Genomic DNA, 57671 nt, shown 5'->3' with positions numbered 1-57671 from the left:
CCGGATGACCTCCTCCTTCTCACCGCGTTCCACATGGTCCACGTGGATGGTGGGCGGGAAGATCCTCGGCCAGTTCTCGACCTCGGCGATGAGCCGGTACACGTCGGCGGCCGGTGCCGCCACGACGATCTCGTGCTCGACCTCGCGAAGTGCGCTGGGGGGCATGTCTGTTCTCCTTTCCGGCGGGGATCCCTAGGAGCCCGAGGGGCGGGTGCCGTACGGTCGGCGGTCAGAAGTTTCCGAGGCCGCCGCAGACGTTGAGGGCCTGCGAGGTGATGGAGGCAGCGGGGTCGGACGCCAGGTAGCCGACGAGACCGGCGACCTCTTCCGGGCTGGAATAGCGGCCGAGCGGGATCTTCGCGGAGAACTTCTCCATGATCGCCTCCTCGGTGGTGTCGTACGCCGCGGCATAGCCCTGCCGGACGCGCTGCGCCATCGGCGTCTCGACATAGCCCGGGCAGACCGCGTTGACGGTGATACCGGTGGGCGCCAGCTCATTGCCCAGGGCCTTGGTGAAACCGACGACACCGTGCTTGGAGGCCGAGTAGGGGGCGCCCAGAACCACGCCCTGCTTACCGGCCGTCGAGGCGATGTTGATGATGCGCCCGCGCTTCTTCTGACGCATGCCACCGGTGTTGAGGACTTCCTTGGTCATCCGGAACACGCTGTGGAGATTGGTGTCGATGACGTCCTGCCACAGCTCCTCGTCGATGTCGGCGGTGACCCCGCCACCGGACCGGCCGGCGTTGTTGACCAGCACGTCGACGGTGCCGAAGCGCTCGACGGCGGCTTCGACGAACTGTCGCACCGCGTCCGTCGAACGGACGTCGAGGACGGCGCCGTCCACGTCGAGGCCTTCCTCACGCAGTTCCTTGACGGTGGCGGCGACGTTCTCGGCGTTCCGGGCGCCGATGAACACCCGATGGCCGGTCGAGGCCAGCAGTCGGGCGACGGCGAGCCCGATACCGCTCGTGGCACCGGAGACGAGCGCGACCTTCTGCGTCGTTTCGCCGGCGGTGTCCCGCTGTTCGGCGACAGGGGTGACGGTCATGTTCTTCCTCCGTGCTCGGTTCAGGCCGCGGCCGCGAGGTGGCTGTTGACCAGGTCGATGAGTGCGCGCGGTGTCGTGACGTCGGCCATCGCCGACTCGTCCAGCGAGATGTGGTACTCACGCTCGATGCGGCCGCTGGTCTCCAGCAGGGCGAGGGACTCGTAGCCCAAGTCCACGAACTCCATGTCGAGGATCTCGCCGTCGAGGTCGACGCCTTCGTCGGCGCCCGCGCTTTCGAGGAGGATCCGCTTGAGGTCGGTGAGAGTGAACGGGGACATGTTTGTTTCCCTTCCGGTCGTCGGGGTGTGCGATGGGGGAGTGGTGTGTGAGGGGCGCGCCCGGTCAGCGGCACGGGACGTCGGGCGGGTCAGACGGCCCGTACGACGAGCGCGGAGTTGAAACCGCCGTGGCCGCGGGCCAGTACCAGGGCGCTGCGCACGGGAAGACGGCGAGGCTCGCCGATGACCAGGTCGAGGTCATGGTCGGCGGATGGTTCGACGTTGCTGGTCGGCGGTACGACACCGTCCTGGACGGCCAGCAGCGCGGTCGCGACATCGAGGGCGGCGGCACCGGAGTAGAGTCGGCCGGTCATTGTCTTCGGCGCGGTCACGGGTACCCCGCGCGGGCCGAAGACCGCGGTGATCGCCTCCGCCTCGGCGCGGTCCAGTTCCGGGACCGCCGCCGCGTCCGCGAACACCACGTCGATGTCCGACGGCTGTGCCCCGGCGTCCGCCAGAGCCAGCTCGATCGCCTTGCCCAGCCCGGGCTCACATCCGGTTTCCGGCGCGGGGTCGAATGTCGCGGCGTAGCCGGCGATCTCGCCGTACACGCGTGCTCCCCGCCGACGGGCCGCCGCCGCGTCCTCCACGATCAGGATGGCGCCGCCCTCGCCCGGCACATGTCCACGGGCCTGAGCGTCGAACGGCACATAGGCCCGCGCGGGATCGTCGCTGGTGCTCAGCCGGCCGCCGGCGAGCTGGGCCACCCAACCCCAGGTGCAGATCGAGGCGTCGACACCGCCGGAGACGACGAGCGGGGTCCCCTTGCGGATCTGGCGCCTGGCCTGCGCGAGGGCGTCCAGTCCGCCCGCCTGGTCGCTCACGACCACTCCGCTGGGGCCCTTCATCCCGTTGCGGATCGATATCTGGCCGCTGTTGACGGCGTAGAACCAGGCGAACGACTGGTAGGCGCTGACGTACTCGCTGCCCTGGGACCACAGTTTGCGCAGTTCGCCCTGGCCGAACTCGAAACCGCCGGAGGAACTGGCCGTGACCACACCCATGTCGAAGGCGGGCAGTTCACCCGGCTCTACCCGTGCGTCCCGCAGCGCCCAGTCCGTCGCCGCCAGCGCGAGCTGGGTCATCCGGTCGGTCTGCGGGATCAGCCGGCCCGGGATGTGCTCCTGCGCGACGAAGCCGGGAACCTCACCCGCCAGCCGCGCCGGATAGGAACTCGGGTCGAAGCGGGTGATCGGGCCGATCCCGCTCCGGCCGACCAGCGTGGCCTTCCAGTACTCGTCCGTGCCCAGGCCGTTGGGCGCGGCAACGCCGAGGCCGGTCACCACCGCTGACGCGCTCATGCGACCCTCCGGTCGGGCCGGGCCAGCACCATGGCGCTCTGGAAACCGCCGAAACCGCTGCCGACGGTGAGCACGGCGTCCGTGAGCTGGTCACGCGCCTCCAGCGGGACGTAGTCCAGGTCGCACTCGGGGTCGGGGGTGTGCAGGTTGGCGGTGGGCGGCACCGTGCTGTTCTCCATGGCGAGGGCGGACGCGGCGATCTCGATCGCCCCGATCGCGCCGAGCGAGTGGCCGACCATCGACTTGATGGAGCTGACCGGGGTCCGATAGGCGTGCTCGCCCAGGCTCCGCTTGAACGCCGCCGTCTCATGACGGTCGTTCTGCTTGGTGCCCGAGCCATGGGCGTTGATGTAGTCGATCTGGTCACCGGGCATCCGCGCCTCGTCGAGTGCGACCCGGATCGCCTCGGCCATCTCCGCGCCGTCCGGTCGCAGACCGGTCATGTGGTACGCGTTGCTGCGCGTGGCGTACCCCGCGATCTCGGCGTACACATGGGCGCCGCGCGCGGCGGCACTCTCCAGCTCCTCCAGGACGAACACCGCCGCTCCCTCACCCAGCACGAATCCGTTGCGGGTGCCGTCGAAGGGGCGGGAGGCCCGCTCCGGTTCGTCGTGCCGGGGCGTGGTCGCCTTGATGGCGTCGAAGCACGCCATGGTGATCGGGGAGATCGGCGCGTCCGTCGCACCGGCGATCATGACGTCGACGGAACCCTCACGGATCAGCTCGACGGCGTGACCGACCGAGTCCAGGCCCGAGGTGCAGCCCGTGGACACCACCGTGCTGGGACCCCGGGCCCCGACCGTCCGCGCGACCTCGGCGGTGAAGGAACTGGGCACCAGGTACTCGTACAGATGGGGTACGGCGTACTCGTGGTCGACGAGTTCCAACCGACCGCCGTCACTGACGATCCGGTACTCCTGGTCGAGGCCCGTCGTGGCGCCCACGGCGCTGCCGATGGTGACGCCGACGCGGAAGGGATCGTAGGAGTCGAGCTCGATCCCGCTGTCCGCGACCGCACCGCGCGCCGCGACGACCGCGAACTGCGCGGCCCGGTCCATACGCCGCACCTCCTGCGGGCGCAGTCCGTGCATCTCGGGATCGAAGTCGATCTCCGCCGCGACCTGGGAGCGGAACGGCGAAGGATCGAAGAAGGTGATACGCCGGGTCGCGGTCCGTCCCCCGCTCAACAGGTCCCAGAAGTTCTTGACACCGACACCGCCGGGAGCGAGGACCTCCATCCCGGTGATGACGACCCGTCGGCCGTTCACCGTGCCTCCCAGTGGTAGAAGCGGGTGGCCATGGCGTCGGCGGGGGAGCGCCAGGTCGCCGGGTCGTAGGCCTCGATGAAGGGCTTCAGGTCGTCGCTGATGGCGACGAACCGCGGGTCCGTCCTGGCCTCCTGGATGAGCCGGTCGCCGTTGTCCTCGGCGAAGTCCTGGAGGTGGAAGTAGAGGCCCCGGTACGAGAAGAGCTGACGGCGTCGGGTGCCCATGCGGTGGGGCATGTCCGTCGTGTCGAAAGCGCTGAACAGCTGTGCCACGTCAGCGCTGGAGTCCGGCGCCATCCGGGCGACGATCAGGGTACTGTGCATGCTTCTCTCGCTTTCCTCTGTTTTTCCTTCGTTTCCTACGGTTTCCGGTACGGGACAGCGGTTCCGGAGGAAGGCCTAGCCGGCGGGACCGAACCAGCGGTCCAGGGCCATGGGCAGATCGCTGTGGCAGCCGGGCGCTGCCCACGCCACGTAGCCGTCGGGACGGATCAGCACGGCGGTGGTGCCCGCGAGCTCACTGTCCTCGGCGAGGCCCTGCGGCCGCCCGGTCACGATGTCCACGCGGTCCCGCCACCCGGCGGCGCGGCGCCGAAGCTCCGGATTGTCGGCCAGGTCGAGCAGGACGCCGCGCCCCGCGTGCAGCGCCTCGGTGCTGCTGCCGACGCTCCTTCCGGTGCTGTCGGACAGCTTCAGGTGCGGCATACGGCGACCGAGCAGCGGATGCCGTCCCCCGGCGACCGGGTACCGGATCTCCAGACCGCTGACCATCCCGGCGAGGTGCCGGCTCACCGGCAGATAGGTGATCAACTCGGTGAACACATCGCGCAGCGGCTGCACTTCGGGCCCGCTCAGGAAGAGCAGCCCCTGGGCGCGGGTGTTCATCAGCAGCCGCTTGCCGACCGGGTGGCGCTCTTCGTGATAGGTGTCCAGCAGGGACTCGGGTGCCCGGCCTCGAACCACGGCGGCCAGCTTCCAGCCCAGGTTCACGGCGTCCTGGATGCTGGTGTTCATCCCCTGGCCGCCGGCCGGGAGGTGGATGTGCGCCGAGTCGCCGGCCAGGAAGACCCGACCCTGCCGGTACTCGGTGACCTGGCGCGTCGCATCGCCGAACGAACTGACCCAGACCGGCTCACCGTGCGAGATGTCGTCGCCGGTGAGGCGCTTCCAGGCCGCCGCCACCTCGTCGTAGGAGGGCGGCGTCTCCCGCCGCTGCGGGGGCGTGCCCCGTTCGCACACGATCAGCCGGGTGATCCCACCGGGCAGCGGGCCGACCATGACCATGCCGCCCGGCAACGTCTCACCGATCATGCGGGGCTCGAGGTCGAGCCCCTTCACATCGGCGAGGAACATCTCCAGCGTGGCCGGTGTGCCCGGGAAGTCGAAGCCCACGGTCTTGCGCACGACGCTGCGCCCGCCGTCGCAGCCCACCAGGTAGCCGGCGGTCAACTGGTGTACGCCGTCCGGGCCTTGGACCTCGACCTCCACCGCATCACCGGTGTCCTTGAGGGACAGCAGCTCGTGTCGGCGCCGGATGTCCGCGCCCAGCTCCTCGGCCCAGTTCTCCAGAACCGTCTCCGTGTGGGACTGCGGCACGGTCTTGGCGGCCTGGTGGGCGCCGTCGAGCACGGCGAAGTCGACGGGCAGACCACCGAAGTGGCCCTGGTTGCTGATCTCGATGTCACCGAACCGCGAGAGCAGCCCCCGCTGGTCGAAGACCTCCATGGTGCGCGCCGTGAACCCCAGGCCCCTGGACTCACCCGTCCGTGCGGCCAGGCGCTCGATGACGACGACGTCGACACCCGCCAGCCGTAGCTCTCCGGCGAGCATCAACCCGGCCGGCCCCGCTCCGACGACAATTACTTCGGCGTCCATAAGTTCTCCTCGGTCGACCACGGTCACAATTGAGCGCATTTCGGGCGCACGTGTCGGCAAGCAGCCCGGCGGATCAGAACTGTGGCCCGGATGGTTTGCGGCCTGGATGGTTCGTCAGACTTTGATGTCGCAGATGGCCGCGCCCTGGGCCACGGCGGCCCCGACCTCGATTCCGAGGTCCTTGACAGTGCCCGCTTTGTGCGCGTTCAGGGGCTGTTCCATCTTCATGGCTTCGAGGACGACGACCAGGTCGCCTTCCTTGACCTCCTGGCCCTCCTCGACGGCGACCTTGACGATGGTGCCCTGCATGGGGGAGGTGAGGGCGTCGCCGGAGGCGGCGGGGCCGGACTTCCTGGCGGCACGGCGTTTGGGCTTGGCTCCGGCGGCCAGGCCGGTGCGGGCGAGGGTCATGCCGAGGGAGGCGGGGAGGGAGACCTCCAGGCGTTTGCCGCCGACCTCGACTACGACGGTTTCGCGGCCGGCCTCGTCCTCGGCCTCGGGGGTGTCGGCGGGGGCGGTGAAGGGCTCGATGGTGTTGGCGAACTCGGTCTCGATCCAGCGGGTGTGGACGGTGAACGGGTCGGTGGAGCCGGTGAGTTCGGGGGCGAAGGCCGGGTCCTTGACCACCACGCGGTGGAAGGGGATCGCCGTTGCCATGCCCTCGACCTGGAACTCCTCCAGGGCGCGGGCCGCCCGCTGCAGGGCCTGCTCGCGGGTGGCGCCGGTGATGATCAGCTTGGCGAGCAGGGAGTCCCAGGCGGGTCCGATGACGCTGCCGGACTCGACACCCGCGTCCAGACGGACGCCAGGGCCGGACGGGGCCTCGAACTTGGTGACTGTGCCGGGGGCGGGCAGGAAGCCGCGGCCCGGGTCCTCGCCATTGATACGGAACTCGAAGGAGTGACCGCGCAGTTCGGGGTCGTCGTAGCCGAGTTCCTCGCCGTCGGCGATGCGGAACATCTCGCGCACCAGGTCGATGCCGGCGACCTCCTCGGTGACCGGGTGCTCGACCTGCAGGCGGGTGTTGACCTCCAGGAAGGAGATCGTGCCGTCGGCTCCGACGAGGAACTCCACAGTGCCCGCGCCGACGTAGCCGGCCTCCTTCAGGATCGCCTTGGAGGCGCGGTACAACTCGGCGTTCTGTTCGTCGGTCAGGAAGGGGGCGGGGGCTTCTTCGACGAGTTTTTGGTGGCGGCGCTGCAGGGAGCAGTCGCGGGTGGAGACGACGACCACGTTGCCGTGGGAGTCGGCCAGGCACTGGGTCTCGACGTGGCGTGGCTTGTCGAGGTAGCGCTCGACGAAGCACTCGCCGCGGCCGAAGGCGGCGACCGCCTCGCGGACGGCCGAGTCGTACAGTTCGGGGATGTCTTCGAGGGTGCGGGCGACTTTCAGGCCGCGGCCGCCGCCGCCGAAGGCGGCCTTGATGGCGATGGGCAGGCCGTGGTGTTCGGCGAAGGCGACGACCTCCTCGGCGCCGGAGACCGGGTCGGGCGTGCCGACGACGAGGGGTGCGCCCGCGCGTTGGGCGATGTGACGGGCCGCCACTTTGTCGCCGAGGTCGCGGATGGCCTGCGGGGGCGGGCCGATCCAGATCAGGCCCGCGTTCAGGACCGCCTGTGCGAAGTCCGCATTCTCCGAGAGGAAGCCGTAGCCCGGGTGCACGGCGTCCGCCCCACACTCACGGGCCGCACCCAGCACCTTCTCGATGTCGAGGTAGCTCGTGGCCGGAGTGTCGCCGCCGAGGGCGAACGCCTCGTCCGCGGCGCGGACATGCGGCGCGTCCCGGTCCGGGTCGGCATAGACGGCCACGCTTGCGATACCGGCATCCCGGCACGCACGCGCCACACGGACGGCTATTTCGCCACGATTGGAGATCAGGACCTTCTCTGGCATGGAAACACCACCTCAAAGAAGCCACTCTCTTCCGGAGTGTCGAGGAAAGAGAATCGGTGAGTGGTGTAAATCCTCTTCGTTTCCGCACGGGCAGGTCAAGGCGAGAAATAAAGAGGACCGTGATGAATCCTCAGAAGAATGTCAAGGCGTCCGCACGAACGATGGGTAACGTCAAAGGAATCTCAATCGCCGCGCTGAAACCCCGCGGGGTTTCAGCGCATACCGAGGCGATGGGCGCCCGGCCCCTTCTCGCCGAGTACGTCATAGGGGTTGGCCAACTGGCACCGCTCCAGGGTGAGGCAGCCGCAGCCGATGCAGTCGGTCAGGGCGTCCCGGAGGGCGATCAACTGCTCGATGCGCCGGGTCAGATCCTCGTACCAGTGCTCCGAGACGCGGGCCCAGTCCTCCGGAGTCGGAGTACGGCCTTCGGGCAGCAGGTCGAGGACCTCCCGGATCGCCGCGAGCGGTATGCCGAGCCGCTGGGACACCCGGATGAAGGAGACCCGCCGGAGTGTGTCACGCGCATAACGGCGCTGGTTCCCGGAGGTGCGCGCGCTGCGGACCAGTCCCTGCCGCTCGTAGAAGCGCAGCGTGGAGGTGGGCACACCGGCGCGCCGCGCGAACTGACTGATGGTCATCTGCGTCGCGGGCCGGGGACCGCTCATGCGCCGGAGTCCGCGGCGGGGCTGACGGGACCAGGGGCTCCATGGCCCGCCGCCGAGTCAGAGCGGACGGCGTCGTCCCAGGCCCGCTGGAGCAGCGCGGTCATCTCGTCCGGGCTCTGCGGCCCGAAGGCCGCGTAGGTCTCCTGAACGACGTAGCTGGGCACCCCGCGAAGACCGAGCCGCCGAGCCAGCTGCTGGTCCTGGCGGACGGAGTCGGCGTACCGGCCGCTCCTGAGCGCCTCCGCGGCCTCCTCCTGGTCGAGCCCCACTTCGCCCGCGAGGCGGACCAGGGTGTCGCTGTCGGACAGCACGGCCCCCTCGCCGGTATAGGCCGCCATCAGGCGGCCCAGCATGAGGTCGGCGCGACCGTGGCCGGCGGCGAAATGCGTCAGGCGGTGCGCGTCGAAGGAGTTGACCACGCGGATCGTGTCGATCCGGTACTCCAGGTCCAGATCCGCGGCGATCGAGGCGACCTGCCCGAGCACCTCGGCCGCGTGCGCCTTGCTGGTGCCCATGTCGCGGGCCGACCTCTCCAGCATGGGCTGGGCGCTGTCGCGCGGTGTGCTCGGGTCGAGTTCGAAGCTGTGATATCGCACCGTCACCGCGTCCCGATGGTCGAACTGCGCCAGAGCGGTGTCGAACTGGGCTTTGCCGATCGGACACCAGAGGCAGACGATGTCGGACCAGATGTCCACGGTGATCTCTGTCATGACGTCAAGCCTAGGGACCTGGGCTTACTGGAAGTGAGCCCATACCTCTGGGTAAGCTCAGTACATGAAGGTCCGTCACGAGCTCACACACCATCAGTCGTCCCGGGAAAGTGACGCGTTCCACACGGACTGTCCTGGACGACATGTCCTCAACCACGTCACCAGCCGCTGGGGTGTGCTGATCCTCAGCGCGTTGCGCGAAGGCGACCTGCGGTTCTACGAGCTACGGGACCGGATCGGCGGGATCAGCGAGAAGATGCTGTCCCAGAACCTCCGCGTCCTGTGCCGGGACGGGCTGGTCAGCCGGGAGGTCGTGCCCGATTCGCCGCCCCGGGTCTCGTACGGCCTGACTCCGCTCGGCAGCGGACTCGCCCAGTACACACACGCCCTCGTCGAGTGGATCACCCTGCACACTCACGACATCGTCGACGCCCAGACGGCGTACGACGCCGCGGCCGGCACTCCGCAGAAGTGAAGTGCCGTCAGCCGGCTCTACCGTCTTGATCGAGACATTCGTAGGGGTTGGGTCCCCCAGGGGTGCCGGGTGTGGCTGTCAGTCGGCTGCCGCCTCGTGGCTTGCATCGCTTCGCCGCCCGGCACCCCTCGACGACTCGGCCGCCGATCAGGAAGTGCGAACAAGTCGCCTGATCGGCGACGCCCTCGACCTCGCCGACAGCCGTCAGGTCACCTGGGCCATCGACATGACCGGCGGGAAACCCGGCGCCGCTGCCGGCCCTGCTGGTCAACCACGGCCAGGAGGTCCTCCTCATGCCCGGCCGCCTGGGCACCAGGGCCTCCGACGGCTACCGCGGCGAGGGCAGGACCGACGCCCGCGTCGCCTACGTCATCGCCGACCAGGCCAGGATGCGCCGTGAACTGTGGCCCCTCCGCCCCGGCGACGCAGCCGCCATCGAGCTCAAGCTGCCGACCGGACGCCGGGTCGACCCGGTTCGAGGACCGCACCCGCGTGGTCGACCGCCTGCGAGGCACTCTGCTGAGCATGTTCCCGGCCCTGGAACGGACCCTGGACGTGACCAACACCGGCCCGCTCAAGCTGTTGACGGGCCACCAGACAGTCACCGTGCTCGGCGCGGAGTTCCTTGCCGCGGTCGGTTGCGACCGGGATGACTTCGACTCCCCGGACGTCCTGGCGGCCTTCGCCGGCGTCGCCCCCGCGCCTCATGACTCCGGCAAGGTCAGCGGCAACCTGCACCGGCCGGTCGCCCACCACCGAACGTTCTGTGGGCCCTGATCCGTGACCGGCGGTGCTACCAAGTCACACCACCAGCGACTACGGCCGCTGGGCAGCATTAGGAAGCGATGTCCTGCGAGTACCCGCAGGAGATCACGCACGGCTCGGCGAGCGCGTGTTCCTTCGCGTCCGCCAACCCGCCCGAGATGCTGGGGTGGTTCATGTAGACGTGGAAGGCGTCCTCGTCCACCCATGCGGGGTTGTTGAGGAACTCCGTGCCGTCGAGGCTGACATACGGGGTGGCGGACACGAAGCCGGGAATCGTGTGCTTCCATTCCCCTGTCCTGAGCAGGACGTCATGGATCTTCATGGCCATCTCGCGGTCCTGGACCGGTCGCGTCGCCACCACGCTGTACCCGGCTTCCTTGTCGGCGTCCGGGCCGGTGAACCCCGGGACCTGCGTACCGGCGAAAGCGGCACGATCGGTGATCGCCGCCTTGGCGAGACACTCGGTGAACGTGTTGCCCCGCGCCGCCACCGCGGCCGAGTACGCCTTGAGGTCCTGCTCTCGCTCCCAGCGGACCCGTGTGACGATCGTGTCCTCCGCCACACTGAGGTGGACGCGTGCGCCGAGGAACCCGGGCGCCTCGCGGTACTCGCGCTCCACCGTCTCCTTGAATGCGTCCACCAACTCGACGGCGCCCCCGCCACCCGCCACCTTGATGCTGTCAAAGACGAAGATCCCCGGCTCCGGTTCCGTCAATACCATCTGGGACATTCCGAACTCCTTCGGCTCTCGGCCTTTATGGTTTGCTACGTCGCCTCGCCTGGGCGGCTCGACGCCAGTGTGCACGGGCGGACGCCTGCAACGACACCGGGCCGCACCGCAGTTGACATTTCTCTGAAGAAGACTTACGTGCATCTGGAATTGAAGCCTTGACTGCTTCCCGGGATGACGAAGAAGCTTTCATCAGGGTCCATTCGCCGCCCCAGGGTCCATTCGCCTCACTCGCCTGCACTCGCTCCCTACGGACCGTCCGCCGCAGATTTCGGAAATCCGTCTTTTCTCCAGTGCTCGAGAGGAACCGCCCCATGACCGCCCAGCGCACGTTCTTGATCACCGCGGCCACCGGCAACGTGGGTCCGCACGCCGCTGCCCAGTTGCTCGCGACGGGCGCCACGGTCCGGGCCCTGGTACTGAAGGACGACCCCAACATCGCCAAGCTACCCGAGGGCGTCGAACTGCACTATGGCGACCTGGCCGACCCCGACAGCCTCGACCCCGCTCTCGACGGTGTCCACGGTGTCTTCTGGATGTGGCCGTTCTTCACCCTGAGCGTGGAGACCGCGCCCGCTGTGCTGGCGAAGATCGAACGTCAGGCCGAAAGGATCGTCCTGGTCTCGTCGGTCGGCGTGCACATAGGCCTGGAGCGACGCGACAACAACTGCCACGCCTATCTGGAAGAGTTGATCGAGCAGACAAGTCTGGACTGGACGTTTCTACGCACCACGGGGTTCATGGCGAACGCGTTCGGCTTCGCCGGTCAGATCAAGGGCGGCGGGACCGTGCACTTCCCGCACGGCGCGGCCGCCCGGACGTCGGTGCACGAGGGGGACCTGGCGGCCGTGGGAGTGCACGCGCTCACCGAGGACGGGCACGCAGGCAAGAAGTACCTGGTGACCGGGCCGGAGGTGCTCACCCAGGAGGAACAGGTCCACATCATCGGCGAGGTGATCGGCCGTCAACTCGGTTGGCAGGACGTCCAGGCACAGGCCGCGCGGGAGGAGATGGTGAAATCCGGCTGGCCCCCCGCGTACGCGGACGGGGCGCTGGACTACTTCGCCATGCTCACCACGCAGCCGGAAGTGGGATCCACCGCCGTGGCCGATGTCACCGGCCGGCCGGCGCGGACCTTCCGGGAATGGGTGGAGGAGCACGCTGGTGCCTTCCGGGCCGAGGACACGAAGGCCCCCGCGGGCGCCGAGGGCGATGACGCCCTGGCCCTGCTGTGGGAGCGGGTCTACGACCCACTCACCACGGAGATTCTGGCGAGCCTGCCGATCGGGCGGGACTGGCGCTGCCTGGAGGTGGGGGCAGGGGCGGGCTCCATGTCGTACTGGCTGGCCGCACAGGCCGACCAGGGCTCGGTGATCGCCCTCGACACCGACATCCGTCGGTTGGACGAGCGGCGCGCGCCGAACCTGACGGTGGTGCGCCAGGACGTCGCGGAGGCCGAATTCGAGCCGGAGTCGATCGACTTCATCCTGGCCCGGGCCGTGTTCGAGCACCTGCCCAAGGCCGAGGAGACGTTCGAGCGGGTGGTGCGCTGGCTGGCGCCGGGCGGCTGGATCCTGCTGGAGGACTTCTACTTCCTGCCCAGCGAGCACGCCGTCAGTCCTGCCGCACGGGCGTTGATCGGCGCGTACTTCGCCGGCTGGAAGGCCGTGGGCGCGGACATGCACTGGGGCCGCATGCTCCCGTCGACGTTCGCCAGGGCGGGACTGACCTCGGTCTCGATGCGGGTGGCCCCGTTGGGTCCGGGACAGGACGAACTGGACAGCGAACTGATCCGGTTGCGGATGAAGCTCCAGGGCCCCGCGATGATCGAGCAGGGAGTGGTGAGCGCCGAGAACGTCGAGGCGTTCGTGGCGGGCCTCGACGACCCGCGCGACCGTGATGTCACCATGCTGCGGTTCTGCGTATGGGGTCAGAAGCCCGAGCGGTGAATGTCCGGGGCCGGGAGCCCGAGCGGTGAATGCACACCGCCGCTGGGCGAGTTGACGTCGACCAGGCCCCACATCTCCCGCCCGCCTTCCTTCGCCCGGTGTCCTGTTTCCGTCGGCACGCGGTTTCCCCCGTAGGACACTCGGCGCACCGACTGCCGACGGGGGCACGGCGAGTCCGTCCCCGCCCACCGCACACGTATGAGGAGAGTGCCGACTTGATCGTCGTCCAGGTAAACCGATTCGGGCCCCCTGAGGTTCTGACGCCGACGCAGGCGCCCGACCTCGTGGCCGGTGCGGGACAGACGGTGATCGACGTCACGGTCGCCGACATCCTCTTCATCGAGACCCAGGTCAGGAACGGCTGGGGCCGGGAGTTCTTCTCGGTGGAGCCGCCCTACGTACCGGGCGACGGCGTGGCCGGGCACGTGCGTGCGGTCGGCCCGGGCGTCGACCCCGTGTGGGTGGGCCGACGGGTGGCTGCCCACGCCGGCGGTTACGGAGGCTATGCCGAGCAGGTCGTCGTACCGGTCGAGGCATTGATCCCCGTCCCGGACGGGCTGGAGTTGCCGCAGGCCGCCGCGCTCCTCAACGACGGCACGACCGCGCTGACGGTTTTCGAGGCCGCAGAGGTCACCAAGGACGACCAGGTCCTGATCACGGCGGCGGCCGGAGGGCTCGGCAGCCTGCTGGTCCAGCTGTCGCACGCGGCCGGCGCCCGCACCATCGCCGCGGCGCGCGGCGAGCGCAAACTGGCCACCGCCCACGAGCGCGGTGCCGATGTCCTCGCCGACTACTCCGACCCCGACTGGACCACACGCGTGCGGGAGGCGACAGGCGGCCGGGGCGTCGATGTCGTCTTCGACGGCGTGGGCGGGGCGGTCGGCCGAGCCGCCTTCGAACTCACGGCGCCGGGCGCCCGGTTCTCCGCGCATGGCGCGCCCAGCGGTTCCTTCACCGATGTCGACACGCGGGCCGCGCAGGAGCGGGGTGTGCGGCTACGTGGCATCCAGGATGTGCAACGTTCCGCCGAGGACCGGCGGCGGCTGGCGACGCAGGCTGTCGAAGCGGCGGCCCGCGGCGAGTTGCGGCCACTCATCGGCCAGACCTTCCCACTGGCGCAGGCCGCCGCGGCGCACCGGGCACTGGAGGCCCGAGAGGTGATCGGTAAGGCCCTGCTCCTGCTGCCCTGACCCACCCGACGGCCCGGGACACCGACGACTTCACCCATCACGGCTGCCGTCGTCCTCGACCTTCGTCGGCCCCGGGCGGGCTTTGAGATTCCCCGCGAAGTGTCCGTCGTCGGATACGACGACAGTCATCCATCCCATCTGATGCCGATTGGGCTGACCACCGTGCGCCAGGACGCGCGCCTCATGGCGAAGCACGGCGTGCCGTTCGCCGTGGAACGCCTGGAGAAGCCGGAGCTGGAACCGCGGGAGGCGGTCCTGGACCCCAGGCTGGTGGTCCGGGGCAGCGCACCGGCCCCGGAACCGCCGGCCTGAGAGAGGCGGACGCACTGCTTTGGGGGCTGGGCGCGCGCCTGCACCGTTGGCTTTCATGTGCTCACGCGGACCGATATGACGCTGACTCCGCTGGTGGAGGTGTGCCACGGACGTCTGTGCGATGTGGCGCGGGAACGGTCGGCTGCCTGGGGCGAGGCCGGACAGTGGACTCCATAGCCGCTTGAGCTTGAATCCTCAAACACATTCGTACAGACTATCGTTTGATTCTTCAAACACTTCTCGCGGAGCCCCTCCGCCGTCCCCTCCCCGGAGTTGCCATGTCTGTTGCCTCTGACGAAGTCGTCGTCCGCCGTGGTCCGCTCGTAGTGGCAGGAGGTGTGCTGGCCGCGATCGTCGTGGCCTCCGCGGCGGACGCGCTCCTTGCGCTCCTCGCTTCGGCCGCGGGCGCGCCCGACGACTTCAAGCCGCTGAAGGCGTCCTCGTACATATTCCTGACGGTGGTCGGCGTCGTGGCCGGCGCGGTCGGCTGGGCCGTTGTGCGCAGGGTGTCGAAGGATCCCCGGGCGCTGGTGCGGTGGCTGGTGCCGACGCTCGTCGTCGTGTCCTTCGTTCCCGACTTCCTGCTCTTCGGCGCCGGCGGCGCGACCGGCGTCGGGGCGCTGCTGCTGATGCATGTCGTGGTTGCGACGGCCGCGGTGTTCGCCTACCGCAAGGTCATGCCCCTGTCGTAGGAACGCGCCGGAAAACGTGGCGCGGGCAGGGACTCACAGTCCCTGCCCGCAGCGCACGGACGCGTGGCTCAGGTCTTCACCGGCGCGTCCGTTCGAGCCGCGATGTCGTCCACGCTCACACCCGGCGCGCACTCCACCAGAGCCAGACCGTCGGGCGTGATGTCGAGGACGCCGAGGTCGGTGATGACGCGGTGCACACAGCGCTCTCCTGTCAGTGGCAGGGTGCACTTCTTGAGCAGCTTCGGGGTGCCGTCCTTGGCGGTGTGGTCCATCAGGACGATGACGCGGCGGGCGCCGTGGACGAGGTCCATGGCGCCGCCCATGCCCTTGACCATGGTGCCGGGGATCATCCAGTTGGCCAGGTCGCCGCCGGCGGAGACCTGCATGGCGCCGAGGACGGCCGTGTCGATGTGACCGCCGCGGATCATGCCGAAGGAGAGCGCGGAGTCGAAGAAGGACGCGCCGGGTAGGACGGTGACGGTCTCCTTGCCCGCGTTGATCAGATCCGGGTCGACCTCGTCCTCGTACGGATACGGGCCGGTGCCGAGGATGCCGTTCTCGGAGTGCAGCACGACGTGTACGCCGGGCGGGAGGTGGCCGGGGATGCGGGTGGGCAGGCCGATGCCGAGGTTGACGTAGGAGCCGTGGCTGAGTTCGGCGGCGGCGCGGGCGGCCATCTGGTCGCGGGTCCAGCCCGGTCGGGTCGGGGTGGCGGTGCTCATGCGCGTACGGTCCCTCGTGTCGAAGACGCGGAAATCAGAAGGTGTTCGATCTCCTTGGCGGCGGCCTGGGCGGCCGTCAGCTCCACCACCCGCTGCACGAAGATGCCCGGCAGATGCACCTCGTCCGGGCTCAACTCGCCCGGTTCCACGAGCTGTTCGACTTCGGCGATCGTGATGCGGCCGGCCATCGCCGCGAGCGGGTTGAAGTTGGCGGCCGCCTTGCGGAAGACCAGGTTTCCGTGGGTGTCTCCGCGCCAGGCCCGTACGAGTGCGAAGTCGGTGGTGATGGCGTGTTCCAGGACATACGTCCGGCCGGCGAAGTCCCGGGTCTCCTTGGGCGGGGAGGCCACGGCCACCGTGCCGTCGGATGCGTAGCGCCAGGGCAGGCCGCCCTTGGCGACCTGAGTGCCCACCCCGGCAGGCGTGTAGAAGGCGGGGATGCCCGCGCCTCCGGCGCGCAGCCGCTCGGCCAGCGTGCCCTGCGGGACCAGCTCCACCTCCAGTTCGCCCGACAGGTACTGACGGGCGAACTCCTTGTTCTCGCCGACGTAGGACCCCGTCACGCGGGCGATCCGGCCGTCCGCCAGCAGGACGCCCAGTCCCCGTCCGTCCACGCCGCAGTTGTTCGACACGACCCGCAGGCCCGTGGCGCCCTGGGCGTGGAGAGCCTGGATGAGCACGTCGGGAATGCCGCTGAGGCCGAAGCCGCCGACGGCCAGCGACGCACCGTCGGGGATGTCGGCGACCGCCTCCACGGCGCTCGCGCAGACCTTGTCCATGGCTGGGGAGCCTTTCTGCCGTGCGTGTGCTGGTTCATGCGTCGGGGCGCAGGGCGTCCGAGATCGGCATCGCGCCGCCGTGGGAGGTGAGGCCGCCGTCGACCGGGATCTCGGCTCCGGTGATGAACGCGGAGTCGTCCGAGAGGAGGAAGGTGACGAGCGGGGCGATGTCGTCCACCGTGCCGTTGCGGCCGAGCGGGGTCAGGCGGAGGTTCGCCTCCCGGAAGGCCGGAGCCGCGGAGGCGGTCATGTCCGTCTCGATGAAGCCGGGGTGGATGCTGTTCACGCGGATACCGCGGGGCCCCAGTTCCATGGCGGCGGTCTTGGACAGGCCGCGCAGCGCCCACTTGCTGGTCGTGTACGCCACTGGGTAGTGGGCGGTGAGCGCCGCCGACGAACCGACGTTCACGATCGACGCCCCCGCGCGCATCAGCGGCACCAGGTGCTGGATGCCCAGGAGCGGCCCGGTGACATTGACGGCGTGGACACGGGCCATGTCCTCGGGGCGTACGTCGTCGATGCGGGCGCGCCAGGTGACGCCCGCGTTGTTGACCAGACCGTGCACCTGCCCGTACGACTCCCGCAGTTCGGCGGCGAGTCGGGCCCAGTCCTGCTCGCTGGTGACGTCGAGGCGGCGGCAGCCGGGCCCCTCCATGACATCGGTGGCGATCACTCGCGCGCCCTCGCGGGTGAGTGCCTCGGCCTCCGCGGCGCCCTGGCCGCCGGCCGCGCCCGTCACCACGACGACCTTGCCGAGCAGCCGCTTCGGATGGAGGCCGCTCACGGCCGCTCCCGTGAGCGGCGCCGGCCGGCGGGGACGGGTCGTGGATCGGAGCCGCTCACCACGGTGTTGGAGACACTGCCGATGCCCTCGACGGTGAGCGTGACCGTGTCGCCGGGCTTGAGCGGCGCCGGGTCCTGCCTGCCCCGTACGCCCCACAGCTCGGCGAGGCAGCCGCCGTTGCCGCAGGTGCCCGAGCCCAGGACGTCACCGGGGCGCACCCAGGTCCCGCGCGAGGCGTAGGCGACCATCTCCTCGAACGTCCAGCTCATGTTGGACAGCAGGTCCTTGCCGACCACCTCGCCGTTCACCTCGGCGGTGAGCGCGAGCCGCAGGAATCCGTCCTCGTCGCGGTACTGGTCCAGCTCGTCGGCGGTGACCAGGTACGGGCCCAGGGTGGTGGCGGTGTCCTTGCCCTTGCACGGGCCGAGCCCCACCCGCATCTCGGCGGACTGGAGGTCGCGGGCGGACCAGTCGTTGAGCACGGTGTAGCCGACGATGTGTTCACGGGCCTGCTCGGGCGTGAGGTCGCGGCCCTCCTTGCCGATCACGGCGGCCACCTCGAGCTCGAAGTCCAGCACGCTCGAACCCGGCGGCACGGGGATGTCGTCGCCCGGCCCGTACACGGCGTACGGGTTGGTGAAGTAGAAGGTGGGGGCCGCATACCACTGCTCGGGCACACCCGCGCTTCCGTCCACGGATCGCCGTACCCCCTCGACGTGCTCCTCGAAGGTGACGAAGTCCCGCATCGTGGGCGGCTGGAGCGGCGCCAGCAGCCGTACGTCCGAGACATGCGGGCCGGCCGGCACGTCGGTCAGCACGGAGCCCGCTTCGAGGAGTTCGGGCAGACCGCCGCCCTCGGCGAGCAGTCCGGTCAGTGAGGTGACGCCGGGCAGGGGGTGGAGCGTGCCGTCCTCTTCGACGACGGCCACTTGGCGTCTGTTGCGGTACTCGTACGTGGCGAAACGCATGGGCGGTGTCCTGTCGGAGGGGGGCGGGCGCGAAGGCCGGGGGCGCGGCGGGGAGCCAGGGCATGACTGGGCTGCCGCGCCCCCGGTGACTCGGGGAGTGCCGGTCAGACCGGCGGGGCGACGAAGACGCCGCGGTCCACGTCGTTGAAGGACTCCTTGGCGATGAGTTCGTTCATGGGGTTCGCGGTGCCCCACTGGTCGGTGACCTCGGGCTGGGAGAAGTCGTAGACGTGCGGGTGCCAGGTGTCCTCGTCCAGGACCTCCAGCTCCGTCGTGTACTCGACGGTGTTGCCGTGCGGGTCGAGGAAGTAGGTGAAGGTGTTGTCGCCGGCCATGTGGCGGCCGGGGCCCCAGATCTTGCGGATCCCGGCCCGCATCACGCGTCCGGAGCCGCGCATGTACTCGTCCAGGCCGCGCATCTCGAAGGAGACGTGGTGCAGAGCGGTGTGCGGGCCCTGCGCGATGGCCATCGAGTGGTGCTGGTTGGAGATCCGCATGAAGTGCATGACCTCGCCCATGTGCGGCGAGCTGAGCGTGTCGGAGAGACGGAAGCCCATGTGGCGCTCGTACCACTCCCGAGTGCGGTTCAGGTCGGGGGAGTTGAGGACGACGTGCGACAGCTTGACCGGGATGGACTCCTTCTCCTCGATCCTGCGGTGCTGGCGTACCTCGACGTCGGCGGAGACCTCGATGGTGCGGCCGTCGACGTCGAAGAAGCGGAAGCCGTAGCCGCCGCCGGGGGTGTCCACCTTGCCCGGTTGCGAGATCAACTGGACGCCGTCGGCGAGGAGTTGCTCGGCGAAAGTGTCCACGTCGGCCGTGCTCGCCGCCCCGTAGGACACCAGGTCGAGGCGCTTCTCGTCGGCCTTGCGCAGCCGGATGACGTACTGCTCGGGGCTGCCCTCGGCGGCCAGGAAGGAGATGCCGGAGTCCTCGGCGACCTTGGTCAGGCCCCAGACGCCGGAGTAGAAGTCGAGCTGTTTGTCGTAGTCGGGCACGGCCAGGTCGACGTGTCGCAGGTGGGTGAGCGGGCGGTTGCTCATGGGGGGTTCCTTCTCAGCCGAGGTCGAGCAGGGCGGCGGCATTGCCGCCCCGCACCGCGTGGAAATCGTGGTCGGGCAGGTCCGCGGCGCGCAGTGCGCCCAGCGGGTCGTCGGTGCCCATGTCGAAGGGGAAGTCGGAGCCGAGCAGGATCCGCTCCGGCCCGGCGGCCCGCAGCAACTCCCGCAGGACGTGGGGGTCGTGGACGAGGGAGTCGAAGTACAGCTGCCGCAGATAGCTGCTCGGCTCCCGTGAGCAGCCCTGCGCGTCGGGGCGGGCCCGCCAGGCATGGTCGGAGCGGCCGATGTGGGTGGGCAGATAGCCGCCGCCGTGCGCCGCGATCAGCTTGAGTCCCGGATGGCGGTCCAGGACGCCGGAGAAGATCAGGTGGGAGAGGGCGACCGCGTTCTCGGTGGGCTGACCGACGGTGTTGGAGAGGTACCACTGGTCCAGGCGCTCGTCGAGGGTGCAGCCGAACGGGTGCAGGAAGACCAGCGCACCGCTCTCCTCCGCCCGGGACCACAAGGGTTCGTAGGCGGGATCTGACAGCTCACGGCCGGGCGCGTGCGAGGAGATCTCCACGCCCTTCAGTCCCTGGTCCAGCGCATGGTCGAGCAACTCCACAGCCGGACCGGGGTGTTGGAGGGGGACCAGGCCGAGGCCGTGCAGCCGGTCGGGGGCCTTCGCGCAGTGCGCGGCGGTGCCCTCGTTGGCCAACCGGCAGACCTGCCGGGCCAGTTGAGGCTCGGCCCAGTAGTGGTAGTGCGACGGGGACGGGCTGACCAGCTGGACGTCCACACCCTGCGCGTCCATCGCCGCCAGCCGCACGTCGACGTCCGTCAGCTTCGGCAGACGGGCGCCCACCATCGGACCGCTCACGGCCAGGGCCGTCGGCCCGTTGCGGCGGGCGTCGAGCTCGCGTGCCTCGGCAAGTCCGGGATGTCCGGCGACGGCCTCCTCGACCTCCGGGAGCAGGAGGTGGGCGTGGACGTCGATCGTCGGCATCGACGAGAGGTCGGAGGGATCGGTCACGGGAGCTCCTTCAGCGCGTTCATGGTGCGCCCGATCAGCCCGGGCACGTCGGCGTCGTGCACCCCGTCGAGCACCCACTGGCCGAGCTGGACGGAGGCGTCGACGACCATGCGCACCCGGGGCAGCCGCCGGGCCCGGTAGTCGGAGAGCAGCTGTTCGTCCCAGTCCCGTCCGGTGGTCAGCAGCTCGGCGAGGACCGAGGCGTCCTCCAGGGACATCGCCGCGCCCTGGGCGAGGGTGGGCGGGCAGCAGTGGGCGGCGTCCCCGACCAGCACGACCCGGCCTCGGTGCCAGGGGCCCTCGACCAAGTGGCGGTCGAACCAGGTGTAGTTGACCTTGGCCGGATCGTCGATGTGCTTCACGATCTCGGGCCAGAAGCCGCCGTAGCCCTGTGCGAGGGCGCGCATCTCGTCGGCGTACGACTGCTGGGGGATCGACGCACGGTCCCGGCACCCCTCGACGACGTAGGCGTAGAGGGTGCTCTCGCTGGTGGGGCAGTATCCGGCGATGTGGGCCGGTCCACCGTAGGTGAGGTCGGTACGCTCCAGACCCTCGGGACGCGGGGCGGCGATGCGCCAGATGGCCATGCCGGTCGGCGCGGGCTTGTCGGTGATGCCGATCGCGGCGCGGGTCGCCGAGTTGAGACCGTCGGCGGCGACGACCAGGTCGTATCGGCCCTCGGTGCCGTTGCTGAAACGTACCGAGACACCGTCGGTGTCCTGCTCCAGGGACTCGGCTGTGACGCCCAGGCGCACGGTGGCGCCGGACGCGCGGACCGCGTCGCTCAGGATCTGCTGGAGCCGGGGGCGCTGCATGCCGACGGTGGCGGGCAGGTCCGGGCCGCCGGTCTGGATGTCCTCGGCGACGAACAGCACGGTGCCGTCGGGGGCGGTCATTCCCACCGAGCCGAAGGCGAACCCGGAGGCGCTCACCTGCTCCCACACTCCAAGCCGGCGCAGCACCCTGAGGGCGTTGCCCTGGAGGGTGATGCCGGAACCGGTGGCGGCGTGCCAGTCGGGACTGGCCTCGATCAGGTCCACCGTGATGCCCGCACGGCGCAGGAGGATCGTGACGGCGTTGCCGGAGGCGCCCCCGCCGACTACGAGTACGGAACGGGCGTCGGGATCGGTCATTGAGGGGATACCTCCCGGTCGGGGCCGCACGGCTTCGGGCGGCGGGGGATGCAACACGCCCCGTCAGGGCGCGGCGGTGAGCGTTACTTGACGGCGATGGGGTTGACCGGCGAGCCGACCGCACCGGTGATGGGCAGCGGCGCGGCGGTGAGCCAGAACTCGTACACGCCGTCGTGGGCGCAGTCCGCGGCGAGCGCGTCGAGGTCCCACATCTCGCCGATCAGCAGTCCGATGTTGGGGATGGCGACCTGGTGCAGCGGCTGGAAGGCGTTCTCGAATTCGTTGGGCCGCACCTCGAAGCCCCAGGTGTCGGTGGCGATCGCGGCGATCTCCGTGCCGTGCAGCCAGCCTGCGGTGGTGAACGACAGGCCCGGCGCGGGCCCGCCCGCATAGTCGCCCCAGCCCTCTCGGCGGGCGCGGGCGAGGCGCCCGGTCCGTACGAGGACGATGTCGCCGCGCCCGACGGCCACCCCGTGCGCCGCGGCGGCCGCGGTCAGATGCTCCTCGGTGATGGCGAACCCGTCGGGCAACTCGCCGTCCACGCCGACCACTTGGCCCACGTCGAGGAGGACCCCGCGCCCGGCGACATACGGCGCCATGTGCTCGATCCCGGTGACGAGGTCGCCCTCGGAGGTGACGACCTTGTCCGCTCGCCGTCCGTTCCAGGCGAAACCATGGTCGAAGATGTGGCCGAGCCCGTCCCACTGGGTGGAGCACTGCAACGGCATGGCGATCACGTCGTCGGCACCGCCGATGCCGTGCGGGAAGCCCTGGTTGCCGAGGGCGGCGTCGGTGCCGGTGTCGAGCATCGTGTGCACAGGGTTCGTCCGCCGGCGCCAGCCCTTCTGCGGGCCGTTCATGTCGAAGGACTGCGACAGTGAGAAGCTGACCCCCCGGCGCACGAGCGCGGCACCTTCGCGCCGCTTGGCCTCGTCGAGGAAGTTGAGCGTGCCGAGTACGTCGTCCTCGCCCCAGCGCCCCCAGTTGGAGCAGGCCTTGGCGGCCTCGGCGATCGCGCCTTCCGGGTCGTGAGGGTCAAGAGTCATGATGCCTTCTCCGCCACACATCGGTTGCGCTGGACGCCCAGACCGGTGATCATGCCCTCCATGACGTCGCCGTCGCGCAGCAGCCGGCCCCAGTGCATGCCGTTGCCGGCCGGGCTGCCGGTCAACACCAGGTCGCCGGGCAGAAGCCGAGAGGTCTGGGAGATGTACGACACCAGTCGCGCGACCCCGAAGAGCATGTCCTTGGTGGACTCGTCCTGCATGGTGTCGCCGTTCAGCTTCAGCGTGACCCGAAGATCCTGCGGATCCGCGATCGACCCGGCCGGCACGAGCCACGGTCCGAGCGGGGTGAAGCCGGGGGCGTTCTTGCAGCGCAGCCAGTCCGTGCCGATGGCCTTCATGTCCCGGCGGAAGACGGTGGCACGGTCGGTGAGGTCGTTGGCGATCGTGTACCCGGCGACGTGTTCGAGAGCCTCCTCCACCGACACCCGGTAGGCGGGCTTGCCGATGACGGCCGCCAACTCCAGCTCCCAGTCCGGCTGTTCGGCCCATTCGGGCAGTACGACGTCGTCGTACGGTCCCGCGACGGTGCTGGGCAGGCCGATGAACACGTAAGGCAGGTCCTCGGCGGCCCGGCGGTCCATGACCGCGGCGATCTCCGCACGCGCCTCCTCGACCGTGCGCGGGTCGTCGGGGGAGCGGTGGGCGGCCTCCAGGTCGATCACGTGCTGCCGGTAGTTCGCGCCGGACTGGAAGATCTGGCGGGGCTCCAGCGGGGCGTGCACCCGCAGGCCCTCCAGCGGCCGCCAGTCGAGGGCGGTGTCGCCCGCCAGGGCGTGCAGCTGGGGGAGGGCCTGCTCCCACCGTTCGACCACGGCACGCACCTCGCGCGGCGCCCAGTCCAGGGCCTTGCTCAGGTCGAGTACGCGGCCCTCGGCCAGGAGGCCGGGGAAGGGGTCTTGGGCGTCCTGGGCCGAGAACGTGCCGAGCGCGAACGGGCCGGCAGGTTGCACGAGCGTTGCCATCAGATTTCCTCCTGCTGGGTTGCGGACTACTGTGACCCCGATCAACCAATCAGGGAAATCAATCCTGTGGATCCAACACATCCACGGCATGGATGGCTCTTAGGATGGCCGCCCTCGCCCTCAGCCCGGCAGCTCGCTCCAAGGTGGTAACCGGTGAACCTGTCCCGTCTCGACCTCAATCTGGTCGTCGCCCTGCGTGCGCTGCTGGAGGAGCGCAACGTCACCCGGGCCGGCGAGCGCATCGGACTGAGCCAGCCCGCGATGAGCGCGGCGCTGGCCAGGCTGCGCCGTCATTTCGGGGACGAATTGCTGGCCCGCACGGGGAACTCCTACGAGCTGACACCGCTCGGTGTCGCCCTGCGAGACCGCAGTGTGACCGCCTGTGACCTGCTGGAACGCGTCTTCTCCAGCCAGGCCGACTTCGACCCGGCGGCGGAGGCCCGGGAGTTCACGCTGTTCGCCTCCGACTACGGCACGGCCGTGTTCGGCGCCGCGCTCGCCCGCGCCCTGCACGACGAGGCGCCCGGCATCCGGCTCACCTTCCAGCACACACCGCCGTCCGTCGTGGAGAACCCCGCCACCTTGCTGAGCACGGTCGACGGCCTGCTGATCCCGCACGGCGTCATCGACGGCCTGCCGGCTGTCGACCTCCACCAGGACCGATGGCTGTGCCTGGTCGCCGACGACAACCCCGAGATCGGCGACGCCCTCACCCTCGACCATCTGGCACGCCTGCCCTGGGCCGTCTACCAGCGGCCCTACGACGCCCCCGCGGCCCGCCAGCTCAGCATGATCGGCATCAGCCCCCGGGTGGAGGTGTCCGTGCAGGCCTTCCAGCTGCTGCCCCACATGGTCGAGGGCACCCGCAGGGTCGCGATGATCCAGGAACGCCTGGCCCGAAGAGCGGTCCGCTCCGCCGCGGTACGCGTCCTGCCCTGCCCCTTCGAAGCCGTACCGGTGCGGGAGGCGATGTGGTGGCACCCGGTCCACGCCCAGGACGCGGCCCACATCTGGCTCCGGCAGAAGGCGGCAGAGGTGGGTGCGACGCTGACGGGCAACGGCCACGGGACGGCCGTACCCGGCGTCGGCCCCTGAGCGATGCGTCTGTGGGGGCCGGCGGCGTGCGAGCTCAGGCCAGTTGCTCGGGCAGTGGCCGGGAGCCGTCTACGGGCGCGCGGCGGCTGGCCGCCAGCAGTCCCGCGGCGACGAGAGCGGCAGCCAGTCCCAGCACGCCCACGGCGCCTGCGAGGCTGCCGACCGCCGACTCCACTGCGAGCAGCACCAAGGGGCAGACGAACTCACCGGCGAAGAAGGCCGCCGTCCACAGGCCAGTGCCGCGGCCGCGGTCCTCGTAGGCCAGCCGGGACATGGCACTGGTGAGCAGGGCGGGCAGCAGCATGCCCGTGCCCACACAGTTGATCACCGCCCCGGCGACCAGCAGCGGCGCGTTGCCCGCGAGGAACATCACCCCGAAGCCGACCGCGCAGACGCCGAGAACGGCCGGCAGCATCGCGTCCGGGGAGCGTTCGAGACGGGCGAAGGCGATCGCCCCGCCCACGGTCGCGGCGCTGGCGATCGCCGTGGCCAGCCCGATCACACCGGAGTCCTTCGTCCCGAGGCCGTCGAGCAGGTACGACATCTCCACCGGCACGGTGTAGAAGACCATCGCACCGAAGAAGGTCAGGGCGCAGACACCCCTCAACTCCCGCCAGGGGAACGGCCGTCGGGCCTTGACCGCGGCCGGTGCCTCCACGGCACCCGGGCGTGCAGCCGGGTCGGGCAGGGCGGTCACCATCAGCGGGGCGAGCGCCAGGCTCACCGCATACACCCAGAAGGGCACGCGCCAGCCCGCCGATCCGGCGGCGCCGCCGAGCACGAAGAACACGGTGGCCGAGGCAGAGGCGCACATGGTCTGCAGGGCGAGGTACCTCACCCGCCGCTGCCCCGAGTAGTAGTCGCCGATCAGAGTGGTGCAGCACGTCATGATCGCGGCCTCGGTGACCCCGACGAGCGCGCGGCTGGCGATGATGGCGCCGAGCGAGTCCAGCCAGAGCGGGGCGGTGCCGAACAGCGCGTACAACAGCGTCGCCACGATCAGCAGACGCCTGCGGCCGAGCCGGTCCACGATCACGCCGGCGAACGGGGCCAGCAGAGCCAGCGCCAGCGCCGGGACGGTCAGGGCGAGAGGCACCAGCGCCTTCGCACCCGGAACCGATCCGAAGTGGTCCTGCATCTTCGGCAGCACCGGCGCGATGAGCACCGCCCCGAGGATCGGCAGACAACTCCCCGCCATCAGCACGCCCACGCGCAGCAGATGGGCCGGACCCGAGACGGCTACGGGCGACGAAGGGGCGTCGTCGACCGCGGTGGCGGACGGCGGCGGGACGGAACCGGGCATGGCGACTCCAGGCAGGGTGTACGGAAGCGGGCATGCCTGTCAGGGGCGCCATCGGCGCACGGCATGCAGGGGACGGCCGCACGACGGCGACCGGTCCGGACAGCCGCGTGCGGGTAGCGACGACTATGGGCGCGTCCGGTGCCCGTCCGCCATCCTTGGCGCTATCCGAATCCCGTATCCGGTACATCCATGCGATGAATGAGCCGATCTGCGTTTGAAGTTTCAACCACAAGTGGGTAGAGTCCGCGCGCGGCTGTGGTGCCTCAACCTCCTTGCATCCAGGCGCGTGTGCCGAACGACGCACACGCGCGCGAGGCCACCGCGGCCGCGCCCCGCAGGGCTTGAACGAAGCCCTCCGATGTCAGGAGGGGGCCCTGAACGGCGAGGTGATGCGCGAGCGCCCCGTGCAGAACGTCACCCGCCCCCAGTGTGTCCGCCACACGGACCGCGGGCACGTCCACCGTCCCACCGCTGTGCGGGCCGGCCCACAGGATGGGCCGTCCTCCTCGGCTGACCGCCGACCAGCCGACCCCGTGCTCCCGCAGGAACCGCAGCGTGTCCCTCGGCGTGCGCGCGCCGGGCGGGCGGAAGTCGGCCGAGCAGACCGCCACATCGATGAAGGGCAGCAGATTCTGCGTACCGTTCTTCCAACTGCCCCCGTCGAAGACGGTCGGACGGCCGGCGGCGCGCGCGAGCCGGGCAGCGGCCACGGCCAGTTCCATGTGATGGCCGTCGAACTCCGCGATGTCACAGGCGGCCACCAACACGTCGAGATCGTCGGGCGGGCGGAGCCGGTGGCCTTTCGCATTGGTCGAGGCAACGGCACGTTCCCCGCTGGACGCGGTCACCAGAATGGAAGACACGGCCGGTGGCTCGACCGACTCCGCCGCCAGGTCCGACACGGTCACGCCCAGGCGGCCGAGGTCTTCCGTGATCCCGAGCCCCAGCGGATGGGAGCCGATCGCGGTGAGCAGCCTGGCCGTGCCACCCAGGTGGCTGAAGGCCGCGGCCGCGTTCGCCGCCGGACCGCCTGCCGCGACGACCTGCTCACGAGCCGTCAGCTTCTCGTTCGAAGCCGGGGCATGGTCCACGAGCTGGATGACGTCCAGCGTGCACAAGCCGACGAACAGCCCTTCGGGACGTCCCCTCGTCGCCGGCTCCACTCACCAGCACCTCCTCCTGCGCGGGTCTGCGGTCAGCGTAGGAACCGATGGAAACGGCAAGGACGACAGCGCCGCAAGCGCAACCACGAGGCACGCCCATTGGAGTACTCCCGCGCCGGGATGCCGTCATTGGGCGGTACATGACGTGCGGTGCGGCGCGCCCCGGGGTCAGATGGGTTGCGTGCCAAGCTGCTTCCGTCCTCAGCACGGCCGCTCGCGCTGGCGTCTCATCGCTGCCCTGACCGGCCTCCTCCTCACCCTGCCCGCAATGCCGCCCGCGTACTCCGCGGTCGGCCCCTGGCCCGAACCGGTACGCGGCGGCGCCTATATGGGAATGGGCGTCGGAAAGTACGAGGGAATGGGTGCGCACGCCGACCCCGATCCCGATCCCCCGCCCCAACAGGTCGGCCAGACCGAGGGCGTCGACGTCTCCAGCTACCAGGGCGATGTCGCCTGGTCCGCCTTGTGGAGCAGCGGCGCCCGGTGGTCCTACACGAAGGCCACAGAGGGGACGTCCTACCAGAACCCCTCCTTCGCTCAGCAGTACGACGGTGCCTATCGCGTCGGCATGGTCCGCGGGGCCTACCACTTCGCCGCGCCGGATTCCAGCAGCGGCGCCGCGCAGGCCGACTATTTCATCGACCACGGCGGGCGCTGGTCCCCTGACGGCCGGACGCTGCCCGGTGCCCTCGACATCGAGTGGAACCCCTACGGCGACGCCTGTTACGGCAAGTCCAAGAGCGGCATGGTGGCCTGGATCCATGCCTTCCTGAACCGCTACAAGGCCCGCACCGGTCGCAACGCCGTCATCTACACGGCCACGAACTGGTGGAACAACTGCACGGGCGGCTACAAGGGCTTCGGCTCCACCAACCCCCTGTGGGTCGCCCGGTACGCCTCGACGGTGGGTGAACTTCCGGCGGGCTGGTCCAGGTACCTGATGTGGCAGTACACCTCGTCCGGGCCGATCGTCGGCGACCACGACAAGTTCAACGCTTCCTCGGACAAGCTGCGGGAGTTCGCGGCCGGTCGACGGGCCGACGACTGACCGTCTCCTGTGCCGGCAGGGGCTGACCTTCGGCGCAGGCGAGGCCGCAGTGAGATACGGCCGGGCCCGCGCGTTCGGGCGTCCCGCAGGAACGGTCAGGGCCTGCGGGTTCGCGAGTGCAGCATGCGGCGGACCGTGTCCGAGCGTTCGAGGAGTGTGTTGCGGACCACCGGGGCTGCCTCTTCGGCGATCTGCTGGGCGGTTTCGATGTAGCCGGAGTCGATGGCGTGCGGTGGGAACAGGTGGCCCGTGAACACCATCGCCGGGATCATTCCACCCTGGTGCAGTTGGGGGATCGCCTCCAGGTAGTGCTGCGTGTAGGGAGTGAGGAGGGCGTCCTGGCCGGGACGCCAGAAGGCCGCCGCCACCTGGCCGACCGAGGAGACGGGGACGGCGCGGTCGACGACGAGCTTCTGCCAGACCTCTGCCTTCGCGGCGGCGTCGGGCACGGCGGCCCGTACGGTGAGGGCGCGGATCCAGGCGTCGGGGTCCGGGTCGCGTTCCAGCAGGAGGACGGCCTCGGACGAGACCTCCCCGCCCAGTTCGGCCGAGCGGACCAGCGCGCGCCAGTGCAGGTCGACGTCGTCGCCCGCCTGTTCGCGCAGCCAGGCGAGGTCCTCGGCCGTTGCGGCGGTACGGGCCAGCCCGCGCAGGGCGACCTGGCGGCGGCCGGGGTCCGCGGCGAGGTCCCGACAGGTCCTGGCCACCGCCGCCGTCAGCTCCGCGCGATCGCCGGGCGGCGCCCACAGCTCGGCGATGTTCGCGGCGAGTGTCAGATACGGCTCGATCACGGCACTCGACGTCTCAGCCGCAAGGACCGCGGTGATGCACTGCCCGGCTTCCACGGCCGTGGCCTCGCCGGTGATCAGCATGTCCCACACGGTGGCGGCGGCCACACCCCGGGAGATGGCCGTGGGCAGGTCCGCGGCCGCACGGAAGAGCGCGTTTCGGGTCGTGGGGTCCGGGCGGACCGTCGCGAAGGTCAGGTCGTCGTCGTTGATCAGCAACACGTCCGGCGCGGGAGGCAGGCCGACGACCGGAGTACGGGGCTGCGTCACCTCGATGCGCACCAGGGCCCGGCGTTCCAGCGCCTGTCCGTTCCGGGCGTACGCGCCCACGGCCAGAACCTGTGGGCGTGGGGTACCGGCGGCCACCAGCGTGACGGCCGCCCCGTCGCGCTCCAGCGAGAAACGGTCGGTGCCGGCCGTCGCCAGCCAGGCGGTGCGCCAGTCGTCCAGGTCCCGCCCGCTCGCCTTGCCGAGGGAGTCGATCAGGTCCTGGAGCGTGGTGTTGCCCCACGCGTGGCGGGCGAAGTAGGCGGCCATCCCGGCCCGGAAGCTCTCTTCGCCGACATACGTCATGAGCTGCTGCAGGACGGAGGCGCCCTTGGGATAGGTGATGTTGTCGAAGATCGACGCGGCCTGGGCCACGTCCTGGATGGGTTGGTGGATCGGGTGGGAGACCGGGCCCTGGTCGGCCAGATAGGCCGTCAGTTTGTCGCCCGCCAGGTGGCCCGCCCAGGCGTCGGTGTACCGGGTGGCGCGCTCGGCGGCCCAGTGGCAGGCGAACTGGGCGAATGCCTCGTTCAGCCAGAGGTCGTCCCACCAGCGCATGGTGACGATGTTGCCGAACCACATGTGCGCCATCTCGTGCAGCAGCACCTTGGCGAACAGCTCCCGCTCGGCCGGTGTCGGCGTGGCCCTGCGCAGGAACGCGTCCGACCAGGTCACGCAGCCGTAGTTCTCCATCGCGCCGCCGAACTCGGGCATGAACACCTGGTCGTACCTGCGCTGCGGGAACGGCATCGCGAAGGCCTCGCCGTAGAAGGCGAGGCCCTGGCGGGTGAGGGTGAAGATCTCCTCGGCGTCACGGTCGAGGACGTCGGCGAGCGAGCGGCGCGCGTACAGGCCCAGGTCGTGGCCGTCGGCCTCGCGGCGGACCTCGTGGAAGGGTCCCGCGTTGACAACGGTGTTGTACGTGGACAGGGCCGGGGTCCTGGGGAAGGTCCAGCGGCGAGCCGTGCCCAGCTCCTCGACGCGTGCCCCGCCGGAGTTGCTGGTGACGGTCCAGGCCGTGGGAGCCGTGACGGTGAAGGCGTGCGGCGCCTTGAGGTCGGGCTGGTCGAAGCACGCCCAGACGAACCGGGCCTCGTCCGGTTCGAAACTCATCCACACATAGACCTCGCCGTCGGCGGGATCGGTCGCCTTGTGCACGCCCTCGCCCGTGGCCGTGTCGGCCTGGACGCTCTCCACCCGCAGCACGTTGTGCCCGGCCAGGGCGGGCAGGGGGATCCGGCCGTCACCGCCGGGAGTGAGAGCGGTGCCGTTCAGCGTGGCGCGGACGACCTCTGCCGCGCAGTCCACGAAGCTCTCGGCGCCCGGCTCGTGGCAGGTGAAGGTCACGGTGGAGACGCACCGCACCTCCGGTCCGTGGGGCAGCGCCGTGAGGTCGACGTCCACGTCGTACCGCTCGACGGTCAACAGCGAGGCCCGGCGCTCGGCTTCGGTACGGGTCAGGCTTCGGATCCCCATGCATCCTCCTCTGCAGACAGCGGGCGTCAGCGTATGCCGGACGGCGACGGCTCGCGCAGGGTTTTCCGGACCGCCGAACGGGGGCCGGGCGCCTGGCAGTTGGCATCGCGGCGGGGACGCGCACGACAGGAAGAAGTCGGACTCAGGTGTGCAGGGCGGGGCGGTGGACGAGTTCCTGGATGCGGCCGTCGAGTGTCCGGCTCTCGATGAGCGCCAGGTCGAAGTCGGCCGCACCTTGGAAGATCGGGTCCAGCCCGGTCCGACCGGTGATCACGGGGAAGAGCGTCACCTGGACACGGTCGACCAGACCGGCCGCCATCAGCGCCCGGTTCATCGACAGGCTGCCGTGCGAGCGCAGCGGCACCTCGGACTCCTCCTTGAGCCGGCGACGAGGTCGACGTCGTCGCCGCCGACGACGGTCGCGTCCGGCCAGTCGAGAGGTTCCTCAAGGGTGGTCGACACCACCGTTGCCGGCAGGTTCCTCATCCACGTGACCCATGGGTCACGCACGTCGGACCCCTCGGTGCTCGCGGCCGGCATCCTCGCGAACACCCGATAGGCCTTGCTTGCCCCAGTACCCGGTCCAGTCACCGCCGGCGGCGACTGGACCGACTCATGAGCTCGGTGGCGGCGCGGGGTGCGCCGGGTGGCGGTTTCGGCAGCGCCTGTCCGGGCCGGGGGGCAGTGCGTCCTACGGTGCGTAGGCTTTCATGGGGCCGTCGGGCTGGTTCCTCCGGCGCTGGGGCAGGCGTGGCGGGCTGACGAAACCCTCCGCGCAGGCGCTGGCCAGGCCGATGCGCGGCAGGTCTGCGCTCTTCTCGAACAGCAGGAAGCGGGGCTCCCAGACCGGGCGGTACTTGGCGTTGGCGCGGTAGAGGGACTCGATCTGCCACCAGCGGGAGAAGAAGGTGAGGATCGAACGCCACAGCCGCAGCACCGGGCCGGCGCCGAGGCGTGCGCCGCGCTCGAAGACTGAGCGGAACATGGCGAAGTTCAGCGATACCCGTCGTACACCCAACTCCTGGGCGCGCAGCAGCAGTTCGACGACCATGAACTCCATCAGGCCGTTCTCGCAGCCACGGTCGCGGCGCATCAGGTCCAGCGACAGCCCGTGCTCGCCCCAGGGCACGAAACTCAGCAGGGCCCGCAACTCGCCTTCGGCGTCCCGGCACTCCAGCATCACGCAGGATCCGTCGCCGGGGTCGCCGAGCCGGCCGAGTGCCATGGAGAAGCCGCGCTCGGTCGCTCCGTCGCGCCACCGGTCGGCCCGTTCGATCAGCGTGGCCATCTCGGCGTCGGGAATGTCGGCGTGGCGGCGGATACGCACGGTGTACCCGGCCCGCCGCACCCGGTTGTGCGCCTGGCGCACGACACGCATGGCGCGGCCGTCGAGGGTGAAGTCGGCGAGGTCCACGATGGCCTCGTCGCCGAGTTCGAGGGCGTCCAGGCCGTGCCGGGCGTAGATCGTGCCGGCCTCCTCGCTCGCCCCCATCACGGCGGGCGTCCAGGCGTGGCGGCGGGCCTCGGCGAGCCAGGCGTCGATGGCGCCGGGCCACGCCTCCGGGTCGCCGATCGGGTCGCCGGAGGCGAGGCTGACGCCGCCGACCACGCGGTAGGCGACGGCGGCCTTGCCGGTCGGCGACCAGATGACCGCCTTGTCACGGCGGAGCACGAAGTATCCGAGAGAGTCACGCTCACCGTGCCGGTCCAGCAGCGCGCGCAGCCGCACCTCGTCCTCCGCGCCGAGCAGGTCCCGGCCGCGGGGCGAGCGGAAGCAGACGTACAGGACCAGGCAGAAGCTCGCCGCGACCATGATGTTGACGATGACGTCCACCCAGCGAGGCGCCTGCACTGCATGCACGCGGTCGGCGAGCGGGCCGACGCTGATGCCCCGCAGCAGCGTGTACGCGACCTTGTCGAACAAGGTGGCGCCCTGCAGTTTGTTGGTCGCGCCGACCAGCAGTGTGCCGATCGTGCCGCTGACCAGGATGCCGCCCGCTCCGAAGGCGAGCGCCAGCTTCGGGTTGGACCGGTCCCCGATCGCCTTGAACTCCCGTCGCCCGATCACCAGCGCGGCCACGAACAGGCCGGTGAGCAGGGCCGACGCCCAATTGAAGAGGTGCGCGCGGAACGGGTTCAGGGTGAGCGCGACGGCGTACAGGATGAACAGCGGCCCGGCGAGGGCCATGTTGACCAGCCAGGCGGCCCGCTTCCCGCGCCGCATGACCAGCGACAGGAAGATCGCGAATGCGGCCGAGACCAGGCCGGCGGTGGCCAGGTACGGCGTGAAGTACTCGCCCGCGTGGTGCGCGTGGAACCGGTGGGCGGTGTGGGAGGCGTAGATCCGGCCGGTGTTGTGCTCGTCGACCTCGCGCCGGAACGGCACGGACACCACCGCCGCGATGTTGAGCAGGGCGATCAGCCGCAGGTACCAGACGGTGAATGCGGCTGCCCGTGCCCGCAGCCGGGAGGGGGCGGGCGGTTGTTCGGGGACGGTGCGTCGGCGGGGGATCAGGGCCGACTGCTGCTGGGCGGTCATGACTGGGGTCACCTTGGGGAGTGGGCGGTGCGGATCGGTGCAGGTGGAGACGGGACGTGGGGACGGCCGTCGCGTGCCGGACCTCTTTTACCGCGTAGTCCGAACGAAAGCCAGCCGGAGGCCCACGGAGCCCGAGGCGGGGGTGGTTGCCCGCGGGGGGTGCGTCGACCGGCTGCGGCGGGCAACTCCCGGTCCGAGGCCGACAGGGCGGCAAGCACCTCGCTCTCCGCCTCGCGCTCGAAGCACTTTGCGCATGTCTCTTCCTGCGTGCTTGTCGTCCGCCGCGCCCTACGCCTTGTAGGGCGAGAGAACCTTACATCTTGTAGGACTGAAAGGGCAGACGATGACCGGCCCTGCCGTCCGGCGGGGGCACTGCGGGCGCATGCCGGGCACAGTGGAGGAGAGGGGACACCTCTCGGTCTCTGCGGCGGCGGAAGGGGCGACAGTGATGGTGCGGCGGCTCGCGGCGGTGGTGCTGTGCGGCGTGCTGTCGGCCGCCGGGTGTTCGACGGGGGACGACAGCCCCGTACCCGCCCCGCGTTCGCTGCCCCCGCAGAGCCGGTCGGCGGCACCCGCCGGGCAGGGGGACTGGACGACGTACCACCGCGACGGGCTGCGCAGCGGGTACGCCCCTGGCACTCCGGCGCTCGGCACGCTCCGGCCGGCCTGGACGGCCCGGCTCGACGGCGCGGTGTACGGCCAGCCGCTCGTGGTGCGCGGCAAGGTGGTCGCCGCCACCGAGAACAACACCGTCTACGTCCTCGCCCCGGACACCGGCCGCGTCCTGTGGCACCGCCACCTGGGCACACCGCAGCCGCGATCGGGCCTCGGGTGCGGAAACATCGACCCGCTGGGCATCACCGGCACTCCCGTGTACGACGCCTCCACCGGGCTCGTCTTCGCCGTCGCCGAGACCGACGGCGGGCGCCACCGTCTGGTGGGGCTGGACCTGGCCACGGGCCGCGAGAAGGTGGACCGCGAGGTGGAGCCCCCGGCCGGTGACCGGTCGGCGCATCAGCAGCGTGCCGCGCTCGCCCTGCTGGCGGGCCGGGTGTACATCGGGTACGGCGGGCTGTACGGCGACTGCGGGTCCTACCGCGGCTCGGTGGTCTCGGTTGAGGTGACCGGCTCGGGTCCCGTCACCTCGTACACCGTGCCCACCCACCGCATGGGCGGCATCTGGGCACCGGGCGGACCAGTGGTCGACGGCGGGCGGCTCCTGGTGCCCGTCGGCAACGGCGAGTCCACCGGCGGGAGTTACGACGGAACGGACTCCGTCCTGGCGCTCTCCGCCGGTCTGCACCGCACCGACTACTTCGCTCCCTCCAGATGGGGGCGGGACAATGCGGTCGATGCCGACCTGGGTTCCCTCACCCCGGTCCGGATCGGCCGCTTCGTGCTGACGGTCGGCAAGAGCGGCACCGCCTACCTGCTGGCCGCCGACCACCTCGGCGGCATCGGCGGGCAGCTTGCGCAGACCGACGCCTGCCCGGCGTACGGAGCGGCGGCTTTCACCGGCAGCACTGCCTTTGTGCCGTGCTCCGACGGGCTGCTGCAGCTGAAGGTCCGGGCGGACGGCACGATGACCACCGGGTGGCGGACGGCGCTGCGGCGGGCGGGCTCGCCCGTGATCGGCGGCGGCGCGGTCTGGGTCACCGACTTCGAGGCGGGCACGCTGTACGCCCTCGACCCGCGCACCGGCCGGGTCCGACAGCACCTGGCGGTCGGCGACCTACCGAACTTCGCCTCGCCCGTGCTCTCCGGCGACCATGTCTACCTCGGCACCCGGGCCGGCGTCAGCGCGCTCTCCGGCGCGTAGACCGACGGCCGGGCGCCGGTGCGCGGGGACGGCGACTCGCTCCTCCGTACGGCCGTCGTTCGGGCCCTCGGCCGTGACCTCGCGGGACCGCGCGCCGACGGTGGCCTCTGCTGACCTGGAGGACTGCAGGGCAAGGCGCGTGGAAGGTCGCCATCGTCACCGACAAGGGTGTGGGGCACGAGGTCGCCGTGAATGCCGCTGGCGGCAAGGTCACCCGCGTGCGACTTTCGGGCCGCGTCGGCGGCCTGCCTCAAGTCGGTCCCGCTACGTCGCCGTTGACGTGGCCGGAGAGCCGACGGGCCGAGTGCGGGCGATTCGCGCATGTCCCTGCCCGGCACCACCATCACTCTCGCCCGCACCCCGGCACCGGATTCCACGTCGCCGTCCAAGGCCCGGGATGAGCGAAGCTCAGCCGGCCGCGCACGTGACTTCGACCGCTTCGGGCGCTCCGCAGACTCCCACCACGACGGCACTGGCCTCGCCCTGTCAATCGTTCGCCAAGTCGTCCACGCCTCCCGCGGCGAGGTCACCCTCGATGCCGCCAGCCTGACCATCATCATCGCCACCGCCTCGGCCGTCGGCGGCACCGGACCGCTGAACTCCGCCGCCCAGGCCGCCGAGGCCCTCAAACCGGTAGCAGGTCAGAACGCGGAACTCCTCTTCGCCCTCGGCCTGATCGGCGCCTCCGCCCTGGCCGGAGCCGTGGTCCCGCTCTCTGCCAGCTACGCCATAGGCGAGGCCGCGGGTGTGGAACGCTCCGTCTCCCGCAGCTTCCGCGACACCCCGCTGTTCCTGGGCCTGTTCACCGCCCAGATCGTGCTCGGCGCCACGGTCGCCCTGACACCGGTCGACGTCATCCAACTGCGCATCGGCACCCAGGTCCTCCAGGGCCTGATCAGCCCCGTCGTCCTGGTGTACCTCCTGGTGCTGACCAACCGCCGCTGTGTCCTCGGCCCCGCCGCCAATGGCTCCCGCTACCGCATCGCGGCCACCGCCGTGGTCGTCGGAGTCGGCGCCATGTCCACCATCCTTCTGGCCCAGACAGTGCTCGGCTGGTTCGGCCTCACCTGACGCCACACACGGGGATCGCCCTTGCCGCACGTCATGACTGCGAGCCTTCGAAGTCCCTCGGCGCCTGGAAGCCGCCGAGCTTCGGCTCGAGCAGTTCGGCCAGCCGCAGCGGGGTGCGGTCCTCGAACATCGGACCGATGAGCTGCACGCCCACCGGCAGCCCCTCGGGGGACCGGCCCGCGGGTACGGCGGTGGCGGGCAGCCCGGGCATGGTGGGCAGACCGGCCCAGACGAGCTGGTCCAAGTACGGGTACTCGACGCCGTCGATGTCGAGCCGGCGACTCATCAGATCGGGGTTCTGGTCGTGCGGGAAGGCAGGAGTGGGCGTGACGGGACACACCACGGCGTCGAACTCGGTGAAGACCTGCCGCCAGCGGTGGCGGTGCAGTTCACGGCGGTCGTTCGCCTCGATCCAGCCGCGGTGGCTGAGCACCATGCCGCGCAGCCGCTCCGCATCGAGACTCCGGTCGTCCGCGCTCAGTCCGGCAGCATGGTTTCGCAGCTGCTCGTACGTTTCGACGGGAAGACGGGAAGCAGAGCTCGAGAACAGCAACTGCGTGTAGATCACGGCGGCTTCGGTGAGATCGGGCAGCAGTGGACTGCGGCGTTCGACGCGGGCGCCGCCGTCGGCAAGCGCGTCGGCCACCCGGTTCACGGCTGCCCGCACAGCGGACCCGGTCGGAATGAGCGGATGCTCGTCGAGGACCAGGACTCGGAAGTCACGGAGCCGCTCGTGGCGCGCGGGCGGCAGCCGCAAGTCGTGCGCCACACCCAGCGTCAGTGGGTCCGGTCCGGCCATGACGTCGAGCAGGAGCGTGAGGTCGCGGGCACTGCGCGCCATCGGACCGACGACAGCGAGGTCGAGTTCGGCCGGGAACGCCGGTGCGGGCGGCGGGAGCATCCCGCGGGTCGCCGCCAGCCCGAGGGTCGGCTTGTGTGCGTAGACACCGCAGAAATGCGCCGGGGTGCGCAACGACCCCCCGATGTCGGAGCCGATGGACAGCGCGCCGAACCCGGAAGCCAGGGCCGCCGCTGATCCGCCGGAGGACCCACCCGCCGTACGGCCGTGATCCCACGGGTTGTTGGTGGTGCCGTAGACCTCGTTGAAGCTCTGTATGTCCTGGAGTCCCAAGGGCACATTCGTCTTGCCGAGCACCACCGCGCCTGCCGCCCTGAGCCGCGACACCTGCACCGCGTCCTCGGCCGGTATGTAGTTCCGGTGCAGCGGTATGCCCCAGGTCGTGGGGAGCCCGGCGACGTTGTACGACTCCTTGACGGTCACCGGAATGCCGAGCAGCGGCCGGTCCTCACCGCGGGCCCGGGCCTGGTCGGCGTCACGCGCCGCGGCCCGGGCACGGTCGAAGTCCGGCACGCAGATGGCGTTGACCGCCTTGTCGTCCCGCTCGATACGGGCGATCGCCCCGTCGGTCAGTTCAGCCGAGGTCACCTCACCGGCACGCAGGGCAGCGGTGAGTTCTTCGGCCGTCAGAAAGTTCCACTCCATGAATCGGACCGTATCGGCCTCCGGGAGAGGCCACGAAATGCCGCTTCGCGCAAGGAGAATATTTGAGTATCCGTCACTTCCCGCTCCGGCCACGGCAATTACTCCACCGCCACAGCTCATGCCTCCTCGGCGGAAATCCCTTGGCGATGGACCTGCAGGTCATGTCCGTACTCCCGCCTTGCCCCGGTCCCGCGTGGGTTCGGCGAGGTATGCCTCTGCGCGCACCCGGCCGCAGCGAGGGGTCATGCAGGCACGCCCGGTATCCCGGATCGAGACGGTCCCCACCATCAAACGTAATGCGGTATGCGTATGGTGCATGAGATTTGCGCGGTAGAGTCGGCATCATGGGTATGAGCCTCGAAGAGCGGGTGCGATCGGCGGTGGCGGCGCTCCTGCATGCGGCCGGCGAGTCGCAGACCGAGCTGGCCGCCGCCCTGGGGGTGAGCCAGGCCCAGGTGAGCCGCCGTCAGTCCGGCACAGCCGCCTGGAGTCTGACCGACTGTGAAGCGGTCGCCGCGCACTACGGCATCGACGTCCTCGAACTCCTGGCGGGACCCACCCGGGCCACGGAGGCACTGCCTGCCGCGCGCCGCCGCGTTCCCGGCCAACGCCCTGCAGCGGTTGAAGGAGGCGTGTGATGACGGACTTCGGCGCCATCGACGCGCTGCTCGCCGGTGCCAAGAAGGAGGTGGCGCTGCCTCCCGTCGAGGAGCGGCGTGCCCTGCGCGAGGAGCTGAACGTCTCGCGCCCCCAGCTTGCGCAGGCCCTGGGGGTGAGCCCGTCCACGGTAGGGGGCTGGGAGTCCGGGCGGGACCCGAGCGGCGAAGTGCGGGAGAAGTACGCGTACTTCCTTGAGGGAGCGAAGGCCAAGCTGGCCGCCGAGGCGCCAGAGGCGGCCGCGGAAGTCCCGGACGAGGAGCCGGAGGACGATGTTCCCGCGGATGCCGGGCAGACCGTCGACCGGGGCGATGACGTCGACGTGCTCGCCTCCCCGCAACCGTGTGTGCTGTGCGGGCACCTGGCCCGCCACCAGGTCGCGGGATTCCCCCAGCACCTGGATCCCGCAGAGTGCCAGGCCGTCGCGCCCGCACAGGCGAACGAGCCCGCGGCGCCGGAGAGGCCTGCCGTGCGCCCGGAACCCTCGCGTGCACAACCCCCCGGCCGGCAGGGGCAGGCGGAACGCGGTGTCCGGGTCGTGCCCGTCGGCCGCCGCATGCAGACCGCGGACACCCCCGACCTGATCGGCTCCGCGGTCGCGACCGCGCTCGCCGAGCACTCCGGTGACGTGGAAGCTGCGACCAAGGCGCTGGTGAAGCGGGCGATCCCGGACGCGATGGCGCTGCTGGACCACAGCCGCAAGGGCGGCCGCTACGAGATCGTCGCCCATCCGTGGCTGCCCGACATCCTGCGCAAGCAGTCCTCCCGCGGCGCGGACCAGATCTGGGAGGCCCGCCCCAAATGGGCGCGTCCCGAACTGCCGTCCGGCGTCCACGAGGTCACCGCGCTCGACATCAACGGCGCCTATCTGAGCGCCCTCAAGACCCACCTGCCGCTCGGCCAGCTGGAGCACTCCACCGGCAACCAGCACAACCCGCGCCGCGCCGGCGTCCACCTGATCACCCCGCCCGACTGGGACCACGAGGCCTGCCTGCCCAACCCGATCGGCAACCGGGACGAGCCGGGCCCGCTGTGGGTGACCGAACCGACTCTGCGGCTGCTGCTGCGGATCTCTGGTCCGAAGTACGGGCTGTGCGATCCGCCGGAGATCCACGAATCGTGGACCTCCGGGGCCACCGAAGGCCTGCTGGAGAAGTTTCGCGTAGCCCTCAAGGATGCCCGGGACCGGGCGATCGCCGAAGACGACGAAGTGACGCTGGAGTACGTCAAGGCGATGTACTCGAAGTTCGTCTCGACGCTGGGGGAGTCGAACTACAACCGGGAGCTGTACCGCACCGACTGGATGCACCTGATCCGCTCGCAGGCCTTCGCGAACCTCTGGTGGAAAGCGCACCGCGCCTACGACCAGGGTCTGACGGTGGTCCGCGCGATGGGAACCGACGAGCTGCACGTGATCGGCGACTGGCGCGCGGTCTTCCCGGAGGGCCGCGGCGTCACCGAGGTGAAGCTCAAGGACGTCTACACCATCGACACCGAGCCCACCCCTGCCGACGAGCGCGACGACTGAGGTGATCTGCGGTACCGGCTGGTCTGCTCGGAGCGCATGTCTCAGATGACGGCGACGGGCACAAGCGCCGGGGACGCCACCTTCGCCGGCAGACTCCGCAGGCCAAAGCCCGGTCCGGGTGTACCCCGGTCCCGGCAGCGCCTCCATGGGTGAACTCCTCCCTCAGAAAGTCCGGTTGGCCTCGTTGACATCTCATCAGCTCAGGCGTTTCACTCGACACTCGTGGATGGCAACGTTGTCAGGTTGCACAGCGAGCTACCGACAACGTTGTCTGTCGTCGGCGCTGAGTGCTTCCAGGAGCGCCGGCACCTGATGTGCGAAGCACGAACTGCTGCGGAGGCAACCGATGGTGAGACCCCGACGTTCCGCTGCGCCACGTGACCGAAAGAGACGCCGTCAGCACCTGGCGGCAGTCTGCGTGTTGGGCTTGGTAGCCCTTCCGCTCACGGCAGCGGGCAGCGCCGATGCCGCGAGCACCGCGACGCCGGCCTTCGTGAAGGATCCCGCGTCCCTCGTCAACCCCCTCATCGGCACGTCCGGTGCGGTGGACACCTTCCCCGGTCCCGACATGCCGGCCGGCATGGTGCAGTGGGGCCCCGACACGACGCCCCACCGCCCCGACGGCGGAGGCTACGAGTACAACGACAACAAGCTCTCCGGCTTCAGCCTCACCCATGTGTCGGGCCCCGGCTGTCCCGTCGCGGGCGACCTGCCGATCCTGCCGGTGACCGGCGCGCTGTCCGGCAGCCTCGGCGATACGTCCGTCGGCTTCAAACACAGCGACGAGCAGGCGGGCATCGGCTCCTACAAGGTCACTGACGCGAACGGCGTCAAGACGGAGTTGACCGACACCACCCGCGCAGGCCTGGGCCGCTTCACCTTCCCGGCGGGCCGGCAGGCGAACTTGCTGTTCAAGCTCAGCGGCGGCGCCACGCAGGTGGACGGAACCCGCGTCCAGGTGGTGAACGACCGCGAGATCAGCGGGGCGATCGACAGTGGTCACTTCTGCGGCGCGAACAACAGATACACGCTCCACTTCGACATCAAGTTCGACCGGCCGTTCACCGAGAGCGGCACCTGGGTGGGCAGCACCATCAACCCCGACGCGACGTCACTGAAGGCGGGCAAGGTCCGGCAGCCCCCGCAGAGCTCCCGGTCGGCCCCCCTGAAGGAGAGGCACTTCACCGTCCCGGCGAAGCCGGCCCCCACGATCCACGGCAGCGGTACCAGGGCCTCCGGCACACCCTCCCCGTCACCGAGTGCCGGCGCGGTACCCCGGTCGTCGGGCACGGCCAAGGCCGCCCAGCCGCCCACGACCGGCGCGAACGGCATGTACCTGACCTTCGACACCGCCTCCGACCCCACGGTGAGCGCGAAGGTCGGTGTCTCGTACACGAATGACGCGGGCGCGGCGGCCAACCTCGCCGCCGAGATCAGGACGTGGAACCTCGACACCGTCGAGCAGGCCAACCACCAGGCCTGGAACGCTGTGCTGAACAAGCTCCAGATCGGCGGCGGCACCTCTGACCAGCAGGTTCAGTTCTACACCGCGCTCTACCACGCGCTGCTGCACCCGAACGTCTTCTCCGACGCAAACGGCCAGTACATGGGCATGGACAACCAGATCCACACGCTGGCCAAGGGCCAGAAGGCCCAGTACGCCAACTACTCGGGCTGGGACACCTACCGCTCCCAGACCCAGCTGATGGCGATGGTCGAGCCCAAGGTCGCGAGTGACGTCGTCACCTCGATGCTCAACGGCTACGACCAGACGGGTCTGCTGCCCAAGTGGGCCTCGAACAACGGCGAGAGCTACGTCATGGTCGGTGACCCGGCCGCCGGCATCATCACCGCCGCGTACGCCTTCGGCGCGACGGACTTCGACGCGAACAAGGCGCTCGCCGCTCTCCAGCACGAGGCCGCCGTCCCCAACAACAACCGCCCGGGGGAGTCGGTACGGGACGCGAAGGGCTACCTCCCGCTGGACGAGAACGACTACGGCTGCTGCAACTTCTACGGTCCGGTCTCCACGCAACTGGAGTACGACTCCGCCGACTACGCGCTGGCCGCGTTCGCGAAGTCCCTCGGCAGGACGGATGTCTACGAGAAGTTCGCCACCCGAGCCCAGGACTGGATGAACGTCTTCAACCCGCAGACCGGCTATCTGCAGGCCAAGAACAAGGACGGCCAGTTCGCGGGCGGATTCACCCCCGGCACCTCCAACGGCTTCGTGGAGGGCACCTCCGCCCAGTACACCCCCATGGTCCCGTTCAACCTGCAGCAGCTCATCCAGGCACGCGGCGGCTCCCAGGCGTACTCGTCCTTCCTGGACAGCCTCCTCGGCAACATCACCAGCCCCGGCAACACCAACGCCGACCTGAGCAACGAGCCCAGCGTGGAGATCCCCTGGGAGTACGACTACACGGGCCGGCCGTGGAAGACCCAGGCGGCCGTCCGCGAAGCCCAGCAGAAGCTGTACTTCAACGCCCCGGTCGGCTCCTTCGGCAACGACGACCTCGGCGCCATGAGCTCCTGGTACGTCTGGTCCGAACTCGGCATGTACCCCGAGACCCCGGGCACGGACACCCTGGCGCTCGGCAGCCCGGCGTTCCCGGTGGCCCAGGCGACCCTCGCCGGCGGCAGGACGGTGCGGATCAACGCACCGCAGGCCGCACCCGACGCGCCGTACGTGCAGTCGCTCAAGGTCAAGGGCAAGGACTGGAACACCTCCTGGCTGACGTACGGGCAGTTCAAGGGCGCGGGGAGCATCGACTTCACGCTCGGCACCCAGCCCAACACCTCCTGGGCGTCCGACCCGTCGGCGGCACCGCCTTCGGACACCACGGGCGGCAGCCGGGTGCTGGCCGCGACCGGCCCCTCCAGCGACGGCCTGGTGCTCCAGCCGGGCGCGTCCGGTGACGGCACCCTCGACCTGACCAACCTCGGCAGCAAGGCCGTCACGGTCGACTGGAAGGCCACGGCGCCCTCCGGCGTCACGTTGGACACGTCCTCCGGCTCGCTGACCGTGCCCGCCTCGGGCGATGCCGAGGCGAAGATCCACGTGACGGCGGGCACGAGCGAGGGAACCTACCCGGTCACCTTCACGCTGACCGACCGCGGCAGCGGCGCGACGCTGAGCGGGGCGACCCTCCGCGTGGCCGTGGCCAAGGCCGGTGCGCTGTGGCCGTACAACACCAACGAGGGCATCTATCCCGACGGCGCCACCTTCTCGGGCGGCTTCGACAACGACGGCTGGGCGTTCTCGCAGAACGCGCTGTCGGCGGCGGGTGTCACGAGCGGCTCGACCGTCACCGTCGACGGCATCTCCTACACCTGGCCGACCGTGACATCCGGTCAGCTGGACAACCTGGAGATGGCAGGGCAGACCATTCCGATGCCGGCCGGTACCTCGGGCGCGTCGCTGGGTCTGCTCGGCGCGGCGACCAACGCGTCGGCCGACGGCATCTCGGGCACGGTGACCGTCACCTACACCGACGGCACCACTTCGAAGGCGACGGTCGGCTTCTCGGACTGGACGCTGAACGGCGGGTCCGGCAAGCCGATCGAGGGGAACACGACGGCCGTCACGACGTCGTACCGCAACACCGCGAGCGGAGGGCGGGACAACGTCAAGACCTACGCCTTCGCCACGAAGGTCCCGCTTGATGCGTCCAAGCAGGTGGCGTCGATCACGCTGCCGGTGACGGGGGCGTCGGGGGCCAACCACCTGTTCGCCTACGGCTTCGGGCAGTAAAGGCCCTGGCGGCACTGATGATGCGGGGCTGCTTCCCGGGCGTCCGCCCGGGAAGCAGCCCCGAGGCTAGCTGCACGTCAGAGTGGGCATCGCCCAGTCGCCGTGGTCGTTGCCGTTTCCGTCGCCTGCGTCACCGACCTTGAGGTCGACCACTTGAGCGCCGCTGACGTCGACGTCGATCGGCACCGCGGCCTGCTTGCCGTGGATCGTCGGCGTGGTCACCAAGGTCTTGCCGTCGGCGATCACCGAGAACGTGACCGTTCCCGCACCTCCCGTCTCGTCGTCGACGCCGACGTCCGCCGTCAACCGGGAGCACTTTCCGGCCAGATACAGCTCGACGTCGCTGACCGCATTGGTGCCCAGGCCCTTGGTGTAGCCGACCCCGTTGACCGTGACCGGACGGCCGTCCCCGGCCGCCTGTTCGCCGACGCTGGTGTCCCGCTCCACCGGGCCCCAGCCGTTGGTGGACGACAGGAACGCCAGGTCGCTCACCGCGCTCTTGCCGACCGGCGGGGCGGGCGGGATTCCGCCGACGATGCGTTCGTCATCGCCCACGGCCTGCCGTCCGCTCTGCCGGTAGTGCACCGTCGCCGTGAGGGCCGAGACGGACGGCAGCGTCCCCGTCGGCGGCCGGACCTTCCAGGTGAAGGTGGCCGATCCGCCGGCTCGTACGCGCTCGACCGAGGTGGGGCTCGTGGCGCTCACGCTCCAGCCGTCCGGCGCGGAGAGCGAGGCCGTCAACTGCGAGGCGGACGGCCGGTCCTCGGGTACCCGCACCGCGGCCCGGGCCGTGAAGGCCTGGGCCGGCTGAGCGGTGTCCGGCACGTCCAGGGTGACATCTGCTCCCGGACGCGCGGGCATCGCGTACTTCCTGTGGTCGTAGTGGGGACTGTCGTTCTGCGCGACGCGCAGCGACGAAGCGTAGCTGCCGTAATTGGTCAGCGAGACCTTGCCCAGCCCGCCGGTGCTGCCGTCCAGGTTCCACACGGCGACGGCGATGCTGTTACGGCCGTTCGGATCGAGGACCCCGTTGGGGACCGGGAAGGTGTGCTGCGGGCCGAGGTAGTTGACGTAGTTGCCGACCTGCCAGCCGTTCACGAAGATCGTCGCCCGGTACTTGCGCGACGGGTCGTCGGTGAACGTCAGCCCGAGCGAGGTGTCCTGGCCGCGCGGCAGGTCCAGTGTCGCCTCGGTCCGGTACCAGGAGACTCCGGGACGGGTGTCGGTCGTCGGCAGGGCCACCTGGTTCCATTTGCCGTCCGGGTAGCCGGGCAGGGACCAGCCGGCGCGCTCGCCGTACAGGCCGCCCGTCGAGAGCGGGCCACGCACGGTGTCCTGCAGGTCCTCGCCGCCCCGTACGCCCTGCACGCGCCAGGTGACGGAGGTCAGCGGCGCCCCGACGAGGGAGGCGCTGGTCAGGCCGCGGGCGGTCTTGTTGCCGTTGGTCGAGTTGTAGTCCTCCTCGTGCCCCATGTTCACGGTGAGCACGGAGATGACGTTGTCTCCCTTGGTCTTCACTGCACCGGCGGGAAAGGTGAAGTCGGCGCTGCCTGTGGTGGAACTGCCCAGGAAGGTGCCGTTCAGCCAGGCGGAAAACGCCTGCGCGTCTCCGCCGGAGTCCGAGACCAGATGGATGCCGTTCTCCTTGCCGGTCGCGTGGAAGCGGCCGCGGTACCAGGTGTTTCCGGTGTGGAAGCCGTAGTCGTCCGCATAGAGCACCGGCAGCGAGTTGACGCCGGAGACACTGTTGGTGGTGGTCTTGTCGGCCACCTGCCAGCTGGTGTCGTCGAAGGCGGAGGCCGTCTCTGGGGACTCGTCGGCGTGCTTCCAGGTCGTCAGGGTCGGCAGGTGCACCGGGGCGGCCAGGGGGATCGTCCCCGTGAGGCTGCCCGTGCCGGTGGCCCGGGTCTTCAATGCCCTGCCGTTCCAGGTGACGTGGTCGGCGGAGGTGAACACCTCGATGTCCTTGTCGTCGGCGTTGTCACCGGTGAGCGCCACGGTACGGCCGCCGTCCAGGCTGGTCGCCGTCCGCAGCAGGTGGGTGCCGCGTACGAGCACCGGGCCGCTCGCCGTGTCCTGACGCCAGAAGGTGTTGGCCGTGGCCTTGTCGCCGATGAGCAGCAGCAGCGGGGGCTTTCCACCGCCGCTGATGCTGATACGGATCAGGCCCTTGTGGGTGTAGTTCAGCCGCAGGTCACCGGAGTCCTTGTCCCAGGTGGTGGTGGCCGTGCCGCCGCTGGTGGTCACGGTGGGCTCGGAGGCGTAGCGCAGCACGGTCTCTCCGTCGCTGCCCGGGTCGCCGTAGAGCACGGCGACATCCCGGTTCCCGATGGCCGCGCCGGTCATGATCTCCGAGGTCGAGTACTGCAACTGCGCTTCGCCGAGCCGGTAGTCGGCCGTGATCACATGGGAGTCGCGTCCGTCGAGGGTGATCGCGGTACCCGGCTGTTGGGGCACGACCGGGTAGGTCGGCTCCGCGGCTGCGGTTCCGGTCGGCACGTCGATGGCGTCGACGGCCACGTAGTTGTCCGTGGATCCCGAGCTGTGGTTCCCCGCGACGACGATCTTCAGCGTGTGCGCCCCCGGCGCCAGACCGGTCTTCTGGAAGACCACCGCCTGGCTCTCGCCGCCGGAGTCGTCGACCGTCGCCACCTTGGTTCCGTCGAGGTAGACGTCGGCGTTGCCGTGGTTGTCGGTCTTCGAGCCGATCCAGCGGATCGCGGTGCCGTCGAAGGGGACGGTGAGCGAGTCACCGGCCTTGTTGGAGAACGACTCGGTGTGCTTGTAGTCGCCCCCGGTGTAGCTCGTGTCGGCCACGTGCGACCACGAACCGGTGTACTGCAGCGCGGAGTCGGGGTCGTCCCAGGTGTAGGTGGTGTCCGCGGAGGGCTGGGCGTTGAAGTCCAGCGAGATGTGGGTCTTGTCGACCGCCGTGGACGTGGAGTTGCCGTGCCTCAGCACGTGGAACTGCGTCTTTGTGTCGGGGTTCATCCGCGCGGTGTCGATGACCGCGGAGTCGTCCGGCGGTGTGGCCCTGATGGCCTCGGTCTTGGTCAGCGGGGCGACCGACTGCGTGAAGTACCCGATGAGCTTGTCCTCGTAGTACTTCGGGTCGAGCTGGCGGTTCTCGCGGATCGCGGCGCCGTAGTCGTAGGACGTGTAGTTCTCCGGCATGCCCAGCCAGCCCCAGTTCGTGCCGCCGTAGGTCATGTAGAAGCTCTGGGCGGTCGCGCCGACGGCTATGTTCTGCTTGTAGAACACGTTGGCGAACTGGTCGTTGATCAACTGGGCGCACTTGTCGTAGCCCGGCCCGCCCCAGGGGTCGAAGGCGCCGCCCTGGAACTCAGGGGAGTACAGGGGCTTGCCGTCCGGGTGGTCGTAACTGATGTCGGGGACACCGTTCCACTTCGACGGATTCGAGCAGTCGAAGCCTTGCGGGTACGAGTCCGGGCCGTCGACGTCCAGGGCGCCTGCGCCGGAGTTGAAGGTGCCGTTGTTGTTGCCGGTCAGCGGTACGGTGATGCCGTCGGCGCGGGCCTTGTCCTCCAGGTGCTGCATGTAGGAGCGGCCGGCGGTGGAGCCGTTGTAGTACTCGTTCTCGACCTGGTAGGCGATGACCGACCCGGTGCCGTTGGTCAGCTGGTGGCGCGCGATGATCCGGTCGATCTGCGTCAGCCACTCGTCCGCGTACTTCAGGAACTGGGGGTCGTCACTGCGGTTGTGTCCCGCCTTGGTGGTCATCCAGCCGGGCAGACCGCCGCTGTCGACCTCCGCGTTGATGTACGGCGCGGGGCGGGCGATCACGTAGAGCCCGGCATCCTGCGCCATGTCGAGCAGCTTGTCGACGTCACGGACCCCACTGAAGTCGTACACACCCGGCTTCGGCGAGTGGTATCCCCAGTCGAAGTACAGGGAGGTGGAGTTGAATCCGGCGGCCTTCATCTTCTGGAAGATGTCGCGCCACAGGTCCGGGCTCGGGAGCCGGAAGTAGTGGAACTCGCCGGACCAGAGATAGGTGCGCTTGCCGTCGACGAGGAACGAATAACCGTCGAGCGTCACTGTGTGCGTCGGTGGACTTGTGGCAGACGCGGCGGCGGGTGTCCGCCCGCCGCTGTCCTGCGCCGCTGCGGGCGCGGTCATGCCCGCGGCCAGGGCGATGGTCGCGGCCGTCGCGAGGACCGCCCTCCACCACCGACCACGGCCGGGTCTCGCAGCCTCTGAACCGATCCGATCACTTCGCACTGCGGCCTCCATACCGCCTGAGCAATCAGTATCAAACAGACTCAGGCAAAGTCGAACAGTAAGGCCGCCTAAGACGCAACACAATGGGTCGGGAGCACACACGTCACCAGTGGTCACGGCGAGGCCGACGGCTCATGAACCCGTGGCGAAGCCGGAGTTGGCGCGTGGTCGCGGGAGAAGCGAGTGCAGGGGACTGCCTGCACGCGGGCGAAGGGGCCGGCCCCTTCGCCCTCTGCGTCCAGGATCGCGGCGTAGAAGGCAGCCCGGGCTGACACGTCGTCTGAGCCCCGGGGTACGACCAGCGTTCTCTTGGACGGCGGCCACCGGGGCCCCGGTCTGCGTGAAACGCCATTGTCAGTGCCTCCCCATAGAGTGAAAGCATCATTCGGGGAAGCTCGGAGGGGGAGCAGAAGCATGTCCGCAAACAAGATCCAGCACAAGGTGAACCACGTCGCGCTGGTGGTGGACTGTTCGGGTTCCATGCGTCCGCACGAAAGTCAACTCATCCGCGTCGTGGACGAGTTCGTGGCGGGACTGAAAGCCGAATCGGACAGCCTCGGCCACGAAACCCGGATCAGCCTCTACTCCTTCGACCACAAGGTGGAGAACCTGGTGTGGGACATGGACGTGAAACATCTGCCGTCCATGCGAGGTCTGTATCGCGTCAACAATGGTGCTACGGCCCTCATTGAGGCTTCGCTCAAGTCCCTGGACGACCTGGGTCATATCTGGGAGGAATACGGCGAACACAGCTTCCTCCAGATCGTGGTGACGGACGGCGAGGAAAACGCATCCGGGGGCGACAGGCGGCACGATGGCGACATGACCATCCTTGGCCCCTGGCTCGACAAAATCACGGCGAAGATGGGCGGGCTGCCAGGCCACTGGACGTCCGCGATCCTCGTGCCGAACTCCCTGGCCAAGCGCACTGCCCAGAACTACGGTTTCCCGGCCGGGAACATCGCCATCTGGGATGCGGATTCCCAGAAGGGCGTCGAGGAGGCGATCGGCACGGTGCGCGCTGCCGCCACCAGCTTCCTCCGGGGGCGAGAGCAAGGGGTGCGCGGCACCAAGAACTTGTTCGCCGTGGGTCAGGACATATCGCTGGACGAGGTCCGGGCGAACCTCGAACCGATTCCGGCGAACAAATACCGGCTTCTGAAGGTCGATCAGGAGGTCGAGATCCGTCCCTTCGTCAACTCGCATCCAGGTGTTACGTACGAACGTGGTTCCTGTTACTACCAGCTGGGCGCCCGCGCTCAAGTTCAGCTGAACAAGGAAGTCATCGTGGTCGAGAAGGACACCGACCGCGCCTATACGGGCGACGCGGCGCGCAGCCTGCTGTTCGGCACCGATATCCAGGGAACCGTCTCTGTGAAGGCAGGAAACAACCCCAAGCTGGAGGTATACGTGCAGAGCCGTTCGGTGAACAGGAAGCTCAAGCCGAAGACACGTCTACTCATCATGCTCTGAAGCCACACGGGTAAGACCCTGGGGTCCGAAACCGAGTTCCCTTTCGGACCCCAGGGACTCACACAGTCCACCATGCCGAAGGGCCCGCCACAGCGCGACAGTCTCGTCCAGGCGGGCGAAGCGCCTTTCCCACGGCAGTTCGGACAACGTGTACAGGGGCCGCCCGAACCGGCCGGGGAAGTCTGCGCCGTCGGTCACGGTGAGCCGGCCATCGGACAACACGTCGATGGATGCACGGGGCGGACGACGTCAAGGGACACCACCCTCTGTTCCTCGGTCGAGCGTGCCGAACCATCGTCCAGGGAGCCGTACACACAACCGAGCACCCATGAGCAGGTGGGGGCCGACGTGGGGACTGCCCGAGCCGGCATCGTTCGCGAACAGGGGCTGCTCGCGACCGTGCTGGGGCACCCGGCTTCGCCCGGGAGGGTTCTTACGCCAACGGGAGTACGCGTGATGACGCCTCTCGGTGGATGATCCCGGTTCCGGACAGGGCGATGCTGGGGGCAGGGCGATGGGCGTTTGCCTGTTCGGCGTGTCCGCATCGTCCGTGACCGTGCCGACCGTCGGGGTTGCCGGCCTGAAACAGAATGGGAACTCGCGTGGATGCCGACTCTCTGGCCGGGCGGACCGAACCCTCGCTGCCCGATTCCGACGCCGCGCAGCGCACACCCACGCCGCGCCGTCCGCGGGTCAGGCGGTGGTTGAGGCGCTTGGCACTCGCCTGCACCGTTCTGCTCGCAGTCGTCACCACGGCCTCGCTGGCCTACAACGCATTCACCGCACGACGTGCCGCGCCTCCCGGAGGGCTGCGATACGTCCAGGCGGCGGATGTCCGTACCCGGTACCGGACCTGGGGCACGACCGGTTCGCCGGTTGTCCTCGTCCACGGGGCCTTCGAGCAGGCGGACACCTGGGCGCGCCTGGCACCGCTCCTCGCGCGCGATCACCGGGTCTACGCACTGGACCTGACCGGAGACGGCTACAGCCAACGCCGCGGCCCGTACACCGTCAGCCACTTCACACGGCAGCTGCTGGGCTTCCTCAGCGCCATGCACCTCGGTGGGCCGGGTGAGCGTCCCCTGCTGGTGGGCCATTCCAGCGGAGCCGCAGTCGTCGCGGAAGCGGCACTGCGCGCACCAGGGCGGATCGGGAGCGTGATGCTGCTCGACGGTGACGCCCTGGACACCGGCGCCGGTCCACCGTCAGCCCTCAAATACGTACTGATCGATCCCTACCGCACCAGCCTGTTGCGTCTTGGCCTCGGCGCCGATTGGCTGATTCGGTCCTTCTACGACGCCCAGTGCGGACCGGCCTGCCCGCCTCTCAACGCCGCAGGACTGGATCAGTGGCGCCGGCCGCTGCGGATGCCGGGCGCGGAGGCCGCTCTGTGGAGCATGCTCGGCGAGGGCGTGCCCGGCCTCCCCGCGAGCCAGGGGGCGCGACTCGCGGCCGTCGGCATCCCCAAGTCGGTCGTTTTCGGCGCCGAGGACGACGTATTCAGCAAACAGACCCCGCAGCAGACCGCCCGGCGCATCGGTGCACCGCGCCCCACCCTCATCCCCGGCGCCCGCCACCTGGCCATGATCTCCAGCCCCCGTCAGGTCGCGGCAGCCGTTGAAGCCCTGGCCGGCGCGGACTCCGCTGTGCCATAGCGAATTGCCTGTCCGGGGCAAGGTGGAAGTCCCCGGTGAAACGCGGCGCTTGGCGCCACACTGCCTCCGCGTGGCAGACCAGGCCGCGTTCATGGACCGTGACTTGTCCAAGGTCGCCTGGGCCCTTTCTTTCGGATCAGCGGACGGAAACTAGGGCGGCCACATGCCGCGGCCGGTCCGACCCATCCCGCTTCCTCCGCAGCCGGCTGGGCCCACTCTGAGGCCGAGCCATCTATTCCGTCGCCACGATGCGCTCCACGGCGGCCGTCACCAGTTGTTCACGCTCTGCCTCCGTGAAGACGTCCGGCAGCGTGAGCTGCTCGACGATCAGCCAGTTCAACGTCAGTATGAGCAGCTTGACCGCCGTGGCGTCGCCGGGGAGGCCGGAGGCCTCGTGGTATGCGACGTTGGCGTCGACGTCGGCTCGGACCCGTTCAGTGAGGACCCTGCGAAGTTCGGGGCGGCGGGTGGCTTCAAGGCGGAGTTCCAGCAGTGCGAGGTAGCCGGTGCGGAAGGAGGTGATGCGGCCGACGAGTTCGCGCATCAACTCCGCATACGTTTCCCGGTCGCGGCCGGCTGTCTGCTGGCGGGCGATCGTTGCCTCGTCAGGCCGGAGCCGCTCGTAGACCCGGGCGCCTGCCTGAGTGAAGAGGTCGTCTCGGCTGGTGAAGTAGTTGGACGCCGTGCCGGTGGGAACGGCAGCCTCGGCATCCACAGCCCGGAAAGTGAGGCCGCGAGCGCCTTCCCGGGCCAGCACCTCGATCGCCGCGTCAACGAGGGCCGCACGCCGCTGGTCATTCCGTCTCACCACTGACACCACTCCATGTGCAGTACTACGTTCAAAGCACTTTAAGCAGAGTACTAGGTGAGGGATCGTTACGCGAAACCTCGTGTAATACGTCGCCATCTCGCTCGACGGCGGCAGCGCCGGCCCCGGCGGCGAGGTCGACTCCTTCCCGCAGGATGGCGAGCAACGGGCCGCCGTCGTGCGCAGTGCGGCCAGTTCGGCCGGGGATCGGCCGTTTCGTGCGGCACCTGGCCAGCAGGCAAAGCCACCCCCCTCGCCGAGCGCACCGGCGCTGTGCCGCCCGTCGCCTTCGAGCAGCAAGGTCCGTGATCCGTTGCGCCGTCGTACCCACAGCAGGAGCGGGCGATTTCCGGGTCTCCGCGATCGAGGTCACAGCCACCTCCTTCGGCGCTTGTGAGCATGGCAGTCGCACAAGCGGCGGTCCTCTTTCTCGCACCGAATGTGAAGTTATCGAGCGATCCGCGGCACGCATTCATAGACGGACTGCAAGCCGGGACGACCGAACGTCGGCCGACTCATCGCCGTGCCGACACCCACCGGGCATTCGGGGAGGGGGCGGACTGGGGGTTGCGGGCCGATGGCGGGATCGGTCCCCGACCGTGGTCAGCGAAGTCGCCACCGTCCCCGATCGAAGCAACATGATCACGATCCAGCGTGACCAAGGTCGCGCCGCGTGTGGAGGCGGATGCGCAGGACCTCGTCGAGGCGCACATGGAGACGCTGCTGGGCGTCCGTTTCCTGGCGAACGAGTACGGCACCGGACCGGTTGACTCTCCTCCCGAGGGTTCCTTAAGCACACCGAAGCGTGGTCTCGTCGCAGCGTGCGCCTGACCTGGAGGTCTATCCGTCCCACGCGGGAGGTTGTCCATCCGGGCGGCCAGCCCGGCAGGCACCGAAACCACGACCGCGTGATACTCCACCGGTAGATCGTTATCCCCTGGTCTGGGGACTGTCCGCCGCCGGCGGAGACCCAGGTGGCCTCAACGCACCACCCGGGCAGAGCCGGGCAGTGCCCGAAGGCTGGTTTGCCTGCGGCGAAAGGACTGTGCGAACCTTTCACGTCATCTCTTTGAAAGGGCTGGTCGTGACGCTCGGCATGGTTCTCGGCGACTTCTCCTCTCGCGCTTCGACGCGGGAGCGGTAGCCCTACCACCCCTGACACGCGAGCCTGTGCTGCAGCACGGGCCGTTTGCCCTGCTCCTCGTCGAAGTGCTCTTCGTGCCCCCGCACGTTCGATCACGAGGAGTACGTGGTGTCCACCATCCGCTGGACCGAGACGAACCCCCCCCGTTCCGCCCGTTGGCATTCCGAGAGCGCGACACCGCCTCCCCGCCGGGTCATCGGCGCGGACGACCGTATGAAAGCCGACACTGCTCACCGTCTGGCCTGCGAAGGAACTGCCTTGCTGTGGCGGGGCGACTTCCAGAATGCACGTCAACTACTACACGCGATGGGCCGCCGTATCGACCGGAAGCCTCCCCAACAAGGCGACAGCCCGGCCGAGTCCTTCCACCTGCATCGCCGGGCCCGCGGCCACCGCGCCCGCGTGCTGGGCAGGTTGCTCGTTCTGCTGGACGAGGATCACTGCTTGGACCTTCGTAGAGCTCCCGACGTGCGCCAGGCGTGCGCCGAGGCGTACGGTCCGCCATCCGAGCCGATGGCCGTCTCGCTCACCGAATTGCTGGGAGTGGTCGGAGCGCATCAGTGGCGCAAGAAGGGCGTGGAGGTACCAGCCCTCGGCGCTCGCATTCACCCGCACTATGGCGTGTTCTCCCCGGTCAGGGGCGAATACGTCGATCTCGTTGCACAAGCACCGCTCCCTGCATCGGCGGTCCGTCGCGAGGGTCGCCGCACCGCGCTCGACCTCGGGACGGGCACAGGAGTGCTGGCGGCCGTCCTGGCCCGCCGGGGGCTCGACCACGTGGTGGCCACCGACATCAGCCCGCGTGCCCTGGCCTGCGCACGCGAGAATGTCCGCCGACTGCACCTCACCGGGCGCATCGACGTCGTGGGCCCCGTTCTCTTTCCCGACAGGCGGGCGCACCTCGTCGTCTGCAACCCGCCCTGGATTCCGGCCCGGCCTACCTCCGCGGTGGAGCAAGGCGTCTACGACTCGGGCAGCAGCATGCTCCGGAGTTTCCTGGACGGGCTCACCGCACATCTCGAACCGGGAGGTGAGGGATGGCTCATCCTGTCGGACTTGGCCGAGCACCTCGGGCTCAGGACGCGCAGCGAGCTGCTGGCCGACATCGAGGCCGCCGGCCTGCACGTGGTCGACAGAATTGACACCACGCCACGGCATCCACGAGCGAGGGACACCGCCGATCCTCTCCACGCCGCCCGGGCCGCGGAAGTCACATCACTTTGGCGTCTCGTCAGCGATTGACGCTCAGCGTCGACTGCCACCGGGGTGAACAAGGCCGAACGGCGCCAGCATCCAGTGGACGGCCGTCCTCTTGTTGAACCTGCGATGAAGTGGGTGCATCGAGCGGGACTGGCGTTCCCAAAGAGTCTCATCATCTTGCGGGTGTACCGGCTGTGGGAAGGCTGGCTGCGGCCGCCGCTGATCAACGGTGGGGTTCGCGTCGCCAGCTGCAGGGGCTGGCGGCACGAACCCTCAGTCAGAGAGCCTCCGAATCCCCAACAGCACCTACAGTTCAGATTTCGATACCTTCAGAAATCGTGAACTCGCGGGGATTCGACGGCGGCCGGTTCGACTCGCTGGTGATCGACGAGAACCGGGCACCCGTGATCGTCGAATATAAGCGCGGCACCGACGCAGCCGTGATCAACCCGGGGCTCTACTACATGTCCTGGCTCATGGCTCGCAAGGACGCCTTCAGGCACCTGGTCCGCGACCGGCTCGGGGCTTCGGCCGCGTCCCAGGTGCTGTGGAGCGCGCCCGGGCTGATCTGCGTGGGAGGCGACTTCACCCGCTACGACGCGCATGCCGTACGGCGGACGGGAAGCGGTGGCGCCTTCCCCGGCACGGGTGTGCCGTTCCGGGGAAGGCGGTCGCTCGGCATACGGGGTACCGGGCGCTCCGGGATGAAGCCGCCGCGTCAGCTTGCGGGAAGGCTGAATGTGTAGCCCTGCCGGGTCATCCAGGGGAGCAGTTCGCGCAGGGCTGCGACGGTCTGGCTGCGGTTGCCGCCGCCGTCGTGCATGAGGACGACGCCGCCGGGACGCAGTTCCCGTTTCACGGTGGCGACGATCGAGGCGACACCGGGGCGCGACCAGTCACGGGGGTCGACGGTCCAGCCCAGCGGGCGTAGGCCGTCCTGCACGGCTATCCGGCGGTTTTCGGGACTGAAGTCGCCGCCGGGGGCACGGAACCACCTGATCCGGGTGCCCGGCCCGCCGGCATTGATGATCATTTCCTTGGCTGCGGTGATCTCGTGGACCTGCGTGGCGTGCGGGAGGGTACCCATCGGCTGGGGGTGGTCCACGGTGTGGTCGCACAGCCGGTGGCCGTCGGCGAGGATGCGCTTGACCAGGGCGGGGTTCGCGGCGGCCTGGTTGCCTATCTGGCAGAAGGTCGCCTGCGCGTGATACTGGGCGAGCAGGTCCAGGACCTGACCGGTGAACGGCCCCGGGCCGTCGTCGAAGGTCAGTGCCACGGTCCGGCCGTACGTCGCCGCACTGTGGGCGATCGAAGCGCTCGGGGCGCCGACAGGGGCGGCCTGCGCGCCGGCGCCGGTCGCGGCGCTTGCGCTCGTACCGGCACCGGCCAGGGCCAACGAGACGGCCACTGCGCAGCCGAGAGCCGCACGGCGCAGCAGACGGACGGAACTGGAGTTCTGCATTCTGTTTTGCTCCTGGCGTGGCTGGCCATCTCGGGATGGCAAGGACGGGCCCCCACGACGATGACCGAATGCCTGACCAAAGCAAAGGATTCACTGGCATCTGCAGCCTTTGTCACAAAACGGTCGATTGTGACCCTCGCCACTGCGGCCGTGCCCGCCACCACCGCCCGGCTCCTCCTGCGGCTCCCGTACGAAGGCGACCCCACCCGCTGGCCGCGACCTCCACACCTTCCGGAGCCAGGCGCAACGGCGCTCCCCCGCTCGGCGCAGATCCGAGCGAAGAGGTCGGCGAGGGTGTGCGTGGCCCCCGTACCAAGTGGCACCGAGCCAAGGGAGCTGCGCGTCATCCCGGGACGCCTGCCACCGGGCCGTTTGTGTACGACGTCACCGCCTGCGCGCCCGCCAGCCGTACCCGTTCCGACCACAGGACGCCCGTACCGCCGTCGCTCAGCCTCGCCGTCTCGCCCGGCCGCAGCGGCAACAGCTCGTCCGTGTGGATGGATCCGGCAGTGGTGGTCGACGAGTGCGGCGCCCTCGCACCACACGTCGTCGAGCCATTCGTCGACCGCCCGGTCGGCGGCCCCGTGCGAGTGGTACCGGTGCCGGCGCCGTTCTCGATCACCATGTACTCCGTCCGCGCTCCCATGATTCAGCAAGGCTGTCGACGCTGGACGACGGGCGACGAACGCCATTCAGAGGACCAACTCGGGGCCGACCGCCTGCGACTCGGTGAGCGCCGTGCTGGTGGCCGGCCTGGCCTCCTGCCGTGTGAGCGCAGCACGGGGTTCGTCGAGGAATGGACGTGTCTCTGGTCGAGCTGCTTGGCGTCAGCGCCGCGTGATCGGTGCCCGCCCGAGCTCGGGTTACTGCGTATGCACCGGCTGACGTCAGCGGGCGGAGGCGCGTGCCCCCGCCCGCCGGTGGTCAGGGAGCGTCGATGAGGCCGTACTTCGGCACGGTCACCGTGCGGGCCCCCGGCGTGCCGCCGAGGATGACCTGGCGGTACGTGACGTTGTTGGCCGTGCTCTGCTCCTTGAGCCGGTTGTCGGGGTTGGCGATGACTTGGATGTAGTAGGTGCCGTTCGGCAGGTCCGAGACGTCGAAGGACTGGCCGGGCCGGTACTGGCTGTAGGTGTCGCCGTTGCCGACGTCGAGCACCTCGCGCACCGAGACGGCGGTCTGCTCGCCGCACGCGGTGGAGAGGTCGGTGTTGTACGGGTGCCAGTTGGCGTTCTTCACCGTGTAGTCGATGGCGTCGGTGTTGGCCAGGCAGAACGCCTCCTTGCCGCTGCGGACGATCTCCCTCTTGTCCGCGCCGAGCAGCCGGTAGCTGGCGAAGTCGCTGAAGTGCCAGTGCTGGTGGCCTTCCCGCGGGTCCCATTCCATGGTGCCGGTGGGCGTGTATCCGACCTGCTTGCCCTGGGCGTCGTAGAAGTACTGGTACGCGTCCATCTTCTCCGCGCCGGGCTTGCGGAACCCGTCCACGACCAGCGGCGAGGGGCCACCGTTCCACACGGTGGCGCTGAAGGCGAGGTAGTCCTTGCCCGGGGCTGCGCCCGCTCCGCCTTCGTTCCCGTCGGTGATCGCGATGCCGTACGCGGGGAGGGCACGCAGGTCGGGCTTGGGCACGTCCGCGGGAACGGTCGCCGGGCCGACCGGGCGCTGCGCGGCGGGCTTCGGGCTCTGCGACGCGTTCTTCTGCCCATGCTTGGCCAGGCCCTGGCCCCCGCCGGAGTTCTGGCGGACCGTCACCTTGACGGTCTGGGCCTTGTCCGGCATTCCGAACAGGTCGCGGTACTTCTTCGCCACCGACACCTTCGCGGTGTAGACGCCGGCCGCCAGGTTGATGGTGTTGTCCCCGCGGAAGTCCTGGGACGTGGCCGCCGCCCAGCCCTTCTCGACACCCCACACCCCGCCGAGCGCGAACGGGTTGTCGGAGCATCCGCCGGGGTACTTCGAGGTGGCCGGGGCGTCCGGCCGGATCCGGCCCGCTCGGTTGTTCGGGCAGAACGACTCCGTGGTGTCGGCCACCTT

General features: G+C 69.6%; 45 protein-coding genes and 4 pseudogenes (2 of these 49 cut by a window edge). 18 read left to right on the top strand and 31 right to left on the bottom strand.

Annotated features, from left to right (window positions below; genetic code table 11):
• The 10 genes from ACWDAG_RS27450 to ACWDAG_RS27405 all read right to left on the bottom strand — a co-directional run.
• On the bottom strand, window positions 1-165 hold the 5' portion of the coding sequence (locus ACWDAG_RS27450) for an aromatase/cyclase (RefSeq protein WP_450698225.1). Its footprint begins 798 nt before the window's first position; only the first 165 of its 963 coding nucleotides appear in the window; its start codon is at window positions 163-165; the stop codon falls past the left edge of the window.
• A 64-nt stretch (window positions 166-229) separates the two neighbouring features.
• Window positions 230-1051, bottom strand: coding sequence for a 3-oxoacyl-ACP reductase FabG (gene fabG, locus ACWDAG_RS27445; protein ID WP_450698224.1), 822 nt, complete (start codon window positions 1049-1051; stop codon window positions 230-232).
• 20 nt (window positions 1052-1071) lie between these two features.
• A complete protein-coding gene (locus ACWDAG_RS27440) occupies window positions 1072-1329 on the bottom strand; it encodes an acyl carrier protein (RefSeq protein WP_450698223.1) in 258 nt (85 codons plus the stop codon).
• Window positions 1330-1418: 89 nt separating this feature from the next.
• On the bottom strand, window positions 1419-2630 hold the full coding sequence (locus ACWDAG_RS27435; protein WP_450698222.1) for a ketosynthase chain-length factor: 1212 nt from the start codon (window positions 2628-2630) through the stop codon (window positions 1419-1421).
• Window positions 2627-3898 (bottom strand): beta-ketoacyl-[acyl-carrier-protein] synthase family protein, encoded by a 1272-nt coding sequence (locus ACWDAG_RS27430; RefSeq protein WP_450698221.1) that lies wholly within the window; start codon window positions 3896-3898, stop codon window positions 2627-2629. The genes ACWDAG_RS27435 and ACWDAG_RS27430 overlap by 4 nt, the downstream gene beginning before the upstream one ends.
• Window positions 3895-4221, bottom strand: a complete 327-nt coding sequence (locus ACWDAG_RS27425; RefSeq protein ID WP_126395648.1) for a TcmI family type II polyketide cyclase — start codon at window positions 4219-4221, stop codon at window positions 3895-3897. Before ACWDAG_RS27425 ends, ACWDAG_RS27430 begins: the two co-directional genes overlap by 4 nt.
• A gap of 75 nt (window positions 4222-4296) precedes the next feature.
• Window positions 4297-5772 carry an FAD-dependent monooxygenase gene (locus ACWDAG_RS27420; protein WP_450698220.1) on the bottom strand — a complete coding sequence of 492 codons (1476 nt, stop codon included), beginning with the start codon at window positions 5770-5772 and terminating at the stop codon, window positions 4297-4299.
• A 114-nt stretch (window positions 5773-5886) separates the two neighbouring features.
• A complete protein-coding gene (locus tag ACWDAG_RS27415; protein WP_450698219.1) occupies window positions 5887-7665 on the bottom strand; it encodes an ATP-binding protein in 1779 nt (592 codons plus the stop codon).
• A 212-nt stretch (window positions 7666-7877) separates the two neighbouring features.
• Window positions 7878-8330 carry a redox-sensitive transcriptional activator SoxR gene (gene soxR / locus ACWDAG_RS27410; RefSeq protein ID WP_390697440.1) on the bottom strand — a complete coding sequence of 151 codons (453 nt, stop codon included), beginning with the start codon at window positions 8328-8330 and terminating at the stop codon, window positions 7878-7880.
• A complete protein-coding gene (locus tag ACWDAG_RS27405; RefSeq protein WP_450698218.1) occupies window positions 8327-9040 on the bottom strand; it encodes a DsbA family oxidoreductase in 714 nt (237 codons plus the stop codon). Before ACWDAG_RS27405 ends, soxR begins: the two co-directional genes overlap by 4 nt.
• 64 nt (window positions 9041-9104) lie before the next feature.
• Between ACWDAG_RS27405 and ACWDAG_RS27400 the strand changes: the two genes are divergently transcribed.
• Together ACWDAG_RS27400 and ACWDAG_RS27395 are read left to right on the top strand one after the other, a co-directional pair.
• Window positions 9105-9515 (top strand): winged helix-turn-helix transcriptional regulator, encoded by a 411-nt coding sequence (locus ACWDAG_RS27400; RefSeq protein WP_450698217.1) that lies wholly within the window; start codon window positions 9105-9107, stop codon window positions 9513-9515.
• Between the two features lie 127 nt (window positions 9516-9642).
• Window positions 9643-10354: pseudogene (locus ACWDAG_RS27395) on the top strand (IS110 family transposase); the annotation flags it as partial.
• On the opposite strand, the gene ACWDAG_RS27390 reads toward ACWDAG_RS27395, so the two are convergent.
• The gene (locus tag ACWDAG_RS27390) at window positions 10351-11010 is read right to left on the bottom strand and encodes an antibiotic biosynthesis monooxygenase family protein (RefSeq protein ID WP_450698216.1); all 660 of its coding nucleotides are present in this window, start codon (window positions 11008-11010) and stop codon (window positions 10351-10353) included. The pseudogene ACWDAG_RS27395 and the gene ACWDAG_RS27390 sit on opposite strands and share 4 nt — an antisense overlap.
• A 314-nt stretch (window positions 11011-11324) precedes the next feature.
• On the opposite strand from ACWDAG_RS27390, the gene ACWDAG_RS27385 reads away from it, so the two are divergent.
• The 4 genes and pseudogenes from ACWDAG_RS27385 to ACWDAG_RS27370 all read left to right on the top strand — a co-directional run bounded on the left by ACWDAG_RS27385 (window position 11325) and on the right by ACWDAG_RS27370 (window position 15153).
• On the top strand, window positions 11325-12959 hold the full coding sequence (locus tag ACWDAG_RS27385) for an NAD(P)H-binding protein (RefSeq protein ID WP_450698215.1): 1635 nt from the start codon (window positions 11325-11327) through the stop codon (window positions 12957-12959).
• A gap of 215 nt (window positions 12960-13174) precedes the next feature.
• Window positions 13175-14149 carry a zinc-binding dehydrogenase gene (locus ACWDAG_RS27380; RefSeq protein ID WP_450698214.1) on the top strand — a complete coding sequence of 325 codons (975 nt, stop codon included), beginning with the start codon at window positions 13175-13177 and terminating at the stop codon, window positions 14147-14149.
• Between the two features lie 69 nt (window positions 14150-14218).
• A pseudogene (locus ACWDAG_RS27375) lies at window positions 14219-14461 on the top strand (substrate-binding domain-containing protein); the annotation flags it as partial.
• 278 nt (window positions 14462-14739) lie between these two features.
• Window positions 14740-15153 (top strand): DUF6069 family protein, encoded by a 414-nt coding sequence (locus ACWDAG_RS27370; RefSeq protein WP_450698213.1) that lies wholly within the window; start codon window positions 14740-14742, stop codon window positions 15151-15153.
• Between the two features lie 68 nt (window positions 15154-15221).
• Here ACWDAG_RS27370 and ACWDAG_RS27365 read toward each other — a convergent pair whose 3' ends face one another.
• From ACWDAG_RS27365 to ACWDAG_RS27325, 9 genes are all read right to left on the bottom strand, one after another.
• The gene (locus ACWDAG_RS27365; protein WP_450698212.1) at window positions 15222-15875 is read right to left on the bottom strand and encodes a CoA transferase subunit B; all 654 of its coding nucleotides are present in this window, start codon (window positions 15873-15875) and stop codon (window positions 15222-15224) included.
• Window positions 15872-16654, bottom strand: coding sequence for a CoA transferase subunit A (locus tag ACWDAG_RS27360; protein WP_450698211.1), 783 nt, complete (start codon window positions 16652-16654; stop codon window positions 15872-15874). Before ACWDAG_RS27360 ends, ACWDAG_RS27365 begins: the two co-directional genes overlap by 4 nt.
• A gap of 34 nt (window positions 16655-16688) precedes the next feature.
• A complete protein-coding gene (locus tag ACWDAG_RS27355) occupies window positions 16689-17438 on the bottom strand; it encodes an SDR family NAD(P)-dependent oxidoreductase (RefSeq protein WP_450698210.1) in 750 nt (249 codons plus the stop codon).
• Entirely contained in the window at window positions 17435-18406 is a 972-nt protein-coding gene (locus ACWDAG_RS27350; RefSeq protein WP_450698209.1) for a fumarylacetoacetate hydrolase family protein, read from the bottom strand. Before ACWDAG_RS27350 ends, ACWDAG_RS27355 begins: the two co-directional genes overlap by 4 nt.
• A 104-nt stretch (window positions 18407-18510) precedes the next feature.
• Entirely contained in the window at window positions 18511-19449 is a 939-nt protein-coding gene (locus ACWDAG_RS27345) for a VOC family protein (protein ID WP_450698208.1), read from the bottom strand.
• A gap of 13 nt (window positions 19450-19462) precedes the next feature.
• Entirely contained in the window at window positions 19463-20452 is a 990-nt protein-coding gene (locus ACWDAG_RS27340; protein WP_450698234.1) for an amidohydrolase family protein, read from the bottom strand.
• Window positions 20453-20475: 23 nt separating this feature from the next.
• The gene (locus tag ACWDAG_RS27335; protein WP_450698207.1) at window positions 20476-21612 is read right to left on the bottom strand and encodes an FAD-dependent oxidoreductase; all 1137 of its coding nucleotides are present in this window, start codon (window positions 21610-21612) and stop codon (window positions 20476-20478) included.
• A gap of 83 nt (window positions 21613-21695) precedes the next feature.
• Window positions 21696-22658 carry a cyclase family protein gene (locus ACWDAG_RS27330; RefSeq protein ID WP_450698206.1) on the bottom strand — a complete coding sequence of 321 codons (963 nt, stop codon included), beginning with the start codon at window positions 22656-22658 and terminating at the stop codon, window positions 21696-21698.
• Window positions 22655-23641, bottom strand: coding sequence for a fumarylacetoacetate hydrolase family protein (locus ACWDAG_RS27325; protein ID WP_450698205.1), 987 nt, complete (start codon window positions 23639-23641; stop codon window positions 22655-22657). Before ACWDAG_RS27325 ends, ACWDAG_RS27330 begins: the two co-directional genes overlap by 4 nt.
• A 153-nt stretch (window positions 23642-23794) precedes the next feature.
• Between ACWDAG_RS27325 and ACWDAG_RS27320 the strand changes: the two genes are divergently transcribed.
• Window positions 23795-24736 carry a LysR family transcriptional regulator gene (locus ACWDAG_RS27320; RefSeq protein WP_450698204.1) on the top strand — a complete coding sequence of 314 codons (942 nt, stop codon included), beginning with the start codon at window positions 23795-23797 and terminating at the stop codon, window positions 24734-24736.
• A 34-nt stretch (window positions 24737-24770) separates the two neighbouring features.
• Here the strand turns inward: ACWDAG_RS27320 and ACWDAG_RS27315 are convergent, their stop codons facing one another.
• Together ACWDAG_RS27315 and ACWDAG_RS27310 are read right to left on the bottom strand one after the other, a co-directional pair.
• Window positions 24771-26039, bottom strand: coding sequence for an MFS transporter (locus ACWDAG_RS27315; RefSeq protein ID WP_450698203.1), 1269 nt, complete (start codon window positions 26037-26039; stop codon window positions 24771-24773).
• A gap of 263 nt (window positions 26040-26302) precedes the next feature.
• A complete protein-coding gene (locus tag ACWDAG_RS27310; RefSeq protein ID WP_450698202.1) occupies window positions 26303-27202 on the bottom strand; it encodes a PfkB family carbohydrate kinase in 900 nt (299 codons plus the stop codon).
• 172 nt (window positions 27203-27374) lie between these two features.
• On the opposite strand from ACWDAG_RS27310, the gene ACWDAG_RS27305 reads away from it, so the two are divergent.
• Window positions 27375-28250 (top strand): lysozyme, encoded by an 876-nt coding sequence (locus tag ACWDAG_RS27305; RefSeq protein ID WP_450698201.1) that lies wholly within the window; start codon window positions 27375-27377, stop codon window positions 28248-28250.
• A 95-nt stretch (window positions 28251-28345) separates the two neighbouring features.
• Here ACWDAG_RS27305 and pepN read toward each other — a convergent pair whose 3' ends face one another.
• The 3 genes and pseudogenes from pepN to ACWDAG_RS27290 form a co-directional block, all read right to left on the bottom strand.
• Complete coding sequence (gene pepN, locus ACWDAG_RS27300; protein ID WP_450698200.1) at window positions 28346-30781, bottom strand: aminopeptidase N; 2436 nt, start codon at window positions 30779-30781, stop codon at window positions 28346-28348.
• 142 nt (window positions 30782-30923) lie between these two features.
• Window positions 30924-31382, bottom strand: a pseudogene (locus tag ACWDAG_RS27295) (dihydrofolate reductase family protein); the annotation flags it as partial.
• A gap of 90 nt (window positions 31383-31472) precedes the next feature.
• Window positions 31473-33320: a phosphatidylglycerol lysyltransferase domain-containing protein gene (locus ACWDAG_RS27290; RefSeq protein WP_450698199.1), complete on the bottom strand. Its 1848-nt coding sequence runs from the start codon at window positions 33318-33320 to the stop codon at window positions 31473-31475.
• A gap of 382 nt (window positions 33321-33702) precedes the next feature.
• Here ACWDAG_RS27290 and ACWDAG_RS27285 point away from each other — a divergent pair, with 382 nt between their 5' ends.
• Window positions 33703-35139, top strand: a complete 1437-nt coding sequence (locus tag ACWDAG_RS27285; RefSeq protein WP_450698198.1) for an outer membrane protein assembly factor BamB family protein — start codon at window positions 33703-33705, stop codon at window positions 35137-35139.
• A 321-nt stretch (window positions 35140-35460) separates the two neighbouring features.
• Entirely contained in the window at window positions 35461-36210 is a 750-nt protein-coding gene (locus ACWDAG_RS27280; RefSeq protein ID WP_450698197.1) for a divalent metal cation transporter, read from the top strand.
• A gap of 31 nt (window positions 36211-36241) precedes the next feature.
• On the opposite strand, the gene ACWDAG_RS27275 is transcribed toward ACWDAG_RS27280, so the two are convergent.
• Window positions 36242-37714, bottom strand: a complete 1473-nt coding sequence (locus ACWDAG_RS27275; RefSeq protein WP_450698196.1) for an amidase — start codon at window positions 37712-37714, stop codon at window positions 36242-36244.
• Window positions 37715-38058: 344 nt separating this feature from the next.
• Here ACWDAG_RS27275 and ACWDAG_RS27270 point away from each other — a divergent pair, with 344 nt between their 5' ends.
• From ACWDAG_RS27270 to ACWDAG_RS27260, 3 genes are all read left to right on the top strand, one after another.
• Window positions 38059-38352 (top strand): helix-turn-helix domain-containing protein, encoded by a 294-nt coding sequence (locus ACWDAG_RS27270; RefSeq protein WP_450698195.1) that lies wholly within the window; start codon window positions 38059-38061, stop codon window positions 38350-38352.
• Complete coding sequence (locus ACWDAG_RS27265) at window positions 38352-39899, top strand: helix-turn-helix domain-containing protein (protein WP_450698194.1); 1548 nt, start codon at window positions 38352-38354, stop codon at window positions 39897-39899. Before ACWDAG_RS27270 ends, ACWDAG_RS27265 begins: the two co-directional genes overlap by 1 nt.
• A 493-nt stretch (window positions 39900-40392) precedes the next feature.
• Window positions 40393-43653: a lectin gene (locus tag ACWDAG_RS27260; protein WP_450698193.1), complete on the top strand. Its 3261-nt coding sequence runs from the start codon at window positions 40393-40395 to the stop codon at window positions 43651-43653.
• Window positions 43654-43719: 66 nt separating this feature from the next.
• Here the strand turns inward: ACWDAG_RS27260 and ACWDAG_RS27255 are convergent, their stop codons facing one another.
• A complete protein-coding gene (locus ACWDAG_RS27255) occupies window positions 43720-47793 on the bottom strand; it encodes a beta-galactosidase (RefSeq protein WP_450698192.1) in 4074 nt (1357 codons plus the stop codon).
• Window positions 47794-48309: 516 nt separating this feature from the next.
• On the opposite strand from ACWDAG_RS27255, the gene ACWDAG_RS27250 reads away from it, so the two are divergent.
• Window positions 48310-49368, top strand: a complete 1059-nt coding sequence (locus ACWDAG_RS27250; RefSeq protein WP_450698191.1) for a VWA domain-containing protein — start codon at window positions 48310-48312, stop codon at window positions 49366-49368.
• A 602-nt stretch (window positions 49369-49970) separates the two neighbouring features.
• Window positions 49971-51023 carry an alpha/beta fold hydrolase gene (locus tag ACWDAG_RS27245; RefSeq protein ID WP_450698190.1) on the top strand — a complete coding sequence of 351 codons (1053 nt, stop codon included), beginning with the start codon at window positions 49971-49973 and terminating at the stop codon, window positions 51021-51023.
• A 232-nt stretch (window positions 51024-51255) separates the two neighbouring features.
• Here ACWDAG_RS27245 and ACWDAG_RS27240 read toward each other — a convergent pair whose 3' ends face one another.
• Complete coding sequence (locus tag ACWDAG_RS27240; protein ID WP_450698189.1) at window positions 51256-51834, bottom strand: TetR/AcrR family transcriptional regulator; 579 nt, start codon at window positions 51832-51834, stop codon at window positions 51256-51258.
• 651 nt (window positions 51835-52485) lie between these two features.
• Here ACWDAG_RS27240 and ACWDAG_RS27235 point away from each other — a divergent pair.
• The 3 genes and pseudogenes from ACWDAG_RS27235 to ACWDAG_RS27225 form a co-directional block, all read left to right on the top strand.
• Window positions 52486-52662 (top strand): hypothetical protein, encoded by a 177-nt coding sequence (locus ACWDAG_RS27235; RefSeq protein ID WP_450698188.1) that lies wholly within the window; start codon window positions 52486-52488, stop codon window positions 52660-52662.
• A 421-nt stretch (window positions 52663-53083) separates the two neighbouring features.
• Window positions 53084-54217 carry a methyltransferase gene (locus ACWDAG_RS27230; protein ID WP_450698187.1) on the top strand — a complete coding sequence of 378 codons (1134 nt, stop codon included), beginning with the start codon at window positions 53084-53086 and terminating at the stop codon, window positions 54215-54217.
• A gap of 275 nt (window positions 54218-54492) precedes the next feature.
• Window positions 54493-54789 (top strand): annotated as a pseudogene (locus ACWDAG_RS27225) (transporter); the annotation flags it as partial.
• 104 nt (window positions 54790-54893) lie between these two features.
• Here ACWDAG_RS27225 and ACWDAG_RS27220 read toward each other — a convergent pair.
• The 3 genes from ACWDAG_RS27220 to ACWDAG_RS27210 all read right to left on the bottom strand — a co-directional run.
• Window positions 54894-55637 carry a polysaccharide deacetylase family protein gene (locus ACWDAG_RS27220; RefSeq protein ID WP_450698186.1) on the bottom strand — a complete coding sequence of 248 codons (744 nt, stop codon included), beginning with the start codon at window positions 55635-55637 and terminating at the stop codon, window positions 54894-54896.
• Window positions 55638-55980: 343 nt separating this feature from the next.
• Complete coding sequence (locus tag ACWDAG_RS27215) at window positions 55981-56283, bottom strand: hypothetical protein (protein WP_450698185.1); 303 nt, start codon at window positions 56281-56283, stop codon at window positions 55981-55983.
• 278 nt (window positions 56284-56561) lie between these two features.
• Window positions 56562-57671, bottom strand: the 3' portion of a protein-coding gene (locus ACWDAG_RS27210; RefSeq protein WP_450698184.1) for a lysyl oxidase family protein. 402 nt of this gene lie beyond the right edge of the window; 1110 of the gene's 1512 nt are visible here — the last part of the coding sequence; its start codon lies beyond the right edge, outside the window; the stop codon is at window positions 56562-56564.

This window comes from Streptomyces sp. NPDC001157, assembly GCF_053598255.1.
Note: the sequence above shows the minus strand (reverse complement) of the source record. Positions and strands in the feature narration are given on the sequence as shown.

Coding starts and splice junctions, on each gene's coding strand:
- fabG (WP_450698224.1), bottom strand. CDS start 1,051: ATGACCGTCACCCCTGTCGCCGAACAGCGGGACACCGCCGGCGAAACG.
- ACWDAG_RS27440 (WP_450698223.1), bottom strand. CDS start 1,329: ATGTCCCCGTTCACTCTCACCGACCTCAAGCGGATCCTCCTCGAAAGC.
- ACWDAG_RS27435 (WP_450698222.1), bottom strand. CDS start 2,630: ATGAGCGCGTCAGCGGTGGTGACCGGCCTCGGCGTTGCCGCGCCCAAC.
- ACWDAG_RS27425 (WP_126395648.1), bottom strand. CDS start 4,221: ATGCACAGTACCCTGATCGTCGCCCGGATGGCGCCGGACTCCAGCGCT.
- ACWDAG_RS27420 (WP_450698220.1), bottom strand. CDS start 5,772: ATGGACGCCGAAGTAATTGTCGTCGGAGCGGGGCCGGCCGGGTTGATG.
- ACWDAG_RS27415 (WP_450698219.1), bottom strand. CDS start 7,665: ATGCCAGAGAAGGTCCTGATCTCCAATCGTGGCGAAATAGCCGTCCGT.
- soxR (WP_390697440.1), bottom strand. CDS start 8,330: ATGAGCGGTCCCCGGCCCGCGACGCAGATGACCATCAGTCAGTTCGCG.
- ACWDAG_RS27405 (WP_450698218.1), bottom strand. CDS start 9,040: ATGACAGAGATCACCGTGGACATCTGGTCCGACATCGTCTGCCTCTGG.
- ACWDAG_RS27400 (WP_450698217.1), top strand. CDS start 9,105: ATGAAGGTCCGTCACGAGCTCACACACCATCAGTCGTCCCGGGAAAGT.
- ACWDAG_RS27390 (WP_450698216.1), bottom strand. CDS start 11,010: ATGTCCCAGATGGTATTGACGGAACCGGAGCCGGGGATCTTCGTCTTT.
- ACWDAG_RS27385 (WP_450698215.1), top strand. CDS start 11,325: ATGACCGCCCAGCGCACGTTCTTGATCACCGCGGCCACCGGCAACGTG.
- ACWDAG_RS27370 (WP_450698213.1), top strand. CDS start 14,740: ATGTCTGTTGCCTCTGACGAAGTCGTCGTCCGCCGTGGTCCGCTCGTA.
- ACWDAG_RS27365 (WP_450698212.1), bottom strand. CDS start 15,875: ATGAGCACCGCCACCCCGACCCGACCGGGCTGGACCCGCGACCAGATG.
- ACWDAG_RS27360 (WP_450698211.1), bottom strand. CDS start 16,654: ATGGACAAGGTCTGCGCGAGCGCCGTGGAGGCGGTCGCCGACATCCCC.
- ACWDAG_RS27350 (WP_450698209.1), bottom strand. CDS start 18,406: ATGCGTTTCGCCACGTACGAGTACCGCAACAGACGCCAAGTGGCCGTC.
- ACWDAG_RS27345 (WP_450698208.1), bottom strand. CDS start 19,449: ATGAGCAACCGCCCGCTCACCCACCTGCGACACGTCGACCTGGCCGTG.
- ACWDAG_RS27340 (WP_450698234.1), bottom strand. CDS start 20,452: ATGCCGACGATCGACGTCCACGCCCACCTCCTGCTCCCGGAGGTCGAG.
- ACWDAG_RS27335 (WP_450698207.1), bottom strand. CDS start 21,612: ATGACCGATCCCGACGCCCGTTCCGTACTCGTAGTCGGCGGGGGCGCC.
- ACWDAG_RS27330 (WP_450698206.1), bottom strand. CDS start 22,658: ATGACTCTTGACCCTCACGACCCGGAAGGCGCGATCGCCGAGGCCGCC.
- ACWDAG_RS27325 (WP_450698205.1), bottom strand. CDS start 23,641: ATGGCAACGCTCGTGCAACCTGCCGGCCCGTTCGCGCTCGGCACGTTC.
- ACWDAG_RS27315 (WP_450698203.1), bottom strand. CDS start 26,039: ATGCCCGGTTCCGTCCCGCCGCCGTCCGCCACCGCGGTCGACGACGCC.
- ACWDAG_RS27305 (WP_450698201.1), top strand. CDS start 27,375: ATGGGTTGCGTGCCAAGCTGCTTCCGTCCTCAGCACGGCCGCTCGCGC.
- pepN (WP_450698200.1), bottom strand. CDS start 30,781: ATGGGGATCCGAAGCCTGACCCGTACCGAAGCCGAGCGCCGGGCCTCG.
- ACWDAG_RS27290 (WP_450698199.1), bottom strand. CDS start 33,320: ATGACCGCCCAGCAGCAGTCGGCCCTGATCCCCCGCCGACGCACCGTC.
- ACWDAG_RS27285 (WP_450698198.1), top strand. CDS start 33,703: ATGCCGGGCACAGTGGAGGAGAGGGGACACCTCTCGGTCTCTGCGGCG.
- ACWDAG_RS27280 (WP_450698197.1), top strand. CDS start 35,461: ATGTCCCTGCCCGGCACCACCATCACTCTCGCCCGCACCCCGGCACCG.
- ACWDAG_RS27275 (WP_450698196.1), bottom strand. CDS start 37,714: ATGGAGTGGAACTTTCTGACGGCCGAAGAACTCACCGCTGCCCTGCGT.
- ACWDAG_RS27270 (WP_450698195.1), top strand. CDS start 38,059: ATGGGTATGAGCCTCGAAGAGCGGGTGCGATCGGCGGTGGCGGCGCTC.
- ACWDAG_RS27265 (WP_450698194.1), top strand. CDS start 38,352: ATGACGGACTTCGGCGCCATCGACGCGCTGCTCGCCGGTGCCAAGAAG.
- ACWDAG_RS27255 (WP_450698192.1), bottom strand. CDS start 47,793: ATGACCGCGCCCGCAGCGGCGCAGGACAGCGGCGGGCGGACACCCGCC.
- ACWDAG_RS27250 (WP_450698191.1), top strand. CDS start 48,310: ATGTCCGCAAACAAGATCCAGCACAAGGTGAACCACGTCGCGCTGGTG.
- ACWDAG_RS27220 (WP_450698186.1), bottom strand. CDS start 55,637: ATGCAGAACTCCAGTTCCGTCCGTCTGCTGCGCCGTGCGGCTCTCGGC.
- ACWDAG_RS27215 (WP_450698185.1), bottom strand. CDS start 56,283: ATGGGAGCGCGGACGGAGTACATGGTGATCGAGAACGGCGCCGGCACC.